We start from the raw sequence: 57,671 nt of genomic DNA on the forward strand, positions 1-57,671 counted from the left end.
CCTTCAATGCTGCTTCACCCATGGCCTGACGCAACTCGGCAGTCATCACCGGGCAAGGGGCTTCTTCGATAACTTTTTGATGGCGACGCTGGATCGAACAGTCGCGTTCGCCGAGGTAGATCAAGTTACCGTGTTGATCGCCGAACAACTGCACTTCGACATGCCGTGGTTCGATCAGCGCCTGTTCGAGGATCAGTTCGTCACTGCCGAAACCGTTCAGAGCTTCGGAGCGCGCGGTGCGCAGTTGTGCCGGTAAATCCGCGGCGTTGTGCACCAGACGCATGCCGCGTCCACCGCCGCCGGCGCTGGCTTTGATCATCAGCGGGTAACCGATCCGTTCGGCCTCGCACAGCAACGTTGCGTCGTCCTGTTCGACACCCTGATAACCGGCTATACAAGGCACTCCGGCTTCGAGCATGGCGATTTTTGACTGGCGTTTGCTGCCCATCAATTCGATGGCTTCGACACTGGGGCCGATGAAGATCATCTCAGCCTGTTCGCAGGCGCGGGCGAATTCGGCGTTTTCCGAGAGAAAACCGTAGCCGGGGTGAATTGCATTGGCGCCGCTGCGGCGGGCGGCGTCGAGGATAGCCGGGATGTTCAGGTACGACTGCTGCACCGGGGCGGGGCCAATATGTACGGCTTGATCGGCCATTTTCACGTGCAAGGCCTCGGCGTCGGCATCGCTGAAGACGGCGACGGTACGGTAGCCCAAGGCTTGGGCGGTACGCTGGATGCGGCAGGCGATTTCACCGCGGTTGGCGATCAGGATTTTGTGGATGGCGGGCATGGTGATCTTCCTGAAGTTTTGGCGGTGGAAGTGATGGCCTCATCGGCAGCAGGCTCGCTCCCACAGGTTTTGTGGGCGATGCAAAGCCCATGTGGGAGCTGGCTTGCCAGCGATGCTTCTAGGTGGCCCACCGAGGTTTACGTTTTTGCACAAAAGCCATGGTGCCCTCGATCCCTTCATCGCCAGTCACCGCCTCGCTAAACCACTGCGCCGCCTCATCCAGCAATTCACTCGAAGGCTGACCAGCGCTCGCCAACAACAATTTCTTGGTCATGGCATTCGCTTCTGGCGCGCAACACAGCACATGTTGCAGCACTTCATCCAAACGCTCGGCGAGTGCCTGCGCATCCTGCTCGACAAAATGCACCAACCCCAAACGCCGCGCCTGATGCCCGTCGAATCGCGCCGCCGTCAGCGCCAATCTGCGGGTTTCGGTCAGGCCGATACGCTGCACCACAAACGGCGCGATCTGCGCCGGCAGTAAACCGAGGCTGGTTTCCGGCAGACCGAATTGCGCCTGATGATCGGCAATGGCGATATCGCTGACGCACGCCAACCCGAAACCACCGCCGAGCACCGCGCCTTGCAGCACGGTGATCAGCACTTGCGGCGTGTGCTGCGCTTCTTCCAGCAAGGCGCCGAACGCACGATTCAAATCGCGGTAAGCCTCGCTACCCTGAGCTCGGGCGTTGGCCATGTCCTTGATATCGCCACCGGCGCAGAAATGCCCACCAGCACCGCTGAGTACCAGGGCCCGAATGCTGCGCTCATTGCGTACGGACTTCAGCACTGCGCGCAACTCGCTGACCATCTGCAGACTCATCGCATTACGGCTGTCTGGCCGATTGAGGGTGATGTGCAGCACGCCGCCATGCAGTTCCAGCAACAGCGTCTGACATTGCGGCAGGTTGCTCATTTCTTTTTCCCCGGGAGGGTGCCCATCAGTTTGCAGATGATCCCCAGCATGATTTCGTCGGCGCCACCGCCAATCGACACTAGCCGTACATCTCGATAGGCGCGCGCCACCGGGTTGTCCCACATGAAACCCATGCCGCCCCAATATTGCAGGCAGCTGTCGCTGACTTCGCGGCCGAGGCGTCCGGCCTTGAGCTTGGCCATCGATGCCAGCCGCGTAACGTCCTGGCCTTTCACGTACTGCTCGGTGGCCTGATAGACCAGCGCGCGCAGGCATTCGATTTCAGTTTGCAGTTCGGCGAGGCGGAAGTGGATGACCTGATTGTCGATCAGCGCATTGCCGAAGGTCTTGCGCTCCTTGCAGTACTCGATGGTGCTGTCGACGCAATATTCCAGGCCCTTGATCATGTTCGCTGCGCCGAACAGGCGTTCTTCCTGAAACTGCAGCATCTGCATCATGAACCCGGCGCCTTCGTGGCCGATGCGATTGCGCTGCGGCACGCGCACGTTGTCGAAAAACACCTGGGCGGTTTCCGAACTGCGCATGCCGAGTTTGTCCAGGTGCGAACTGAGGCTGATCCCCGGCGTATTCATCGGCACCATGATCAGCGATTTGTTGATGTGCGGTTTATCGTCCGAAGTATTGGCCAGCAGGCAGATGAAATCGGCACTCGGTGAGTTGGTGATCCACATCTTGCTGCCGTTGATCACGTAGTCGTCACCATCCTTGTGTGCGGTGGTTTTCAGCCCGGCGACGTCGGAGCCGGCACCGACTTCGGAAACACCGATACAGCCGACCTGTTCGCCAGTGATTGCCGGCCGCAGGAATTCTTCGCGCAGTTCATCGGAGCCGAAGCGGGCGAGGGCTGGCGTGCACATGTCGGTCTGTACGCCGATCGACATCGGAATGCCGCCGCAATGAATGGTCCCGAATTCTTCGGCGGCGACAATCGAATAGCTGTAATCGAGGCCCATGCCGCCGAATTTTTCCGGTTTCGAAATGCCGAGCAAACCGAGGTCGCCAGCCTTGCGGAAAATCTCGTGGATCGGAAAGCGCCCGGCCTTTTCCCATTCATCGACGTGCGGGTTGATGTCGTGCTCGACGAATTGGCGGACGGTACGGCGCAGGGCTTCGTGTTCCGGTGTGAAGATCATTGTTATTGTTCTCCGTAGGGTCCGTGGCGGTCAGAACCGGCTGACGCCGAAGCTGTTGGGTTGCAACGTGCGAATGTCGGCTTCGTGGCAGATGTCCAGTAAGTAGCCGAGCAGGGTGCGGGTGTCACGGGGGTCGATCAGCCCGTCATCCCACAGATTGGCGCTGCCATAGAGCGCGGTGGACTGGCTGTCGAGTTTCTGCGCGGTGACCTGTTCGAGCATGTCGAGCATTTTCGGGTCCGGCGTCAGGCCGTCCTTGAGCTGTTTGGCTTCGGTGACGATGCGCAATACCTTGCCGGCTTGCGCGCCGCCCATCACGGCGGTGCGGCTGTTCGGCCATGCGAAGATGAAGCGTGGGTCGAGGCCGCGCCCGCACATCGCGTAGTTGCCGGCGCCGTAGGAGCCGCCGACGACAAGGGTCAGTTTAGGCACCCGCGCATTGGCCACCGCTTGAATCAGTTTCGAGCCATGTTTGATCACGCCTTGCTGCTCGGATTCGGTGCCGACCATAAAACCGGTGGTGTTATGGAAGAACAGCAGCGGTGTCTGGCTCTGATCGCACAACTGGATGAACTGCGCTGCCTTGCTCGCACCTTTCGGTGTGATCGGGCCGTTGTTGCCGATGAAACCGCAGGCGCGACCTTGAATCTTCAATTGGCCGCAGAGGGTTTGCTGATCGAACTCGCCCTTGAATTCGAGAAAGCACGATTCGTCGGCAATGCGCGCGATGATTTCGCGCGCGTCATAAGGCTTTTTCGGATCGTCCGGGATCAACCCGAGCAGTTCTTCGATCGGGTAGAGCGGTTCTTTGTATTGTGGCTCCGGCAGCCAGGGCAGTTGTTCGTTCCACGGCAGCATGCGCAATATTTCACGCACCTGACGCACCCCATCGGCATCGTTCTCAGCCAGGTATTCAGCCGTCCCGGCGACCTGCGCATGCATCTCGGCGCCACCCAGTTCTTCATCGGTGGCGACTTCACCGGTGGCGGCTTTGAGCAGCGGGGGACCGGCGAGAAACAGCTTGGCCTTGCCGCGCACCACCACCACGTAATCCGACAGCCCCGGCTGATAGGCGCCGCCCGCCGTCGCCGAGCCGTGCACCACAGTGATCTGCGGCAAGCCCATTGCCGACATCCGCGCCTGGTTGGCAAAACTGCGCGCGCCTTCGACGAAAATTTCTGCAGCGTAGTTGAGGTTGGCGCCGCCGCTTTCGGCGAGGGTGATCACCGGCAGTTTGTTTTCCTGGGCAATCTGTTGCAGGCGCAGGGATTTTTTCAGGCCGCTGGGCGAGATCGTCCCGCCCTTGATCGCGCTGTTGTTCGCCACGACCATCGCACGGATCCCGCAGACATAACCGATGCCAGCGATCAGTCCGCCACCGGCGGAACTGCCGTCCTTGTCGTCGTGCAATTTGTAACCGGCGAGGCTGGCCAGTTCGAGGAATGGCGCACCGGGATCAAGCAACAGGTTCAGGCGCTCGCGGGGCAGCAGTTGCCCGCGCTTGTCGAATTTTACCTTGGCTTCGGCGGCCTTGTTCAGCAGGTTCTGTTCGAGTTGCTGCACTTGCTCGATGGCCGCGAGCATGGCCGCACGGTGGCGGGCGAACGCTTCGCTGTGCGGATCGAGTTGGGACTGGATCTGCGGCATGAGCTACTCCTTGTCCTTCAGCACATCGGGCAAGTAGGCCCGGTGAAAGCCGTTGAATGACTCGCTGTGAGTGGCCTTGTGCAGTGGCCATGCACGGCTGCCGAGGCTGGCCGCCCCGTCGATTTTCAACGTGCTGCCGCTGATGAACGCCGCCGCCGGGCTGAGCAGAAACACGATCGCGGCGCTGACTTCCGATTCGGTGCCGATGCGCTTGAGCGGCACATGTTCACGCAGGGTCGGAATCACCGCTTTGAATGCGCCTTCATAGGTGTCCATGCCGCTGGAGGCAATCCAGCCCGGCGCTACCGCGTTGACTCGCACGCCGGCATGACCCCACTCGAACGCGGCAGTCTTGGTGAAGTTGTCCATGCCCGAGCGCGCCGCGCCCGAGTGCCCCATGCCGGGCATGCCACCCCACATGTCAGCGAGCATGTTGACGATATTGCCGCCGTGTTTGCTCATCGACTGGTTGAACACTTCGCGAGCCATCAGGAAACCGCCGACCAGATTGGTGCGCAACACGGTTTCGAAACCTTTCTGATTGATCGAAGCCAAAGGCGACGGGTACTGGCCGCCGGCATTGTTGACCAGGCCGTGGATCGGCCCATGTTCAGCAATCAGTTCGCTGACCAGTTGCTTCACCGCTTCTTCATCGCGGATATCGCAAGCCAACCAGTGCGCGCGGCCACCGTCCTGGGCGATTTCGTCGGCGACCTTTTGCAGCTTCTCCGGCTTGCGCCCGACCAGCAGCACATGGGCGCCGAGCGCTGCCAGTTCATGCGCGGTGCAGCGTCCGATGCCGCTGCCGCCGCCGGTGACGATAATGCTCTGACCGCTGAACAGATCGGCGTGGAAAATCGACGCGTAAGCCATGCAAACCATCCTCTAGTCGAGTTGTTCGGCGATGCTCTGTGGCACCGGGATCTGGATTTCCAACAGTTGCTGGGCGAAGGCTTTGCCTTGCGGATCGATACGCAGACTGGCCACGCCACCCCCGCCAAGCGCGTTTTCCAAAAGAAAATTCAGGCTGTGGGTGCCGGGCAGATACCAGCGCTCGACCCGGCCGTGGGTCGGGTCGAGCACGTGGCTCATCCAGTCGACCATGACGGCCGGGGTCAGCGCTTCGGCGATCCATGGCAGGTATTCGGGTTTGCGCGGTATGACGCCGATGTTGCTGTGATTACCTTTGTCTCCGGAGCGCGCCACGGCCAGTTTCACCAACGCCACACTGGCATCGGCGCGACCCTGAGGTTTCGGCGGTTGCTGGGCAATCGGCAAATCTTCGCTGTCGAGCGCTGCCAATGAGGGCAGGGCACAAGGATGGCGAACGCCGGCCAGATCAATCTGCAAGGTGCAGGCGCTTTTATCGATCAGAAACGAGAACAGACGAATCAACGGATACACCGTTGGCCGCCCACCGACAATACCGGTCAGCCCCGGCGCCATGCCGGTGGCGGCCTGAGCGATTTCCCGGGAGAACAGCACCAGCGCCTGTTTATTCGGATGGCGCACGGCGAGTTTGATCACCACTTCACGGCTGTCATGACGCTGACCGTGGGGGCCATAGGTGGCTTCGCTGCCGAGCAGTTCGATATCGGTCTCGGTGTACGGCGGCCAGCCGCGCTGGCTGAACATTTCCTCTGTCTTGGCAATGATTGCCTGACTGACGCGCTGCGCTTTTTCCACCGCATCGATGCCGGCGATCAGGCAACTGGCGGTGCAGCGAAAACCGTCCGGGTAGGTCGCGCTGACCTTGTATTTGTCGCTGGGTGGCAGGCCTTTGGCGCCGTGCACATGCACCGCGTTTTTACCTTGTTGCTGAAGTTTGACCTCAGTGAAATCGCAGACCACGTCGGGCAGCAGATAGCCTTGGGGATCGCCGATTTCATACAGCATCTGCTCGCCGACGGTCAGCGGTGTGACCAGTCCGCCGCTGCCTTCGGGTTTGCTGACGATGAACTGGCTGTCGGCGCTGACTTCAACAATCGGAAAACCGATGTGCTCGTAATCCGGCACCTCGCGCCAATCGGTGAAATTGCCGCCGGTGCATTGCGCGCCGCACTCGATGATGTGCCCGGCCAGTGCGGCCTGGGCGAGTTTGTCGTAGTCGTGCCACGACCAGCCGAACTCATGCACCAGCGCGGCGCTGACCACGGCGCTGTCAACCACGCGCCCGGTGATGACAATGTCTGCGCCCAGGCGCAAGGCTTCGACAATGCCCGGCGCGCCAAGGTAGGCGTTGGTCGACACGCACATCGGCGGCAGCGGGGCGCCGCTGAACATCTCGGTGATGCCGCTGAGGTTTTTTAGCTGTGGTTGCAGGTCGTCGCCGAGCAGTACGGCGATTTTCAGGTCGATGCCGGCCTTGTCACAGGCCGCTTGCAAGGCGTTGGCGCAGGCTTGCGGATTGACCCCGCCGGCATTGCTGATGACGCGGATGTTCTGCTCGGCCAACTGCGGCAACAGAGGCGTGAGTACTTCGATGAAGTCGCCGGCGAACCCCGCCTGCGGGTCCTTCATGCGTGCGCCGGCCATGATCGACATCGTGATCTCGGCGAGGTAGTCGAACACCAGATAGTCCAGCTTGCCGCCCTCCACCAGTTGCGCGGCGGCGGTGGACGTATCTCCCCAGAATGCACTGGCGCATCCGATGCGAACGGTGGTGGGCATTTTTATCTCCGACTCAGCAACCTGCGACAGAAGTGTCTGGAGGCTACCAAGCAAGCGCTTGGTTTGTAAACAGTTGAAACTATCTTCTGCCCAAGCGCTTGCTTGGTTGCCGCTGGCGGCTTAAATTGCGCGCAACCCTGCGGTTTCAGGGGGCAACAGACTGATCGACTGTAGGAGAGAACGGGTGGACGAGCAAAAAGCCCTGAGGGTCATGCGCGATTTGGTCGACGACGGCCAGTTGACCGACCCCGACAGCGCCCGCGGCAAATTGCTGCAAGTGGCCGCTCACCTGTTCCGTAACAAAGGCTATGAACGCACCACGGTGCGTGATCTGGCCAGTGCCGTGGGCATCCAGTCGGGAAGCATTTTTCATCACTTCAAAAGCAAGGATGAAATCCTCCGCGCGGTAATGGAAGAAACCATCCGTTACAACACCGCGTTGATGCGAGCTGCGCTGGCCGACGCGGCAGATGTGCGCGAGCGCGTGCTGGCGCTGATCCGCTGCGAATTGCAGTCGATCATGGGCGGCAGCGGTGAAGCCATGGCGGTGCTGGTCTACGAGTGGCGCTCGCTCTCCGAAGAAGGCCAGGCCAAGGTGCTGGCGCTGCGCGATGTCTACGAAGACATCTGGCTGCAAGTGCTGGGTGAAGCCAAGGACGCCGGATTCATTCGTGGCGATGTATTTATTACCCGACGTTTCCTCACCGGCGCATTGTCGTGGACGACCACATGGTTCCGTGCCGGCGGCAGTTTGAGCCTCGATCAGTTGGCCGACGAGGCGTTGATTCTGGTCCTTGAAGCGCGCTGAAGCACTTTCTATCCGGCCGGGAAACTGGCTAACTGGGCGAAACCGCCTAGCTTGAATGCATTGATCGGTATTTTTTCGGGGAGTGGGGTGTTTTGAAGTCTTCGCCAATTCGGACGGCCGCGGGGTTGATGCTCGCAGCGCTGGCTGCATTTTGGGTATTGCCCGCTCAGGCAGCGCAACTGGTTCGGGTCGGCGCGGCGCATTTTCCGCCTTACACCATTCGCCCGGAGAACGGTGCCGACACAGGCCTCCTGCCGCAGTTGGTCGAGGCCCTCAATCGCCTGCAAAGCGACTATCAGTTCGTCCTGGTGCCGACCTCGATTCCCCGGCGTTTCGGGGATTTCAAGCAGGGCCGGATCGACATGGCGATTTTCGAGAACCCTGAGTGGGGCTGGAAAGACATTCCTCACACGGATGTCGACATGGGCCTCGAGGACGCGGAGATTTTCGTCGCGCAGCGCGAGGACGGTCGTCAGCAGAACTACTTTGCCGAACTCACCGGCAAGCGCCTCGCGCTGTTCAGCGGTTATCACTACGAATTCGCCAATTTCAACGCCGATCCCAAATTTCTTGCACAGAATTACAACGCCACGCTGACTTATTCCCACGACAGCAACCTGCTGATGGTGCTGCGCGGGCGCGCCGATATTGCCTTGGTGACCCGTTCCTATCTGTTTGATTACCTGCTGCGTAACGAGAAGGTGCGCAACGAGTTGCTGGTCTCGCAGCGCATCGATCAGGTCTATCACCATTACGCGATTCTTCGCCCGACGGCGCCGATTACCGGCGCTGCGTTTGCCTTTTTGCTAAAAGGCCTGCGCGACAATGGCGAAATGCTGAAGATCTTCGAGCCTTACAAAATTGCGGTGGTCCCGGTGCCAAAGTAGCCGGAGTTTCAAGCCGCGCCGTTTGTCGGATATATGCACAAACCTGTCAGATCTGACAGTAGACGAAATTATTGCTTGAGGTTTTGATTCCTTCCCACGTCCCCTCATTGTGAGGGGCTTGCGTAAAAGGAATTTGCCCATGTTCAATCCGTCCCCGATTTCACTGCGTTGTGTTCCTGCTCCATTCATAGAGCAAGCCAGCGGGAGTGTCCTCACATTGAACAAGCCCGATGATTCGACTGGCATCACAGTGCGGGTTTCGACGTGGCCATTTATGGCGCTCAGACAATCAACGACGTTGTACGTCTGTGGTCAGGCGAACGACGGTTCGCCCCTCATGCTGCGCATTGCCGACGCTGAGCCGGTGACGCAACAAGAGTTTGATGAGGGTTGGTGCAGAACAATTACCTGGGATTATCTGCAGAGCCTTAAGCACAACAGCCATATCGTACTTGTATTTCAAGTGTCATTGGGCACGGCATGTTGCGATTGTCCGTTGCTGTTTTCGCCGTTGAGTCTGCAGGTACGTGTGCCTATCGATGATATGACCACGTTCGACAATGACGACTGGAACCATTGGGCAGCAGGGCCAACGATGCGTCCGGCAGATCTGATTGCGCGCAATGGGATCCTGATCTCTGATCTCGCGTATAAACCGGCTGGTGTGCTCCTGACTAAAGTGTTTGCTGATCTCTCGGTGGGGGCCACCTACGAGTTTTCCTTGTCGGTCAGACGCAGGAACCCGATAGCGCCTGTCCCTGTCCTGTCACTTCACGCGGGGACAGTCGCAGTAACAGAGCCCACACCCTTTGCGCAGACGCTTTGGCAAACACTGTCTGGCACTTTCATCGCAACGGATCAAAGCATGCAACTTAAGGTGGAAAGTCATGAATATGGGTTTGATGGAAATGACTTTGAAATCGATAACATCCATGTCAGGCAGCGTTGATTCTGCTGATTTCATTCGCAAAGGCTAAATTTTCATCCGTGGCTCACGTCCCATCGTTGAACTGTCGACGATTATCGTGAGCCCGACCCATGTCCAATCTGAATGACCTGACTGCCCTGGCCTTGCCTTCGGGCAGCCAACTGATCGCTGATGCCACCGAAAGCCGTCTGAGCCTGAGCCTGGACGGTCAACCGCTGATTCGCCTGCGCCTCGATCGAGAGGCCAAGGGATCGATCCAGCTCGATGAGCGCTTTGCGCTGCCGCCCGGGCAGGCGCTGTGGGCAGCCTGTTACTGGCTGTTCGCGCGGGATCCGGCGTGTCGGCAATTGACCTGGCAACTCGATCAGCCGCCGACCGAAGCCTTGCTCAGCGGCTTGCTGGTGAGCACCGACGTGGCCGGTGAGTATCGCTGTGAACGCACGCTGTTCTGGCAACTGCCGCAACCGTGGCTCGGCACTTCACTGACGGGCAGCTATCCGCAGCAAATGGTTATCAGCCAGGGCAAGCGTCATCCTTTGCGGCCGGTCAAACCGCGCGGTGAAGTGTACCGGCGTTTCGATGCCCGTCTGGGCGCGTGGATTTCCCTGCGCACGGTAGAGATCGAAGAAGACCTGCCGCGTTTCAACCGCTGGCAAAACAGCCCGCGCGTCGCGAGTTTCTGGCAGGAAGAGGGCAGTCTCGAGAAGCACCGCGAATACTTGAGCAAACTCGATGCCGACCCGCACACGCTGACCCTGATCGGCTGTTTCGATGACCAGCCGTTTGCCTATTTCGAAGCTTATTGGGCCAAGGAGGATCGCATTGCGCCGTTCTACGATGCCGACAATTACGATCGCGGCATTCATATGCTGGTGGGCGAGGAGGATCACCGTGGCCCGCACAAAGTGGCGAGTTGGCTATCGGCGCTGGTGCATTACCTGTTTCTCGACGATCCGCGCACTCAAAGGGTGGTCGCAGAACCACGGGCCGACAACGCGAAGATGATCGGCCATATGCAGAATCAGTGCTTTCACTGCGAGAAGGAATTCGACTTCCCGCACAAGCGTGCGGCGCTGATGATGCTGGGGCGTGAGCGGTTTTTTGATCGGTGCAAGTTGGCCTGAGGTGATTTAAAAGCAAAAGATCGCAGCCTTCGGCAGCGCCTACAGAGGAATGCATTTCCATGTAGGCGCTGCCGAAGGCTGCGATCTTTTTTTTCTGGCGACGCGGTCTTAGCGACGACCGACAATCACCGCATCGCGGCGGCTGCCCGACACCTTGCGGCAGTGCACCAGCGCATCTCGAATCATGAAGTTGACCAGAGTCGGCGAAACGCCGAGTTCCTTGGCGATATCCTTTTGCGGCACGCCGTGCAGGCGGTACATCTCGAATGCATAGCGAGTGCGGCTGGGCAGTTCGGTCAGCGCGTCGGCAATGTTCTCCAGGGTCGAGAAGTTGATGTGCGAGGTTTCCGGCGAAGCACCTTGAATCACCACGTTCAGCCCCTCCTCTTCAGGGCCGGAGTACTTCTGCTCAAGCGCCTGCTTGCGGTAGTGATCGATGGCGAGGTTGCGCACGATCTGGAACAGATAGCTCAGTTGCGCCTTGATCGACGACGTGATCGGTGGCGCCGATTGCAGTCGGAAAAACGCATCCTGCACCACATCTTCGGCGCGCGACCGGCAGCCGGTAATACGGGCTGCAATCTTGACCAGAATCAGTCGATTGTCGACGAATGCCTGAAGTAGCGGTGAATCGCACTTGCTTGTGGATACTTGTTCCGTCATGGAAATCACCTTGCTGCCAAATAGGTTAGTGGGACGCCTGGGGACGGGGCCGTCCTACACATCGAGCGACAAATTATGTTGAATGATAATGATTGTCAATTGAGAAAGAGAACTAATGATCCAAATCGGTGCGATGTGAGAACTGCGACACGCCGCCACACCCCGGTCCCATTGGCGATCCAGCCTGCCGACTAATTATTTCAAGACGTCATCCGTTCTCATTGGTGAATGGTTACGGGGGCACGACCCCGGCCAGACAGCATTCCAGCGCCTTGCGCGGTCGGCACAGACCGCGCCCAGCAGGCCCTTCGCAGGGCGTGACGCAGCAACCCGATTCCATTAGCAAGCCGAATTCAGGCAGGAAACCTCATGACCGACGCGTTCGAACTCCCCAGCACCCTGGTCCAAGCCCTCCAGCGCCGCGCGGCCCTGACGCCGGATCAACTGGCCTTGCGTTTTCTCGCTGAAAACGAAGAGCAGGCTGTGGTACTCAGTTATCGCGAGCTGGATGAACGCGCGCGCACCATTGCTGCCGCGCTGCAAGCCGAGGCTGCATTGGGGGATCGCGCGGTGCTGCTGTTCCCAAGTGGCCCGGATTACGTCGCGGCGTTTTTTGGTTGCCTGTACGCCGGTGTGATCGCGGTGCCGGCCTATCCGCCGGAGTCCGCGCGTCGTCATCATCAGGAGCGTTTGCTGTCGATCATTGCCGACGCCGAACCGCGCCTGCTGTTGACCAGCGCCGATCTGCGCGACGCCTTGCAGCAGATCGAAGGCGCGCCGCCGCTGTTGTGTGTCGATACCCTCGACCGAACGCTGGCTGAAAACTGGGTTGAACCTAATCTGTCGCAAGACCATATCGCTTTCCTGCAATACACCTCCGGCTCCACCGCGTTGCCCAAAGGCGTGCAGGTCAGCCACGGCAATCTGGTTGCCAACGAGCTGTTGATTCGTCACGGTTTCGGTATCGATGTGAACCCGGACGACGTGATCGTCAGCTGGTTGCCGCTGTACCACGACATGGGTTTGATCGGCGGTCTGCTGCAGCCGATTTTCAGCGGTGTGCCGTGCATCCTGATGTCACCGGCCTACTTCCTCGGTCGGCCATTGCGCTGGCTGGAAGCGATCAGCGAATACGGCGGCACCATCAGCGGCGGGCCTGATTTCGCCTATCGCCTGTGCAGCGAACGGGTCAGCGAATCGGCACTTGAACGCCTCGACCTGAGCCGCTGGCGCGTGGCCTATTCCGGCTCCGAGCCGATTCGCCTCGACACGCTGGAGCGCTTCGCCGAGAAGTTCGTGACGTGTGGGTTCAGCGAAGACAGTTTCATGGCTTCGTACGGTCTGGCCGAGGCCACGCTGTTCGTCGCCGGCACACCTCGTGGCACCGGCATTCCGGCTCTGCGTGTGGACGATCAAGCCTTGGCGCAAAACCGCGCCGAGGCGGGCGATGGCAGCCCGATCATGAGCTGCGGCATCAGTCAGCCGGAGCACGCTGTGCTGATCGTCGAGCCGAGCTCGCTGGAAGAACTGGCCGACAATGCCATCGGTGAAGTCTGGGCCGCCGGCCCGAGCATCGCCCTAGGCTACTGGCGCAACCCTGAAGCCAGCGCCAAGACCTTCGTCCAGCACGCGGGCCGCACCTGGCTGCGCACCGGCGACCTCGGTTTTACCCGAAGCGGTGAACTGTTCATCACTGGCCGTTTGAAAGACATGCTGATCGTGCGCGGCCACAACCTGTATCCGCAAGACATTGAGAAGACCGTCGAGAACGAAGTGGAGGTCGTGCGCAAGGGCCGTGTCGCTGCGTTCGCCGTCACTCAGGGCGGTGAAGAGGGCATCGGTATCGCTGCGGAAATCAGCCGCAGCGTGCAGAAAATCCTGCCGCCGGAAGCGTTGATCAAAGCCATTCGCCAAGCCGTGGCCGAGGCTTGTCAGGAAGCGCCGAGCGTGGTGGTGCTGCTCAATCCTGGCGCCTTGCCGAAAACTTCCAGCGGCAAGTTGCAGCGCTCGGCGTGCCGCAATCGGCTGGCCGATGGCAGCCTCGACAGCTACGCGGTGTTTCCGTCGACCACGTCCGACACTCAGGACGCGACAGCCAGCGCTTCGGAACTCGAAACCTTGATCGGCAATATCTGGGCCGAGCAACTCAACGTCAAACAGGTCAGCGCTGACGATCACTTCTTTCTGCTCGGCGGCAACTCGATTGCCGCCACGCAAGTGATCGCCCGAGTACGCGAAGAACTCAGCCTTGAGCTGAACCTGCGCCTGCTCTTCGAAGCGCCAACGTTGTCCGCATTCGCCGCTGCCGTGGCGCAACAGCAACAGGATGGCGGCTGCGCCCAAGGTGCAATCACCGCGTTGTCGCGCAGCGAGCCGATGCCGCAATCGCTGGCGCAAAACCGTCTGTGGATCACCTGGCAACTCGATCCGCAGAGCAGCGCCTACAACATTCCCGGTGCCCTGCGTTTGCGCGGTGAACTGGACGAAGACGCCTTGCGCGCCAGCTTCCAGCAAATGATCGAGCGCCACGAATCCCTGCGCACACGCTTCTTCGAGCGCGACGGCGTAGCCCTGCAGCAAGTCGAGGCCGCCGCCGAATTCAACCTGCAACTGATCGACATCAGCGACTTGCCTGCGCCTGAACGCGAGGCCCGCGCCCAGCAAATCCGCGAGGACGAAGCGCGCACTCAGTTCGACCTGGAAAAAGGCCCGCTGCTGTGGGTGACGCTGGTGCGTCTCGACGACGAAGATCACCAATTGCTGGTGACCCTGCACCACATCATTGCCGACGGCTGGTCGCTGAACGTGTTGATCGACGAATTCTCGCGCCTGTACGCCGCCGCTTCGCAAGGCGCGACCGCCAACCTCGCAGCCTTGCCAACCCAATACGCCGACTACGGCAGCTGGCAGCGCCAATGGCTGGTGCAGGGCGAGGGCGAGCGGCAACTGGCGTACTGGAAAGCGCAGTTGGGCGACGAGCACCCGTCGCTGGAATTGGCCACTGATCATCCGCGTTCGGCTCAAAAAATCCACAGCGCCGCACGCCATACCGTGCGTCTGGGCGCCAGCCTCAGCGATGCGATCCGCAACACAGCGCAGGCGCAGCAATCGACGCCGTTCATGCTGCTGCTCTCGGCATTCCAGAGCCTGTTGCATCGCTACAGCGGTCAGCGCGACATCCGCATCGGCGTGCCGAATGCCAACCGTCCGCGCCTGGACACTCAAGGCCTGATCGGTTTCTTCATCAACACCCAAGTACTGCGCGCTGAAATCGATTCGCGCCTGTCATTCGTTGAGCTGCTGGTCCAGACCCGCGAAGCCGCACTGGGTGCACAAGCCAATCAGGATCTGCCGTTCGAACAACTCCTCGAAGCGTTCCCGCAGGCCCGCGAACAAGGTTTGTTCCAGGTCATGTTCAACCACCAGCAGCGTGATCTGAGTGCGCTCAAGCGCCTGCCCGGTCTGCTCGCCGAAGAGCTGCCGTGGCACAGCCGCGAAGCCAAGTTCGACCTGCAACTGCACAGCGAAGAAGACCGTAACGGTCGCCTGACGCTGTCGTTCGACTACGCCAGCGAACTGTTCGATGCCACGACCATTGCGCGCCTGGCCGAGCACTTCAGCAACCTGTTGCGCACTGTCTGCGAACGTCCGGAACAGGCCATCGGCGACCTGCAATTGCTCACCGTCAGCGAACACGACCAGCAAAAAAACTGGAGCGTCGCACCGTGCACCCCAGCGCAACAATGGTTGCCGGAACGGCTCAACGAACAGGTGCGGCAGACCCCGGAACGCACCGCGCTGGTGTGGGACGGCGGCAGCCTCGACTTCGCTGAACTGCACGCTCAGGCCAACCGTCTCGCACACTATTTGCGCGACAAAGGCGTCGGCCCGGACGTTTGCGTGGCTATCGCCGCTGAGCGTTCGCCACAACTGTTGATCGGTCTGCTGGCGATCATCAAGGCCGGTGGCGCCTATGTCCCGCTGGACCCGGATTACCCGGCCGATCGACTGGCGTACATGCTCAGCGACAGCGGCGTCGAATTGCTGCTGACCCAGACTGAATTGCTCGAGCGCTTGCCGGCCAGCGACGGCGTCAGCGTGATCGCCATGGATGCGTTGCACCTGGAAAACTGGCCGAGCCAGGCACCGGGTCTGCACCTGCACGGCGACAACCTCGCCTACGTGATTTACACCTCCGGTTCCACCGGCCAGCCGAAAGGCGTCGGCAACACCCACGCGGCACTGGTTGAGCGTCTGCAATGGATGCAGAACGCCTACGCGCTCAATGAAACCGATGTGCTGATGCAAAAGGCACCGATCAGTTTCGACGTGTCAGTGTGGGAGTGTTTCTGGCCGTTGATCACCGGTGCTCGTCTGCTGATCGCCGGCCCCGGTGAACACCGCGATCCGCATCGCATTGCTCAACTGGTTCAGGAATATGGCGTGACCACGCTGCACTTCGTACCGCCGCTGCTTTCGCTGTTCATCGATGAGCCACTGAGCGCCGAATGCACCAGCCTGCGCCGGGTGTTCTCCGGCGGTGAAGCGCTGCCCGCCGAACTGCGCAACCGCGTCCTCGCACAACTGCCAGCGGTGCAACTGCACAACCGTTACGGCCCGACTGAAACCGCGATCAACGTCACCCACTGGCATTGCACCACTGCCGATGGCGAACGTTCGCCGATCGGCCGTCCGCTGGGCAATGTGATTTGCCGCGTGCTCGATGCCGACCTCAATCCCGTGCCGGCCGGCGTGCCGGGTGAGCTGTGCATCAGCGGCATTGGTCTGGCTCGCGGTTACCTCGGTCGCCCATCGTTGACCGCGGAACGTTTTGTGGTCGATCCGCTGGGCGAGCAGGGCGCGCGTTTGTACCGCACCGGCGACCGTGCACGCTGGACCGCTGATGGCGTCATCGAATACCTCGGTCGCTTCGATCAGCAAGTCAAACTGCGTGGTTTCCGCGTCGAACCGGCAGAAATCGAAGCGCGTCTGCTCGCCCAGAACGGTGTCGCCCAAGCCGTGGTGCTGGTGCGTGAAACCGCTGCCGGCGCGCAATTGATCGGCTACTTCACCGCAACCGATGCCAGCGAAGACGCAGACGAGCAAATCACTCGGATGAAAGCCGCGCTGGCCGCCGAGCTGCCGGAATACATGGTTCCGGCGCAACTGATGCGTCTGGACGCAATGCCCCTGAGCCCAAGCGGCAAACTCGACCGCCGCGCCTTGCCCGAGCCGCAATGGCAGGTGCGTGAACACGTCGAGCCGGTGACCGAACTCGAACAACAGATCGCCGCGATCTGGCGCGAAGTGCTCGGCCTGACGCAAATCGGTCTGCGCGACGACTTCTTCGCCCTCGGCGGTCACTCGCTGCTGGCCACGCAAATCATCTCGCGCACCCGTCAGGCCTGCGACGTCGAACTGCCGCTGCGTGCCTTGTTCGAGCACAGCGAACTGGGTAATTTTGCCGAGCAGATCCGCCTGATCCAGGCCAGCGGCCGCACCAACAAACAGCCGCCGATCAACAAGGTTGATCGCAGCAAACCGGTGCCGTTGTCGTACTCGCAACAGCGCATGTGGTTCCTCTGGCAGATGGAACCGGACAGCCCGGCGTACAACGTTGGCGGCATGGCGCGTCTGCGTGGCGTGCTGCATGTCGAGCGTTTCGAATCGGCGTTGCAAGCGCTGATCCTGCGCCACGAAACCCTGCGCACTACGTTCCCGAGTGTCGACGGCGTTGCGCGTCAGCAGGTGCATGCCGAGACCGGCGTGCGCATGGGCTGGAAGGATTTCTCAAAACTTGCCGCCGATGTGCGCGAGCAAAAGGTCCAGCAATTCGCCGACGAAGAGGCGCATCTGCCGTTCGATCTGGAAAGCGGTCCGCTATTGCGTGCTTGTCTGGTGAAGACTGCCGAGCAGGAACATTACTTCGTTCTGACCCTGCACCACATCGTTACCGAAGGCTGGGCGATGGACATTTTCGCCCGCGAACTCAGCGCGTTGTACGAAGCGTTTGTCGATGACCGCGATTCGCCGCTGGAACCGCTGCCGGTGCAGTACCTCGACTACAGTGTCTGGCAGCGCAACTGGCTGGAATCCGGTGAGCGTCAGCGTCAACTCGATTACTGGACCGCACAACTCGGCCGTGAACATCCGCTGCTGGAATTGCCGGGCGATCGCCCGCGTCCGCCGGTGCAAAGCCATCAGGGCGAGCTGTTCCGTTTCGATCTGAGCGACGATCTTGCCGCGCGGGTTCGTGCGTTCAACGCGCAAAACGGTCTGACCTTGTTCATGACCATGACCGCCGCGCTCGCCACGCTGCTGTACCGCTACAGCGGCCAGACCGATCTGCGCATCGGCGCGCCGGTGGCCAACCGTATTCGTCCGGAAAGTGAAGGGCTGATCGGTGCGTTCCTCAACACCCAAGTATTGCGTTGCCAGCTCGACGGCATGATGTCGGTTGGTCAGTTGTTCGAGCAGGTGCGTCACACCGTGATCGAAGGGCAGTCGCATCAGGACCTGCCGTTCGATCATCTGGTTGAAGCCTTGCAGCCGCCGCGCAGCGCCGCTTACAACCCGTTGTTCCAGGTGATGTGCAACGTGCAGCGCTGGGAATTCCAGCAGAGCCGCATGCTTGCCGGCATGACAGTCGAGTACCTGGCCAACGATGCGCGGGCGACCAAGTTCGACCTCAACCTGGAAGTCACCGACCTCGACCATCGCCTCGGTTGCTGCCTGACTTACAGCACCGACCTGTTCGATGAGCCGACTATCGCGCGCATGGCCAGACATTGGCGCAACTTGCTGGAAGCGCTGATCGCCGATCCGCAACAACGCCTCAGCGAATTGCCGCTGCTCGACGCTCCGGAGCAACAGCACCTGCTCGACAGCCTCGGCGTCGAGCCGGGCGAACATCGCCTCGATCAGTGCATTCATCACCTGTTCGCCGAACAAGCGCTGGCGCGCAAAGACGCACCTGCGTTGACCTTCGCCGGGCAGACCCTGAGCTACGCCGAGCTCGACGCCCGCGCCAATCGCTTGGCCTGGGCCTTGCGTGAGCGTGGTGTCGGTCCGCAAGTGCGCGTCGGTCTGGCGCTGGAGCGTTCGCTGGAAATGGTCATTGGCCTGCTGGCGATTCTCAAGGCCGGCGGTGCGTACGTGCCGCTGGACCCGGAATACCCGCTCGACCGTCTGCATTACATGATCGAAGACAGCCGCATTGGCCTGCTGCTCAGCGATCGCGCGATGTTCAAAGCCCTCGGCGATCTGCCGGCGAGTGTGGCGCGTTGGTGCCTGGAAGAGGACAGCGCGGCACTTGCTGATTACCCGGCCACTGAACTGCCGTTTATCAGCCTGCCGCAGCATCAGGCGTACCTGATTTACACCTCGGGTTCGACCGGTAAACCAAAGGGCGTGGTGGTCTCTCACGGCGAAATCGCCATGCACTGCCAGGCGGTGATCGAGCGGTTTGCCATGCGCCCCGACGACTGCGAGCTGCACTTCTATTCGATCAACTTCGATGCGGCGACCGAGCGTCTGCTGGTGCCGCTGCTCAGCGGTGCGCAGGTCGTGTTGCGTGCACAAGGTCAGTGGGACGCGGAAGAAATCTGTGGCTTGATCCGCACGCATAAAATCAACGTGCTCGGTTTCACCCCGAGCTACGGCAGCCAGTTGGCGCAGTTCCTGTCGACGCAAGATGAAATTCTGCCGGTGCGGATGATCATCACCGGCGGTGAAGCATTGACCGGTGAACACCTGCAACGGATTCGCGCGGCATTCAAACCAGCGATGTTCTTCAACGCTTACGGCCCGACCGAAACCGTGGTCATGCCAATGGCCAGTCTGGCACCGGAGGTGCTGGAGGAGGGCGCCGGCAGCGTGCCGATCGGCAGTATGATCGGGGCGCGTGTCGCGTACATTCTCGACGCCGATCTGGCGCTGGTGCCGCAAGGCGCGACCGGTGAATTGTTCGTCGGTGGTGCCGGTCTGGCTCAGGCCTATCACGACCGTCCGGGCATTACCGCCGAACGTTTTGTCGCGGACCCGTTCGCCAGCGATGGCGGGCGCATGTACCGCACTGGCGACCTGGTGCGCCAGCGTGCCGATGGCTTGGTGGAGTACCTTGGGCGAATCGACCATCAGGTGAAGATCCGTGGTTTCCGTATCGAGCTGGGCGAAATCGAAACGCGCCTGCTCGATCACGATTCGATTCGCGAAGCCGTGGTGCTCGCCCTGGACGCGCCAAGCGGCAAACAACTCGTTGGTTATTTAGTCACTGAAGTCGCCGAGCAAAACGAAGCCAGACAGGCTGAACTGCGCGACGCTCTCAAGGCGCACCTCAAGGTACAGCTGCCGGATTACATGGTGCCGACGCACCTGATTTTGCTGGCGAGCATGCCGCTGACCGCCAACGGCAAACTCGACCGCCGCGCATTGCCGGCGCCGGATCCTGAGTTGAATCGTCAGGACTACGTCGCGCCAAGCAACGAACTGGAGCAGACCCTGGCGCAGATCTGGTGCGAGGTGCTCAACGTCGAACAGGTCGGCCTCAACGACAACTTCTTTGAATTGGGCGGCGACTCGATTCTGTCGATTCAAGTGGTCAGCCGTGCGCGACAGCAGGGCATTCATTTCAGCCCGCGTGATCTGTTCCAGCATCAGACTGTGCAGACACTCGCCGCGGTGGCCAGCCGCACCGAACAAGTGACGGCCGAGCAGGGGTTGGTGGTTGGCGAATCGGCGCTGACGCCAATTCAGCACTGGTTCTTCGACACTGAAATTCCTGAGCGACAGCACTGGAACCAGGCGTTGTTGCTGGAACCGACCGTGCCGCTGGAACCGCACCGTCTGGAGCAGGCGTTGCTGGCCGTGATCGAGCAGCATGACGCCTTGCGTCTGCGTTTCACCGAGGTCGACGGCCAGTGGCAAGCGACGCACCAACCGGTGTCCGATGCCGCCGTACTGTGGCAAGTGCGCGTGACCTCGATGGCCCAGTGCGAAGCGCTGTTCGCCGATGCCCAGCGCAGCCTCGACCTTGAACAAGGGCCGTTGGTGCGAGCCGTAATGGTCGATGGACCGCAAGGTCAGCAACGGTTGTTCATTGCCATCCATCACTTGGTAGTCGACGGTGTTTCGTGGCGCGTGTTGCTCGACGATCTGCAAACCGTGTATCGCCAACTCGACGCCGAACAAGCAGTAAAACTGCCAGCGAAAACCAGTGCCTTCAAGGACTGGACGGCGCGTTTGCAGGCCTACGCTGGCAGCGAATCCCTGCGCGAAGAACTCGACTGGTGGCAGACCCAACTGGCTGGCCCGAACGCTGATCTGCCTTGCGAAAACCCACAGGGCGGCCAGCAGAATCGTCACGCACAAACCGTCAGCGTTCGCCTGGATGCCGAGCACACCAAACAGTTGCTGCAAAATGCGCCGGCAGCCTATCGCACGCAGGTCAACGACCTGCTGCTGACGGCGTTGGCCCGCGTGCTGTGCCGCTGGAGCGGGCAACCGTCGGCGCTGATTCAACTGGAAGGCCACGGTCGCGAAACCCTGTTCGACGAGATCGATCTGACCCGCACTGTCGGCTGGTTCACCAGCGCTTACCCGCTGCGACTGACCCCGAACAACATCGAAGAGGCCGCCGGGCAGGGCGCTTCGATCAAGGCGATCAAGGAACAACTGCGTGCGGTGCCGCACAAAGGCCTGGGCTACGGCGTACTGCGTTATCTCGCCGATGACCTTAGTCAGCGCAGCATGGCCGCGTTGCCGCAGGCGCCGGTCACCTTCAACTACCTCGGCCAGTTCGACCAGAGTTTCGGCAGTGACGCGCTGTTCCGTCCGCTGGATGAGCCGGTCGGCGCCGCCCACGATCCGCAGGCGCCGTTGCCGAACGAACTGAGCGTCGACAGCCAGGTTTACGGCGGTGAACTGCTGTTGCGCTGGACCTTCAGCGCCGAGCGTTATGACGCGCAAACCATCAACGATCTGGCCGACGCCTATCTCGGCGAGCTGCAAAGCCTGATCAGCCATTGCCTGCAAGACGAGGCCGGTGGCCTGACACCGTCGGACTTCCCGCTGGCGAAACTGACTCAGGCGCAACTCGATGCGTTGCCGGTGCCGGCCGCACACATCGAAGATGTCTATCCGCTGACGCCGATGCAGGAAGGCATGTTGCTGCACACCTTGCTCGAGCCGGGCACCGGTCTGTACTACATGCAGGATCGCTACCGCATCAACAGCGAGCTCGACCCGGAGCGTTTCGCCGTGGCATGGCAAGCGGTGATCGCCCGCCACGAAGCGTTGCGTGCGTCGTTCTGCTGGAACGTCGGCGAAGACATGCTGCAAGTGATTCACACCCCGGGTCGCACGCCGATCGAGTACCTGGACTGGAGCGCCATCGCCGAAACCGAGCAGGAGCCGAAGCTGCAAGCGCTGCTGAAAAACGAGCGCGAGGCCGGTTTCGATCTGCTCAATCAGGCGCCGTTTCACCTGCGCCTGATCAAGGTCGGCGCGGCGCGTTACTGGTTCATGATGAGCAACCACCACATCCTCATCGATGCCTGGTGCCGCTCGTTGCTGATGAACGACTTCTTCGAGATTTACACCGCGATGGGTGAGGGTCGTGAAGCGCAACTCGCCGTGCCACCGCGTTATCGCGATTACATCGGCTGGCTGCAACGTCAGAGCCTCGCCGAAGCGCGGCAGTGGTGGCAGCAGAACCTGCAAGGGTTCGAGCGCACCACACCGATCCCGAGCGACCGTCCGTTTCTGCGTGAGCACGCCGGTGAAAGCGGTGGCATGATCGTCGGCGACCGCTACACCCGCCTCAATGTCGAAGACGGCGCGCGTCTGCGGGAACTGGCGCAGGCCCATCAGCTGACCATCAACACCTTCGCCCAAGCGGCGTGGGCGCTGGTGCTGCGGCGCATGAGCGGCGATCGTGACGTGCTGTTCGGCGTCACCGTGGCCGGGCGTCCGGTGGAAATGCCGGAGATGCAGCGCACTGTCGGCCTGTTCATCAACAGCATCGCGCTGCGGGTGCAGATGCCGGCCGATGATGAACGCAGCAGCGTGCGTCAGTGGTTGAGCGGTCTGCTCGATAGCAACATGCAGCTGCGCGAGTACGAATATCTGCCGCTGGTGAACATTCAGGAACAGAGTGAATTGCCGAAAGGCCAGCCGCTGTTTGACAGCCTGTTCGTGTTCGAAAACGCTCCGGTGGAAGTCTCGGTTCTGGATCGCGCGCAGAGTCTCAACGCGACCTCGGACTCGGGCCGTACGCACACCAACTTCCCGCTGACGGCGGTGTGCTACCCGGGCGATGACCTCGGTTTGCACCTGTCGTACGACCAGCGTTATTTCAATGAGTCAACCATCGAACGCATGCTTGGCGAGTTCAAACGTCTGCTGCTGGCGCTGGTCGATGGCTTCCATGGCGACATGGCCGATCTGCCGCTGCTGGGCAGCGAAGAGCAGGACTTCCTGCTGCATGGCTGCAACCAGAGTGCCCACGATTATCCGCTGGAGCAGAGCTATGTTGCGCTGTTCGAAGCGCAAGTTGCCGCGCATCCGCAGCGCATCGCCGCGACGTGCCTTGATCAGCAACAGAGCTACGCCGAGCTGAACCAGAATGCCAACCGTCTCGGCCATGCACTGGTCGCGGCCGGGGTGCAGATGGATCAACCGGTGGCGTTGCTTGGCGAACGTAATCTCGATCTGCTCGGCATGATCATTGGCAGCTTCAAGGCCGGCGCGGGTTATCTGCCGCTGGATCCGGGCCTGCCGAGTCAGCGTCTGCAGCGCATCATCGAGCTGAGCCGCACGCCGGTGCTGGTCTGCACTCAGGCGTGCGTTGAACAGGCGCAGACCCTGCTGGATGAATTCAGTTGCGCCAATCGTCCAAAGTTGCTGGTGTGGGAAGAGATTCAAGCGGCAGCGACATCGGCGCAGGACCTGGGCATTTACAGCGGCCCGGACAACCTCGCTTACGTGATCTACACCTCGGGTTCGACCGGCCTGCCGAAAGGCGTGATGGTCGAGCAGCGCGGCATGCTCAACAACCAGTTGAGCAAGGTGCCGTACCTGCAACTGAGCGATGCCGACGTGATCGCCCAGACCGCTTCGCAAAGCTTCGATATTTCGGTCTGGCAGTTCCTTGCCGCACCGCTGTTCGGTGCGCGGGTGGACATCGTGCCGAACACCATCGCCCACGATCCGCAAGGTTTGCTGGTGCATGTGCAGGCCCAAGGCATCACCGTGCTGGAAAGCGTGCCGTCGCTGATTCAGGGCATGCTCGCCTCGGAGCGCCTGAGCCTTGATGGCTTGCGCTGGATGTTGCCGACCGGTGAAGCGATGCCACCGGAACTGGCGCACCAATGGCTGCTGCGTTACCCGGACATCGGTCTGGTCAACGCTTATGGCCCGGCGGAATGCTCGGATGACGTGGCGTTCTTCCGTGTCGACATGGCCTCGACGCGCGGCAGTTACTTGCCGATCGGCACGCCGACCGACAACAATTTGTTGTACTTGGTCGACGGCGCGCTGGAGCTGGTGCCGCTGGGTGCGGTGGGTGAGTTGTGTGTGGCCGGGACCGGCGTCGGTCGTGGTTACGTCAGCGATCCGTTGCGTACCGCGCCGGTGTTTGTGCCGAACCCGTTCGGTGCGCCGGGCGAGCGTCTGTATCGCACCGGTGACCTGGCGCGGCGCCGCAGCGACGGTGTGCTGGAATACGTTGGCCGGGTTGACCATCAAGTGAAGATTCGCGGTTACCGTATTGAGCTGGGTGAGATCGAAGCGCGCCTGCACGAACAACCGGAAGTCCGCGATGGCGCGGTCGGTGTACAGGAAGGCGTCAACGGCAAGCACCTGGTCGGGTATCTGGTGGCTGCTGATAGCGCGCTGAATCCAAGTGAACGCCTGGAGCGGATCAAACAGCGCCTGCGCGCCGAACTGCCGGAATACATGGTGCCGCTGCACTGGTTGTGGCTCGACCAGCTGCCGCTCAATGCCAACGGTAAACTCGATCGCAAAGCCCTGCCGGCGCTGGAGATCGGCCAGTTGCAGAGCCAGGATTATCTGGCCCCGCGCAATGAACTGGAGCAGACCCTCGCGGATGTTTGGGCCGAGGTGCTGAAGGTCGAGAAGGTGGGTGTGCGCGACAACTTCTTCGAACTGGGCGGGCATTCGTTGCTGGCCACGCAGATTGCCTCGCGGGTGCAGAAAACCCTGCAACGTGACGTGCCCCTGCGGGCGATGTTCGAGTGCAGCACGGTGGAGGAGCTGGCCGAGTACATTGATGGATTGGCGGCGAGTGATATCACCGAGGAGAAGGTCGATCGGTTGAATGATCTGATGGCGGAGCTGGAGGGTCTGTAGTTTTTTCGGTGTCTGTACCGGCCTCATCGCTGGCAAGCCAGCTCCCACAGTAATCGAACATGATCACAAATTTTGTGTTCACTCTAGAACCTGTGGGAGCTGGCTTGCCAGCGATGGCGTCAGTGCATTCAACACATTCAACAGGAACATTTTAGACATTTGCCCGATTGACGATCAGCAACCGGCAGCTCAGTCTGCCGGTTCTCTTTTTTGTCGCGGGGGTGGTCGATGCCTTTTTTCACGGTTGACGGACAAGCGCTGCATTACATTGATCAAGGCACTGGTCCGGCGGTGTTGCTCGCCGGCAGTTATCTGTGGGACCACGCCATGTGGGCGCCGCAGATTGCCGCGTTATCGCCGCATTATCGGGTGATTGCACTGGATCTGTGGGGCCATGGCGAGTCGGGGCGGTTACCCGAAGGCACGACATCACTGGACGACATCGCCCGTCAGGCGCAGGCCTTGCTCGATCATCTGGACATCGATCAGGTCACCCTCGTCGGGCTGTCGGTTGGCGGCATGTGGGGCGTGCGCCTGGCGTTGTCGGCACCGCAACGGCTCAACGGTCTGGTGCTGATGGACACGTATGTTGGTGTCGAGCCTGAGCCGACTCGTCAGTACTACTTCTCGCTATTCAAGCAGATAGAAGACACCGGCGAAATTTCCGAACAACTGCTCGATATCGTGGTGCCGATCTTCTTCCGCCCGGGAATCGATCCACAGTCGGCGTTGTATCAGGATTTCCGTGCAAAACTGGCAGCGTATTCGTCTCATCGACTGCGCGAAAGTATCGTGCCGATGGGGCGTATCACCTTTGGTCGCGATGATTTGTTGCCACGTCTGGGCGAGTTGAATGCGGCGACCACGCTGGTCCTGTGCGGCGATCAGGACAAGCCGCGACCACCGTCGGAAACAAAGGAAATGGCCGAGTTGATCGGTTGCCCGTGGGTACTGGTGCCGCAGGCGGGGCATATCTCCAATCTGGAGAATCCCGAGTTTGTCACGGAGGTGTTGTTTACCTTCCTCAGCGAGCGCAACCGGCATACCGCGTAATCGTTCTTCGCGAGCAAGCTCGCTCCCACAGTGATTGAAGTCATAACAAATTCTGTGTACATCACAAATCTCTGTGGGAGATTCTATGTTTCAGGAAAGCCATGCATCCTCACATGCAGGTGGTATTCGCGCTGGTTTTTCATCAGAGCGATGCCACTCGGTAACTCTTGCAGGCGAGGATAATCAAGGCTTGAGTTTTGGCCGGACGTCTTGCCAAGTTGGCCTCGTAGAACATATTCCAAACAGGAGACCGGCAGGCAGTCATTACGGCATTGTGAGTAAGACGCCGTAAGTCTCCATATCTTTTGGGCGCGACATCACCCACCAACCGCAGGCCTCGCTCGATCAACTGCAATCGATGAAGTACCGTCGTCGGCGGTATGGGGGCACGTTTGGAATTGTCGGCCCCACAGCGGATCAACGGTCTAATGCCGATGGATACCCACCTCGACGTCAAACCGCAACCACCGATCAGCGGTATTACTCACTGGTTAAGCAAGTTGAAGAAACCGGGAAATCTCCGAGCTTCTGGATATCGTCGTGCCGATTTTCTTCCACCAAAGGATCGATTCTCAGTCAGTTGCTTTTGGGGTTGGTGCCTGAGAGGGGGGCATATCTCCAATCTGGAGAATCCAAGGTTCGTCATTGCCACGTTGAGAAAATTTATGGCTGAAAAATAACAAGGTTGTGTCGCTTGCGGCATGCCAATGGTCTGTCGTGTACACTCCGTCGCTGTGATGGCTCTGTGATGGCTCTGTGATACTGAAACTATGATCATGCAAACAATTAGAAGATTCTCTGTTTATTTCAAAATTTACTTCTTTCCATACTTTAAACTGGAGAGGTCGATGGCGGCATTTTTCGCTATCGCTTCTCTTGTTCTAGGGCTTTCGATGGTGTTAAGTCTTGGGGGGATTCTACAGCAGCATTCTGTTGCCATATTAAATAGTTCTGGATCGACTATTTATTCGACCGCGTATCAAGATGATTTTGTTAAATTTAACAGTTTATATAGTTGGATGAAAGGGGGCGTTCACTGGGTTTTTTTAAGCATGGCTTTCGTGATTATATTTTTTTCTTTTGTAGAAAGCCGCGCTCGATTGCTGTCAATTAGAATGGTTGTTTCCTTCTTCGTGGTGCTGTCGGTCGCAGATGTGATAGCGGAGGCGATCGCCGGAGTTCTTGCAGTCGAGACGATATTTGTTAACCTGTTATCCAATGTGGTCGGTGCGGTCGTACTGCTAAGTTTGATGCTTTGTGTTTTGTGGGTGTTGGACTCAGTATTGAAACATACATCTGCTCACTGGTTTCTTCATTATTTTATTGCTTTAATTGTCCCGGTTGTAGCTGGAATGCTTTTACTTGTATTTTTTTATTATTTGATAATGTTGTTTTATAGTCCTGTGCCTACGAAGATTGAAATAATAGCCAAAGCGCCGCTTGAAGGTATTTATGAATCTTCTCCTAAGAAAAGTTCTGTAGGAAGTGAGGCTGAATCTTTTGGGGTGCTTAATTATAATCAGTATGTTGGTGGTGGGTTAAAATGGGTTGGAGAGGCAAGCCCGTTTTTGCTAAGCTTAAAGAAAGACAAAGAGTTGGGTAAGCTTAAAGCTCGGATATATTTTTTTTCTGGTTGCGAGTCTGACGATATTGATGGGATTAAAAAAATAGCTAACTCCTTTATTGCGATTTCTGATCTTGGAAGCTTTAATTTAAGTACAGCCGCGGCTTCGGCAGCGTTTATGGTGGCGCCATCTGCATCACTGAGGGTTGATTCTGTGACTCTAGGTAAAAAGGCGTTCGCCCTCAAAGTTGAAGAGGGGGGGAAGAAGGTTGATATGATGCGTTATATGCTGGCGGGGTCGAAAGTCTTTTTTGGTGCGCCAAGTTCTGATTACTCTATTCTTCTCTCGTTCTCTTTGCTGAATTCTTCTTCGGAAGCAATTAGGAATTTGGTTGATCGCGAGATTTTGTTGGAGATAAATGGAAAGGAGTATCGATTTGATTTTTCTGCCGCGGATTTATCAACATTGTCAGGGAAGTCGGCGTGTCGGGGGTTAGGGATTTCAAACCTCTCAAAAAATAATGGTTATTTTTTGAAAGACAGTATGGTGCTCAATATTTTGGTGGCAGTGGCCCCAGAGAGGCCTTCGGATTATTTTTTTAAATCAAAGAATAATGAGGTTGTTTTCAGTGGTCTGGATAGTGGGTGGTTAACGCGCGAAGGAGTAAAATTTGAAGATATCCAAAAAAATAGCGTAGATGGTGAACTCTCCTATTTGCAATTGAAGGGGGACTTTGATCTTGTGATGGATGGGGAGCCATATAAAACTAATGCGCTTCGATTTTATACTGTCTCCGAAGGAAGCCTAAAAGGGGTAGTTGCTGATGATGGTAAGTTCAGATTTTTCGGAGTGGCGGATACATTGTATGAAGAGCAGTCTAGGCTGAATAAGACAAGGTGGGAACGATTGGATAATTCGCGGTATGCAGTTTTTGCTTTAGTTCCTGCTTTTTTTATTTGGTTAGGAACATTCGTAGTGGGTTTGATCCGAAAAGACTACGAGTTCGATTTTCTGAAGAGATCAATTTAACGAATAGCTGAGCTACTTTTTTGATCTCCTCAAATTTAGAACTGGATAGATTTTATTTAGGCCCGAGAATCTTCGCCAGCTTGTCCGGCGAAGGCGCGCCTTGCTGCTGTTGCAGTTCGCCCTTGTCATCCATATAGAAGATTGCCGGCGTCGCCTGCAAATCGAGGTCTTCCATCAACTGCATGTTCGCCGCCAGTTTGCTCTGCACGGCCGCTGGAATATCTTTCAGCGCTTTTAGCGAACTGCCCTTGCCAGCCTTTTCGTGATCTTCCAGGGCCTTGGCCGGATCTTTTGCCGCCAGCAGCGCCGCCGATTTACCCGGGCTGTCTTCGCGAATGATGCCGACCATGATGTGCCGCAACTGCACCTTGCCGGACTTGACCCACGGCCGCGCCTGTTCCCAGAACATGTTGCAGTATGGGCAGTTCGGGTCGCTGAACAGGTACACCGTGCGCGGTGCATCCTTGTTGCCGTCCTGAATCCAGTTGCTCGCCTCGAACTTCGCCCAGACTTCCTTGGCCATTGGCGCGTAGACCAGTTTTTGCAGCGACTCGCTGCTCAGATCCTTGCCGTCGGCGTCGTACAGATTACCGAGCAAAACGTGCTTGCCATCCGGGGTCAGGTACAGCGCCATGCCGCGGTTCTGATATTGCGCCGCATAACCGCGCAGGCCATCGGGCGCATCGAACTGGCCGACGATTTTCGCGCCTTTGGCTTCGATCTGTTTGATCGCCGCAGGCAACTCTTCAGCAGCCTGCACCGACGGCAAGTGCAGCAGGGCGGTGCCCAGAGTCAGCGTCAGCAGGTGGCGGAGGCGGGGCATGGCAGTTTCCTTGCAGAGGTGGCCGGTGCAGTGGCCGGGTTCGAATTCGGGGTCGGGGTGTCGAAGTTTTCCAGCGCGCGCGCCAGGCTGGCGTTGGACAACTCGCCCAGGTGGCTGCTCAGCAACCGACCGTCAGGGCTATAGAACAGCGTAGTCGGCAATGCCATGGAACCCACGGCCTGACCGAGGCGACCGCTGCGGTCAAACAACACGTTGTTGAGGCTCAGGCCTTGGGTTTCCAGAAACGTCGCCACGCTTTGCATGCTTTCGGCCTGATTGACGAACAGGAAGGTCAGGTCCGGGCGTTGTTGCTGGGCATTCTCCAGGACTGGCATTTCGCGCCGGCACGGCGGGCACCAGGTCGCCCATAGATTGATCACCAACGGGCCACCCTGATAGTCGCTGAGCTGGATGGTTTCTCCGGCGGCATTGCGCAGGGAGATGTCCGGCAATCGGCTGCCTTGTTCATAGATGTTCAACGACAGTGTCGCCAGCAGCCAGAACGCCACACCGCTGGCCACGCCAAAACCCAGTGGGCGACGCAAGCCCGGACGGCGCCAGCCGCGATACAGCGCCACCAGCAACAGCACGATCACACCCGGCCAGGCGAGGAAACCACCGTCACGCAGATCGATGATCTGCCATGGGTCATTGCGATAGTGCGACCAGTACAGCAGCACAAAGGCAATTCGCGCTGCGAGCATGCCCAGCAGAAACAGGCTGAACAATGCCGACTCGGGGTTATCGTCGCCACGCTTGGCCACCCGCCAGCCGACAAAAGTCGCCAGCGCCAGGGCACTGATCAGCAGCAGGTGATTAAGCGCAATCGCAAAAGTACCGAGAGTGAAAGTCAGCATTAATTGGCGTCCCGGGTGGTGGCCCAGCGTTGCAGAAACGTCTCGGCATCGACTTCGCCGGTGATGCGCTGGCTGCGGCGTTCTTCGCCATCGGTGCCGATCCAGACGAAGCTCGGTGGCCCCGGCACCTTGTAGCGGCTGAGCAATTCACGGCTGGCGGCGTTGTCGGCGGTGACATCGAGCCGCAGCAGGCGCACGTCGCTCAATGCCTGCATGACTTTGTCCTTGCCGAACACCTGCTTCTCCATGACCTTGCACGACACGCACCAGTCTGCGTAGTAGTCGAGCAGTACCCACTGCCCCTTGGCTTTGGCGGCATCGAGTTCACTTTGCAGCGCCGCCGGCTCCTTGATCGTGATGAACGCGTCATGAGCCGATGGCGCTGCAGTCCCGACGCGGCCGGCACTGTAGACCTGCAACGGCTGATACAGATCATCGCTGCCGCCCGCCGCGCCAATCACCAGCACACTGCCCCACAGCCCGAGCAACAGCGAACTGGCGCCGAACAACTGGGCCACTCGGCCAAAACCTTCGGACTGTTTCCAGGCACAGAACGCAGCGATCAACAGCAATGCACCGCACAGGCCCAGCCACAACGATGCATCCAGCACCGGACGCAACATCAACAGCGCCGTGGCGAGGAAGAGGAAACCGAATACGCCTTTGAGCAGGTTCATCCAGGCACCGGGTTTGGGCAGGAAGCGATTGCCCACGGTCACCAGCAACAACAATGGCACACCGATGCCGATGCCCAGCGAGAACAGAATCAAACCACCGTGCAAGGCATTGCCGCTCTGCGCGATGTACAGCAACGCACCTGCCAGCGGCGCGGTCATGCACGGGCCGACCAGCAGACCGGACAAGGCACCGAGGACCCCGGCGCCAATCAGGCTGCCACCGCTGCGACTGCGCGAGGCGTGTTCAAGACGATCGCGCAGGGCCACCGGCAATTGCAGTTCAAAGAAACCGAACATCGGCAAGGCCAGCACCACAAAGATCGCGGCGAACGTGCCGAGCAGCCACGGATTCTGCAACCACGCCTGCAGGTTTGCGCCGAGCAGCGCGGCGATCACGCCCATCGCGGCATACACCAGGGCCATGCAGATCACATAACTGCCGGCCAGCGCGAAACCGCGACGCGGGGTAGCACCACTGCCGACCACCATGCCGGCCAGAATCGGCAGCATTGGCAATGTGCAAGGCGTGAATGCCAGCAACAGACCGAGGCCGAAAAACACCAGCAAGCTCCAGCCCAGCGCCCGTTGTTGCAGGCTACTGGCCAAGGCTTGATCCGGTGCTTCAGCGTTTGCGCCCACCGCCGCTTTGCCGCCCAGGTCAATCACCCGGGTTTGCGGCGGATAGCACAGGCCGGCATCGGCACAGCCCTGATAGCTGACCTTGATCTGCCCCGTGGCTGCCGCCGGGATTTTCACTTCCAGCCCTTGGCGATAGACCGGTTGCTCTCCGAAAAACTCGTCGCTGTGGGATTCGCCTTCAGGCAGTGTCGGCTGCTGTGCTGCGCTCAGTCCGTCGAATTTCAGGCGTTTCTGATAGAGGTAGTAACCGTCGGTGATTTGCCAGAACAACTGCGTTTCACCGGATTCCAGGCGTTCGGACGTGAGCACGAATGCCTGGTCGACCGGCAGAAACTCCGGTTTTGTCTCAAATGGATTATTCCCCGCCTGGGCCAGGCTGGACATCAGCAGAGCAAACAATAGAAAAAAATGACGCATGGAGGAGCCTTGTCCCTGTGCAAGTGAGGCGCAGAATGGGCGGCTGCGATTAACCGATAATTAACCGTATCCTACAAGGCCCTCCGGGCTTCGGCCAATCAGCCTCGCAGCAGTCCGGGCCAGTTCGTGTCATTGACGGTTTGCGGGCCGGAGACCAGGCGGTCGGACTGAATGTTGTAAGTCAGGTATTGGTTGTCGGTCAGGAAGATGTACCAGTAGCTGTCGGCGAAAGTCCGGTCATTTTGCGCTGCCGTGATGATGCGGTCCTTGTACGGTATCAGCGCGCCAAGTTGATAGTCCCCGAAGGATTTGTAAGTCAGGGTCTTTGCTTTGTAGTTAAACGATAGATAGTGCCCGTCGTTCAGGATGAACCTGAACAGAAACGGGTGACCGGTCAGTTGGAACCAGGTGCCGGCGATGATCTTGTCGAAGTAGGGCAATATCGGCTTCCAGATCGAATCGGAAACTTTATAGAAAGCATCGACCTTGTCCTTGTCCTGGTTGTATTTACACACCATGGGTATTGTTCCCTGATAGAAGAACAACCAGGCAATATCTTCATCGGACGGGGTGTTCCAGCCGAATGAAGTGGTTGTCAGTCCAAAACGCAAGTCTTTGGCATAGGGGTCAAAGCTGTCCCAGCTACCGTCGACCGATGCGGGATAGTTGGCGGATACCTTATTGTCACCGAGATCGAATCGGGAATAGGTGTCGCTGTTCTTGAAGAAGAAATAAATACGGTCGGGGCCGGAGCGCCAATCGATCGCGACGAAGTTTTTTAGTTGAGGCATGTTTGTTAAGTCCCTTTAAAGTTGTCGGTGGTTGCCAGTCGAAAACTAAATGATCGAAGGGTTATTACATAGGGAGAAACTGTTTCTTTATTAGTGGGAAAGTTTCAGCGCCGGGTGAGTCCCTGCGTCAGGTGGCGCCCCGATGTTTATGCCCGGCTTTCCGTAAGCGCCGGTGACGGCCATAATTGCCGCTTAATCCTCGCCTGCTTCACTCGCCTTTTTTATCCACGGAGCATCCATGCACGTACTGGTTTGCGAAGACGATGAGCTGATTGCCAGTGGCATCGTTGCTGGCCTGACGGCTCAAGGGCTGACGGTCGAGCACGTCAACACCGCGTCGAAGGCGCGGGCGATGCTCAAGGTGGCTGAATTCGACGTGATGGTCCTTGATCTCGGCCTGCCCGACGAAGATGGCCTCAAATTGCTGCAACAATTGCGTCAGAGTGGCCTGGAAATCCCGGTGCTGATTCTGACCGCGCGCGACTCGGTGACCGACCGTGTCGATGGCTTGCAGGCCGGGGCTGACGATTACCTGCTCAAACCGTTCGATCTGCGTGAACTGTTTGCTCGTCTGCAAACCTTGTTGCGGCGGGTCGCCGGACGCAGTGTCAACCTGATTGAGCACGGCGCGCTGACGTACGACCCGAGCAGCCGCGAAACCATGCTGGCCGGGCAACCGGTGGATTTGTCGCGCCGCGAGCAATCGCTGTTGCAGGCGCTGCTGCACAATCGTGGTCGGGTGCTGTCCACCGAACAGTTGAAGGACAGTGTCTACGGTTTCAACGATGAACTGGAAAGCAACGCGCTGAACGTGCATATCCATCACCTGCGCAGCAAACTGGGTAAAGGCATCGTCGAAACCGTGCGTGGTCTGGGCTATCGCCTCGGCCCGGCTGACGGTGGAGATCAAGGCAAGTGATGAGTCTGCGACTGCGCCTGAGCCTGACCCTCGGCGCTGCGTTCGCGCTGATCTGGGCGCTGGCGGCGGCCTGGATGCTCAGTGACCTGCGCAATCAGATGATGTTCTCCCTCGACCAGCGTCTGGTGGCGTCGGCGCGCATGGTTGCCGGGCTGCTGGAACAGCTGCCGACACTGCCGAGCAAAGGCGAGGGCACCCATTTCAGTGCCGAACAACTGAATATCCCCGGTGGCATGGCGTGTCAGGTCAGTTCCTTGCGCGGGGAAATTCTCGCGCGCAGCCACAACAACCCCGAACAAGCCCTGGAAGCGGAGAAAATGGGTTTCCATGACCAGATGATCGACGGCGCACCGTGGCGCAGCTTCACCCTCGCCCGGGGCGATGTGCGGATTACCACCGCCGACCGGCAGATCGAGCGCGAAGCCCTGAACATGTCGATTCTACTGGCGGCGTCGGTGCCGGTGGGTGTGGCGTTGCTCGGTTGTCTGTGTCTGCTGTGGCTGGGCATCGGCCAGGGACTGGCGCCGCTCAACCGTCTGCGTGAAGCACTGATGCGGCGCAATGCCGATTCGCTCGAGCCGTTGCAGATCCAGACCTTCCCCAGCGAATTGAAGCCGCTGCTTGAAACGCAAAACCAGTTGTTCCAGCGCATTGGCAAGACCATCGAGCGTGAGCGCCGTCTGACCGGTGACGCGGCGCATGAACTGCGCAGCCCGCTGACGGCGATCAAGACGCACCTGCAAGTCGCACGCATGACCGATGGCAGCGCTCGAGATCAGTCGCTGGCACGGGCCGAGGAGGGCGCCGATCGCTTGCATCGCACCCTCGAGCAACTGCTGTTGCTGGCGCGGGTCGAGGGCAGTCTGTCGTTCGATGACGGTTCGCAATGCAGTGCCGAGCAAGTGGCACGCCTGGCGATTCAGGACGCCACGGGGGGCGAGCGCCTGCGCATCAAGCTGCAACTGCCGGCTGAGCTTTCTGCTGCACCGCTGCAGATGCCGGCGGTGCTGTCGATTGCGGCGCTGCGCAATCTGCTCGACAACGCCCTGCGCCATACACCTGAGGACTGTGCGGTTGAGCTGAACCTGGAAACCATTGGCAACCGCGTGCGTTTTGTCGTGCGCGACCACGGGCCGGGGATTGCGCCGGATGACCTTCAACACCTGACTCAACGCTTCTGGCGCAACGGCCAAAGCACCGGTTGCGGCCTCGGCCTGGCGATTGTTCAGGCGATCGTCCAGCGCTGTGACTGCGCCCTGCATTTCGACAGCCGCCCGGATGGCCTGCGCGTCGAACTGACCATGCCGTTGCAGCCAGTCTGAATTCACCGCACATCCCTGGGAGCGAGCCTGCTCGCTCCCAGGGGAAGGTGTTTTGGCACATCAAATGTAACTTCTCGGCGTTCGCTATCCGGCCCGGGTGGGGGTAAGGTCAACGCAGCTTTGACTCAATGGATTGAGGGAACTGTGCCATGGAAGCACCCATCTGCATTCGCTCGGCCACACTGGCCGACGCCGGCATTATCAGCCGCATCATCGAGCGTTCGATCCGCATCGGTTGTGCGCTCGACCACCGTAATGATCCGTCACTCGTCAGCACATGGATCGGCCAGCAATCCGCCGACTTCATCGGTGCCCGGCTCGCTGACCCGCACTTCTATTTGTGTATCGCATTGCTGGCGGACAAACCGGTCGGCGTCGGTATGGCACAAGCCCGCGGCGATATTTCGCTGTGTTACGTGCAGCCGGAGTCCTTTCGTCGTGGCGTCGGGCGGGCGCTGATGCAGGATCTGGAGGGCTGGTTGCGGGTTCGCGGAGTTCCTCACGCTGACCTCAACAGCACACGCACCGGTCGCGCTTTTTATCGCCGTCTCGGCTACCGCGAGTCAGCGCCAGCCCTCCAATACCAAGGCTTGCAGAGCCTGCCCATGCACAAGTCATTAGCAGTGTCGGGCTGACAACTCGATCACGGGCTAAATCCTCAGGCCCCTTAAGCGTTTCCAGAACAGGAAAACCTGCAAGTGCGCCCCGCGATCGGAATGCGCACCTGTCCGGTGTGCTGTTTTGGTCACTATCCATAGCCAATTGAGGGGTCGAGAGATGTCAGTCGCCACCAGCCTTATCGAAGAGTCGTCGGCCCGGGTTACCTCGGCGCCGGCCGAAACGCTGTACCAGTTCAACGAATCGCCATTGCTGGCTCGTCAGGCCCGGCAGGAATCCAACGCGCGCAGCTATCCACGACGTATTCCATTGGCACTGAAGCGCGCCAAAGGCCTGTATGTCGAAGACGTTGAAGGGCGCACGTTCATCGACTGCCTCGCTGGGGCCGGCACGCTGGCGCTGGGGCATAATCACCCGGTGGTAATCGAAGCGATCCAGCAGGTACTCGCCGATGAATTGCCACTGCACACCCTCGACCTGACCACGCCGGTCAAGGATCAGTTCGTCCAGGATCTCTTCGCTCTGCTGCCTTCGGCCCTTGCGGCTGAAGCGAAAATCCAGTTCTGTGGCCCGACCGGCACTGATGCCGTGGAAGCGGCGCTGAAACTGGTGCGTACAGCGACCGGGCGCAGCACGGTCCTGTCGTTCTCCGGCGGTTACCACGGCATGAGTCAGGGTGCGTTGAGCCTGATGGGCAGCCTCGGGCCGAAAAAGCCGCTGGGTGCGCTGCTCAGCAGTGGCGTGCAGTTCATGCCGTTCCCGTATGACTACCGTTGCCCGTTCGGCCTTGGTGGCGCGGCGGGCGTAAAGGCCAATCTGAGTTACCTGGAAAACCTGCTCAACGACCCGGAAGCCGGCGTGCAATTGCCTGCAGCGGTGATTGTCGAGGCGGTGCAGGGCGAGGGCGGCGTGATTCCGGCGGACATCGAGTGGCTGCGCGGCTTGCGCCGGATTACCGAGAAGGCCGGTGTGGCGCTGATTGTTGACGAAATCCAGAGCGGTTTCGCCCGCACCGGCAAGATGTTTGCCTTCGAACACGCTGGCATCACCCCGGATGTGGTGGTGCTGTCCAAAGCCATCGGCGGCAGCCTGCCGTTGGCCGTGGTGGTCTATCGCGACTGGCTCGACACCTGGCAGCCGGGCGCGCACGCCGGCACGTTCCGTGGCAATCAGATGGCCATGGCGGCAGGCTCTGCGGTGATGCGTTATCTGGTTGAGCACAAGGTCTGCGAGCACGCTGCTGCCATGGGCGAGCGCCTCAGCGAGCACCTGCGCATCCTGCAACGCGACTTCCCGCAACTGGGTGATATTCGTGGTCGTGGCCTGATGCTCGGGGTAGAGCTGGTCGAGCCGAACGGCACACCCGATGCGCTCGGTCATCCGCCGGCGTTCGCGCGACTGGCGCCGCTGCTACAACGCGAGTGCCTCAAGCGGGGCCTGATTCTGGAACTCGGCGGTCGGCATGGCGCGGTGGTGCGTTTTCTGCCGCCGCTGGTGATCACCGCCGCTGAAATCGACCGTGTTGCCGAAATCTTTGGTCGCGCGTTGGCCGCTGCCACCGCTGCGTTGTAAATTTTTCGCCGCGCCGAACGTTCTTTCTACATACCCGGCTGCGCCCCTCGTGCAGCCCACCTTACAACGATGGAGAACCAGCATGACGTCAGTATTCGACCGCGAGGACATCCTCTTTCAGGTCGTGGTCAACCACGAAGAGCAATACTCGATCTGGCCGGATTACAAAGCCGTGCCGGAAGGCTGGCGCACCGTGGGCAAGAGCGGCCTGAAAAAGGAATGCCTGGCCTACATCGAAGAAGTCTGGACTGACATGCGTCCGCTGAGCCTGCGCCAGAAGATGGAAGGGCAGGCCGCCGCGCAATAAGCGGCCGGGCAAAAAGAAACCCGCTGGACTGGTAACAGTCAGCGGGTTTTTTCTTGCCTTGGATTTGTGTTGCCTTCCAGGGCCCCATCGCTGGCAAGCCAGCTCCCACAGGTATCTTGGTGATTACAAAATCTGCGTTCACCGAGAACCCTGTGGGAGTTGGCTTGCCAGCGATGAACGATAACGCGGTTTCAGCTGAAATTAAGCCCCGCTCAAGCCCTTGAGCAGCAAATCGACATTGCCTTCCAGCTCCGCCACCGGATCCGCCGCATCCGTACTCAACACCACCAGATGACTACCCGACTCGGCAATCGCCGCTTTCACCGGCTCCGACGGCTGGCGATGATGCAGCACCACCCCGACATCATTGTCCTTGAGCGTAGCCGTGAGTTTTTTCAGATCCTCCGGCGTCCACTCCGCATCCGGCCGTGGATCCTCGCCGATCAGCTCCAGATTGAGGCTACCGATCAGATAGCCAAAGTGATCGCTCAAACTCATCACGCTCAGGTTGTCTGCACTCGCCAGTCGCGCCTCACTGTCGGCACTGAGCTTCAACAAACGCTGCTTCAACGCTGCCAGATTCGCTTCGATTGCAGGCTTGTCACCCGGTGCCAGGCGCACCAGATCCGCCGCCATCACATCCGCCATGCGCCCCATGTTGTTGCTGGCCAGCCATGGCTGACTGTTCAAGCCATCGATCTTCAGATCCGGTTGTACGGCTATGCCGGGCAGGGCGCCATCCACCGGGCGCGCCGCGTCGATCTCGACAATACGAATATTGCTGCGACGGGCGATCGGGTACAGCGGATCATCCGCCCACAGCGAACGCACGCCTATCACCGCATCGGCGCCGGTTGCCAGTTTGCTCAGTGCCGGCGCACCGCGACCGGTGAAATAAGCAGTTTGGCGGCTGCCCGGCAAGTTCGCCGGTGCCGCACGTTCGAGGTTCACGTCAGTGCCTTTGAGCAGTACTTCGCCCAGGCCATAAGTGATCGGCAACGAGGCCAGCACTCGCAGCGGTTTGCCGTTTTCGGCAGCCATCAACGGGGTGCAGACCACGCCGCACAGGGTCATGGCCAGCGTCAGTTTGCGAATTGAAAAAGTCATTTATCCAAGATTCCCTTTCAGACTCGGGACAACCCCGCGCGCAATGGCGGCAAGGGCAAAGGCAATACCGGCGACCAGAATGATTGCGGCGCCGGACGGAATCGGCAGATCGAACACGATGGGCGCAAGAATCCCGCACAACGTGCTGACCGTGGCGATCAACACCGAGCACCAGAAGAACCCTTTGAGTGACTGGCTGAGCAACCGTGCCGCCGCGGCCGGGATCACCAGCAGTGCACCGACCAGAATCGCGCCGATGACTTTCACTGCCGCCACGGTGATCAGCGTCACCAGAATCACGAACAGATAATCCAGGGTCTTCACCGCCACTCCACGCACGGCTGCCAGTTGCGGATTGAAGCTGGCGAGCATGATGCGGTTGTACAGCGGTAGCGCCAATGCCATGACCAGCGAGCCGACGATGGCCAGCACCGCCAGATCGTTGCCGTTGACCGTCAGCACTGAACCGAACAGCACGTTCTCGAGAATGTGCACGTTGATCTTGCCCGCCAGAATCAACAGCAGACTCGCGCCCAGTGCCAGCGACACCGACAGAAACACGCCGATCAAAGTATCCGGTGCCAGGCCGGTACGGTTGCGCAGGTAATTGAGCAGGATGCCGAACAGCAGGCAATAACCGAACAGGCTGCCATAGGGGCCGGTGTAGGGTTCGCCGAGCAGTATGCCGATGGCCACGCCGGTCAGGGCCGCGTGGCCCACCGCTTCGGAGAAAAACGCGAAGCGCTTGACCACCACCAGCGTGCCGAGGCCGCCGAGCACCGGGCCGATCAACAGGCCGGCAAGCAATGCATTGACCACAAAACCGTAGGCCAGTGCTTCCGGCAGATAGCCGGACGACGCCCAGCCTTGCACCATCAAACGAAAGGCTTCGTAATTCATCAGGCAGCGCTCCGTGGATGGGTCGAGAACAGCGTCAGCAGTCGTTCCGGGGTCAGCGCCTGTTGTGGCGTGGCATCGAACAGCACACGACGGTTAAGGCCGGTGACCCGATCGGCCAGGCGCCCGACCGCTTCCAGATCGTGCTCGATCCACAACACGGTGATGCCCGCCGCGCGCCAGTCGCCGAGCAGGCGTTCGAAGACCTGAATCCCGGCTTCATCGAGGGCTGACATCGGCTCATCCAGCACCAGCAATTGCGGCGCCGGAATCAAACCTTGCGCGAGCAGCACCCGCTGCCGTTCCCCGCCGGACAGCGCACCCATACGCCGCTTGCGTTTGTCCTGCATGCCGACGCGTTCCAGCGCATCGCCAATGGCGCCGGTGTAACGCTTGCTCAAACCGAGAAACGCCGGGCGTCGCTGACACATCGCGGCCATGAAATCGTCAACGGTCAAAGGCAAACCGCGATCGAACTCCAACGCCTGCGGTACATAACCGATGGTGCCGGGTTCGCCGGGCCATTGCAGGCTGAGCTGGCCCTGATGCGGCATTTGTCCGAGCAGGGTCTTGATCAGCGAACTCTTGCCGCCACCGTTGGGGCCGACCAAGGCATGTACGCTGCCGGGCTGAACCTGGAAGGTGACGTTGTCGAGAATCGTGGTTCGCCCCAGCGTCAGACAAACCTCCGCAAATTCCAGCGTCGGCCCCGAAACCTGTGGGAGCGAGCTTGCTCGCGAATGCGGTGTGTCATTCAACAATGATGTCGGCAGATCCGGCGCCTTCGCGAGCAAGCTCGCTCCCACAGGGTTTTCGGTGTTGTCGGCGATCAGGTTTTCTTTCGAAGTCATGCGCCAGACTCCTGAATCGCCCGCACCACGGTGTTGAGGTTGCCGGTCATTTCCTTTTCGTACTTGTCGGCGGTGTATTCGCCGTAGGAAATGTGCGACAGCGGATACAGCTTCACCCCGGACTCGCGCTGAATCGTCTCGACGTAAGTGGAGGGGAAATCCATCTCCGAGAAGATCACTTTCACGTCCAGTTCACGCAACTGGTCGATGGTCTTTTTCAACTGGCTTGGGCTCGGCTCGATGCCGTGGGCCGGTTCAACCACGGCGGTCACTTCCAGGCCGAACTCGCGCAGCAGATAGTCGTAAGCGGCGTGTACTGTGGCCACGCGCAGTTCTGCGTTCGGCGCTTGAGTCAGTTTTGCCAGTGCGTCGGCGCGCATCTGGCGCAGGCGTTTGCCGTAGGCGCGGGCGTTCTGGGTGTAGGCCTTGGCGTTGTCCGGATCGAGTTTGCCCAGTTCGCGAGCGATGTTGTTGACTTGGGCGATGGAAGCGCTGATCGACAGGAACGTGTGTGGGTTTACCACTTTGCCGGCGCCGCGCGCGGCAACCCCGGTGGCTGCCAGCAGCGGTACGTTTTCGTTGGCTTCGATGGTTTTGATGTTCGGCGTTTCGCTGGCGGCGATCATGCGGTCGGCAAAGTCGTCGTGACCAACACCGTTGAGCACGATCACATCCAGCCCGCTGATACGTTTGATGTCCTCGGCCCGTGGTTCGTAGGCGTGCGGGTTAAAACCGGCGGGGATCAGCGGCACCACTTCGGCCTTGTCGCCGACGATGTTCGCCACGTAGCTGTAGTACGGGTGCAGGGTGATGCCGATGCGCAGGCGCTTGGCCTGATCGGCGCTGGCCAGCGGGCTCAGCAGGCAGGCACACAGGCCCACGAGAAACAGGCGTAACAACGGACGGCGAGGCGATGAAATAGACATGGGCAAGCGGTCTTCTCTCGGAGGAAGGCGAAGAATCAATGGCGATGTTCACGGGTAACCCCGGCATCGTATTGCGCGACGATCTGTTTCCAGCCAGCAGCGGACAGCGCCGCGGCATTCAGTTGCGCAGGGGCTTGAGCGGCGGCATCACGGTTGAGCCAGATGTCCGGCGCAGCCGTGTCGTCGGTACTCAGCAGCATGACGAACGAGCCAGCGACAGCCGGATTCCGGCTTTGACCGACATACGCGGTGTTCGCCAGCAACTGCCAGGCATGACCGCCACGGCTGACCGAACTCGCATCCTGGGCAAACGGCGCAAAGCCTTCGTCCGCCAGATTTTGCGGCGTCGGCAGGGCTTGCTGTTCTTCGCGCAGCAGGCGGATTTCATCGAGGGTCACCCGCAGGTCGGCGTAGATGCCTTGTTCCGAGGCACTGAGGTCGCGGCGCGCGTCGAGTTGATTGGACGCAACCGGCTCCGGCTCATGGGAAACCCCGCGCCACGCGACCACAGAACCGGCGACTGCCAGAATCAACAGGCATAACAGCAGCACATTGAGGGTTTCATGACCGGCGCCGGCCGGACGCACGATTTGTGTTGTGGGCGTACTCATGGTGCTTCGATATCCGCTTGGTCGATTTCCACAACGTGGCCTGGACCTGCGTCGAACAGCACGTAGAACTCGGCGCCAGGCTTCTTGAAGGTCAGCGTCGAGTCACTGCCGAGCTTGCCCGGCACTAGGATTGTTTCGTCGTAGCCAATCACATCGAGGGTCACCCCCGGTGCGCCGCTGCCGTCGGAGAACCCTCCGGTGCATTTGATCTGCTCGGCGTCGATGGCTTTGCATTCACACATCGGGTTGTGGGCCAGCGCACTGGCACTGAAGCCGGCGCACAGCATCAGCAGCGTGGCCTTCAGGCACAGGCGGAAAGGGCGTTGCGAGCAAGTCATGGTTTGACTCCTTGTTTGTTCAGCCAGGCGAAGGTGGCGGGGGAGGCCTGACTCAGGGGAATCGAAGCCTGATGCATGCTGCCGTCCCAGCCTTCCATGGTGATCCACAGTTCGGCGTCGGCTCTGGTCTTCTCCGGGATCGGCATTTGCGTGCCCATGCGGTAAGGCGTGCCGAAGAAAATCGTACCGGCGGCGCGCAGGCTGCGTGGCTTGCCGATGCGTAGGTAGGTGGCCTTGACCTGCTCGACACAGGCATCGCACAGGGCGGCGCTGAAATCTTTCATGTAACCGGCCGGGCCGGTGAGCACCGGCGCTTCGTTGCGCAGTTCGGCCAGGCGCAGGCTCCAGGGGCCGACCTGAATATTGCCGATTTCATGTTGGCCCAGGCCGCTGTCACCGCGAAACAGCGAGGCGTCGGCGAAGTACTTGGGCATGAACCCCAGCGGGATCAACAGCAGCAGGACATTGATGTGGAAGCGCCATTTGTGCCAGAAGCGTGCGAGTCGAGAAGGCTGTGCCTTGGTAGTGGACTTGCTCACAGGCTGGCCTCCGAGGTTTCACGGCTCATGGCCGGTTGTGCCTTGATGCGGTTTTTCTTGTCTTCGCGCTTCAGCGCATTGGCGGTGGCCAGGGCGGTGCGTTTGGTCCAGATCAACAAACCACTGAGAATCATCAGGCTCAGGATCAAACCGAAGAAGAACCAGATCAGCTTGATCCAGATGCCGCCGAAGTCGCCGGTGTGCAGCGGCCGCATGGACTCGGTGACGAACTCCAGCGACGAGCGATCGGACAGCAGGCGCGAAGCGGCGATATCGCCGTTGTACGGATTGAGCGTGGCGGTCTGGAACATCAGCGGATACCAGCCGCGACCGCCGACGCTCATGTGGCTGTAGGCATTGCCCGGCAGGCTGACGAAACTGGCCTCCAGCCCCGGAATCTTCTCTTGAGCGAGCTCGACTGCACGGTCCAGGCTGATCCGTGGCGGTGGCGTGCCGGCGGCAGAGATCGGCACGCTTTCGCGGGACATGGCAGGAATGATCGGCTCGCTGGAGATGGCGATCTGGTTGTCGAACAGAATCGCCCGAATCAGAAACCAAATCCCGGTGATGGAAATCACCGCAATGAACCAGATCGACCAGATACCGCACAAGCGATGGAAGTCACCCCAGAAGATTCGCGCGCCATGACGCACGCGCAGGGTCGGACGCAGAAAACCTTTCCAGAAGCGCTTGTAGACCACCAGCCCGGTGATCAGCGAGACCAGCATCGGCACGCCGAGGAACGACACCAGATACCAGCCCCAACTGAAACCGTTGGTGAACGGCACCAGCCACCAGCCGTGCAGGGCGCGGGTGAAGGCTTTGAAATCGAAGGTTGGCGCGGGGCCCTGGATCACCCCGGTGTAAGGATTGACGTAGACCGTCTGTGAGCGGCCGTCCGGATAGCTGACCGCAACGTCGAGCGCGAAGTGTGATTCGTCGGGGCGACTGATGCTTTCAACGAGGGTCTGCGGTTCGGCTTTTTTGATCGCCGCCATGATCTGGTCATAGCTGAGCAGCGGCGCATCGTCCGCAGGCTGGCTGGCGCGCATCTGCGGGTTGGCCAGCCAGACGATTTCCTGACTGACCACCGCCAGTGTGCCGGTGACACAGACGATCAGGACGAAGAACCAGATCGGTAACGCCAGCCAGCTATGAACGAGGAACCACAGTTTGGAGCGGGATTTCTTCGACATGATTGCGCGTCTTGATAGCGGTGAAAGGGCGCTTAGCTACGGGCTTCGCAGCACGGAGACCCCGAAAGACCGGACGTGGCTTTTGCCTACGCGAACGGCCTGCATCTATATAGGACGGATGAGCGTGGAAAATCCCGAAAGGCGATATGAAAGCAAATGTTTCCCAATTCGCAGGGTTTGACAGATCCCACTGTAGGAACTGCGGCACGCTGCGATCTTTTGATCCTGATCTTTAAAAAACAAGATCAAAAGATCGCAGCCTCGTTGCACTCGACAGCTCCTGCAGGGTTTGCGGATCGGCAGATCAAACACGATTCATGATCCACGCCATCACTCTCTGCCAATTGATGGCCGACCCGCGCTGCCTATGATGGAAATCACCACGAATGCCTGAGTGAACGCCTTGATGACCGCCAGAACCCTCTATGACAAACACATCGATTCGCACACAGTGTGCCGCCTCGACGATCAGGGCCATGTTCTGTTGTATATCGATCGTCAGGTGATCAACGAATACACCAGCCCGCAGGCCTTCAGTGGTTTACGTGCCGCCGGGCGCGAGGTCTGGCGGCCGGGCACGGCGTTGGCGGTGGTCGATCACGTCAACCCGACCACGCCTGTGCGCGTCGCGGCAATGCCTGATGCCGGCGGCGCCCGGCAAGTGTCGTATCTGGCGGAGAACTGCCGGGACTTCGGCATCGAGTTGCTGGACATCCTCGACAAGCGTCAGGGCATTGAACACGTGATCGCGCCCGAGCAGGGTTTCATTCTGCCCGGCATGGTCATCGCCGCCGGTGATAGCCATACCACCACCTATGGTGCACTCGGCGCCTTCGGTTTCGGCATCGGCACCTCCGAGATCGAACACCTGCTGGCCTCGCAGACGCTGGTCTACAAACGTCTGAAAAGCCTGCGTGTGACCGTCGACGGCGACCTGGCACCGGGCTTGACGTCCAAAGACGTGATCATGGCCCTGATCGGCCGCATCGGCGCGTCCGGGGCCAGCGGTTATGCGATCGAGTTCTGCGGCTCGACCATCGATGCCCTCAGCGTCGAAGCGCGCATGACCATCTGCAACATGGCCGTCGAGGCGGGTGCGCGCGGCGCATTCATGGCGCCGGATGACAAGGTCTTCGCCTATCTCAAGGGCAAGCCGCGAGCGCCGCAAGGTGAGCGGTGGGAACGGGGCGTGAAGAAGTGGCGCGAACTGCGCAGTGATCCCGGTGCGCTGTTTGACCGCGAGGTTCACCTTGATGCCAGCGTGCTGGAACCGATGGTCACCTGGGGCACCAGCCCCGATCAGGCCGCCGCGATCGGTGCGCGGGTGCCGGATCCGCAAGCGATCAGCGATCCGATCTTGCGCCAGGGCATGCGCCGCGCCCTCAACTACATGGGTCTCGAAGCGGGCATGGCGCTCAGCGATATCGTCATCAGCCACGCCTTTATCGGTTCGTGCACCAACGCGCGGATCGAAGACCTGCGCGATGCCGCCAGCGTCGTGCGCGGTCAGCAAGTGGCCGGGCATGTACGCGCGATGATTGTCCCTGGCTCCAGCGAAGTTCGCGCGCAGGCCGAGGCCGAAGGACTGGCGCAGATCTTTATCGACGCCGGGTTCGAATGGCGTCAGTCCGGCTGCTCGATGTGCCTGGCGATGAACGACGACGTACTTGCGCCCGGCGACCGCTGCGCGTCGAGTACCAACCGCAATTTTGAAGGTCGTCAGGGCGCCGGCGCGCGCACTCATCTGATGAGCCCGGCCATGGTTGCCGCCGCTGCGATCAGCGGTCGACTCACCGATATCCGCCATTTTGGAGTACGCCCATGAGCCTGCAACCTTTCACTCTGGTCAGCGGCCAGGCTGCGCCGTTACTGGCAGCGAACGTCGATACCGACGTGATCATGCCCAAACAGTTTCTCAAGGGTATCGATAGAAAAGGGCTGGATCGCGGATTGTTTTTCGATCTTCGATTTCAGCGCGATGGCACGCCCAACCCTGAGTTCGTGCTGAACCAGCCCGCCTGGAAAGGTGCGAACTTTCTTGTGGTCGGGGCCAATTTTGGCTGCGGATCGAGCCGTGAGCATGCAGTCTGGGGCCTGCAGCAGATGGGCATCCGCGCGTTGATCGGCAGCAGCTTTGCCGGGATTTTCTACGACAATTGCCAGCGTAACGGCGTGTTGTTGATCACGCTGGAGGAGGCGCAGGTGCAGCGCATCGGGCAGCTGGTTAGTCAGCCTGAAACGGCGCGGATCAGCATCGATCTGGAGGCGCAGCAGATTGGCCTGGCGGATGGCAGCGTGCTCGAGTTCCAGATCGATACTTTGCGTAAAACCGCATTGCTCTTGGGGCTGGACGCCATCGGCAGCACCCTGCAACGCCGCGAACAGATCAAAGATTTCGAACGCGAGCACCTGGCCAACAACCCTTGGTTAGGCTGAACGCCTACCCCGTGGGAGCTGGCTTGCCAGCGATGGCGTCAGTTCAGCCGGCACAGGTGTTGGATATGCTGGCCCTATCGCTGGCAAGCCAGCTCCCACAGGACTTTGTGGGACCTGGGTGTCTGGATTACAGCGACAATCCTTTGAAATGCGCCTGCAAAAACTCCACACACGCGCGCAACTTGCCCGAATGCGCCAGCCGTGTCGGGTATACCGCCCAGACATTCGCGCTCTGGCTGTAATCGTCCAGCACCTGCACCAAGCGTCCTTGCTCCAGCAACGGCCTCACATCCCACAACGACCGCAACAACACCCCCCGCCCGTCCAGTGCCCACTGCAAAACAATCTCGCCATTGTTCGACGACAACGGCCCGCTGACCCGCACGCTCTCTTGCCCGTCATCGCGATCCAGATGCCAGATCCCGAAGGCGTTGTCGCGCTCCTTGATCACCAGACAGTCGTGCTGTTGCAGTTCGTCCAGGGTTTGTGGCGTACCGCGACGTTGCAGATAACCGGGGGCGGCACACAGCACGCGCCGGTTGCTGACCAGACGCCGACCGATGTGCTGGCCGGGAATGTCGTCACCAACGCGGATCTCCAGATCGAAGCCTTCATTGATGATGTCCACCACCCGGTCAAACAGGTCGAGGCGAATCTCCAGTTCTGGATAACGTTCGGCCAGCAACGACACCGCCGGCGCGACGTGATTGCGACCGAAACCGAAACTGCTGCAGAGGTGCAAACGCCCACGCGGGCTGTCGTGGGCGTCGCAGAGTTCGTCGTGCAGTTGCTGGAAATCATCGAGAATGCGCAACGCCCAGCGCTGCACCCGTTCACCGTCCTCGGTCAGCGAGACGCGACGACTGGTGCGGTGCAGCAGGCGAGTGCCGAGGGTCGTTTCAAGAATCTGGATGCGTTTGCTGACATAGGCCGGTGACAGGCCCAGTTCATCTGCGGCGGCGGCAAAGCCGTTTTTGCGGATCACGGTGAGCAACACACGCAGGTCTTCGGGCAGGGGCACGGTGTCTTTCTTCTGGGACATGTCAAAACGAGCACTGGCGGCAGAAGCCGCCAGCATAGCACCGAGATCCAGTGGCTCCGGTCAACGGAGAAAGGCCAGCGCTTCGGCGAGCAACGGTTCGGGGATTTCTTCGGCAATGTAATGGCCGGCGGGCAAGGCCTGACCGCTGACGTTGGTCGCCACTTGCTGCCATTCCTTGAGAGGATCGAAGCACCGTCCGACCGTGCCTTCAGCGCCCCAAAGCACGCGCAGCGGCAGATTCAGATGATTCCCGGCGGCGATGTCGGCGCGGTCGTGCTCAAGATCGATGCCGGCGCTGGCGCGATAGTCTTCGCAGATGCCGCGTGCGCTGCCCGGTTGGCGCAGGCAGCGCAGGTATTCGCCGAAGGCGGCATCGGTAAACGGCTTGAGCCCGGCGCTGCGACTGCCCATCACACTGCGTAAATACGCTTCGGGATCGGCTTCGAGCAAGGTTTCCGGCAGCGGCGCCGGGCGGATCAGAAAGAACCAGTGCCAGTAGGCGCGGGCGAAGGTTTCGTTGGTTTGCGCGTACATCGACAGGGTCGGCGCGATGTCGAGCAGCATCATGCGCTGCACGGCGGCGGGATGGTCGAGCGCCAGTCGATGGGCGACCCGCGCGCCACGGTCGTGGGCGAGGACCGAAAACTGCGCGAAGCCCAGCGAGTGCATCAGCTCGACATTGTCGCGGGCCATTTCGCGTTTCGAGTAATTAACGTGCAGTTCATCGGCAGCCGGCCGACTGCTGTCGCCATAACCGCGCAGATCGGCGGCGACCACGGTGAAGTGTTCGGTCAGTTGTTCGGCAATCTTGTGCCAGATCACGTGGGTCTGCGGATGCCCGTGCAACAACAACAGGCCCGGCCCGCTGCCGCCGAGGCGGTAGGCAATGTCGACGCCGTTGACGTGGCGCTGGTCTTTGCGGAATCCGGCAAACATCGGACTGATCCTTTTTCAGGGTTCTGGGTGGATGCATCCTGAAATCGTCCGGCGTTTGCGGCAAGGGGCAAAGCGTGGTGGGCAGGTTCATGAAGTGTGTTCATGACGCTCGGGTTGCCAGTGCCGGCCCCTTCGCGAAGAGGCCGGTCCAGACGCTGAAATGCTCAACCCTGCTGAAACATCTCCATCGCCCGCTGCTTGATCTGCTCTTCAGTCAGATCCTCCTTGCGCGAGGCGAGAAACCACAAATGCCCATACGGGTCCTTCAACGTCCCGCTGCGATCACCGTAAAACTGATCCTTGACCGCGGACACCGACGTCGCGCCGGCATCCAGTGCCCGTTGGAATGATTTGTCGACATCGGTGACATACAGATGCAAACCAACTGACACGGCTTTATCAGGATTGCTCAACGGCCCCTGATCGCACGGCGAGCCGAGCATGATCGCGCTGTCGCCGATGCGCAGTTCGGCGTGGCCGATGCCGCCGTCAGGCATGGCCAGACGCATGACTTCGGTGGCGCCGAAGGCTTTTTTATAGAAATCGATGGCCTCGGCCGCTTTGTGGATGCCGAGATACGGGGTAATGCTGTGATACCCCTCGGGAATGGGTTTGACGCTCATGACGTTCTCCCTGATTTGTTGTTCTATGGGACAAAGACTCCACCGGGTTTGTGGAAGATTCACTATAGAACCGTCCTCGGCGTGCAGATTTTTGCCCGACGAGCAGTCAATTTTTTGGAAAGTGCGGCCCCGGGCCTTGTTCGCCAAGTACATCGCCCTGATTGCGCAGCGGACAGGCTTCCATCGACAAACAGCCACAACCGATGCAGCCATTGAGTCGGTCGCGCAGCAGCGTCAGTTGCTCGATCCGTTCATCCAGCTCGCGCCGCCATTGCTGTGAGAGGATTTTCCAGTCTGCCGCGCTGGGCGCACGATCATCCGGGAGGATCTTCAATGCTTCACCAATCTCCGCCAGCGGAATCCCCAGCCGCTGCGCGACTTTGATCAACGCTACGCGGCGCAGTACTTCGCGCGGATAGCGCCGCTGATTGCCGGCATTGCGCTGGCTCTTGATCAGGCCTTTGGATTCATAAAAGTGCAGCGCGGTGACTGCGACGCCACTGCGCGTTGCGACTTCACCGACGGTGAGTTGTTTGTGCAAAGTTTCCTTGGTGATCATTGCAAAAATGCTCTTGACCTTGACTTAACTAGAGGTTTTACCCTGCAGGTCTTCGAGTCGCAAGATTCGTCTACCGATAAGTGGGGACTTTCATGCAAGCACCAGCGAAAAACCGCAGCTTCACCCAGTTGATCGAGTTCGAGATCGAACCGCGTCAGCAGCCAGCCCTGGTGACCGCACTATCGATCCAGACCGAGCGCCTGGCTCAACGTTATGCAGGTTTCGTCAGCGCCAGCGTGCAGGCCAGCGATGACGGCCGGCGTGTGCTGAGTTTTCTGCAATGGCAATCCCGCGAGGCGGGGGAGGCGGCGTTTCGCAGCTTTGAGAGTGGCGAGCAGGACTTCTGGCAATTGATTCACACCCATCAGGCGAAAACCATCACCTTCAATTCGTTTCAGGTGCTGAGCAGCATCGCCCGCAGTCACGACGATGCGCTGCACTGCCGCCTGGTCGGCTAGATCGACAACTGGATCAGGCGCTCGCCCTGCAGATTTTCGGTAAGTCGCCGCTTGTTCACCGCCAGTTCGCCGATCTTGATCAAACGCGTGCGGGTGACGTTGCGGCTCAAACCGAGCAACGCTGCGGTGTGCACCTGGTTGTAATGGCAGAAGCGATACGCTGCCCGCAGCAGGGCGTCCTCGACTTTTTCGTGCAAAGCGCCGGCCTGTTGCCCGAACAGTTTTTGAAAGGCTTGTTCCAGCAACGCCTCCGGTGAATCGTCGGCGCTGGCGTGCTGATCGTCCGGGCGTTCGATGCGCAGGTTGGACAGGCGCAAATCATCACGTTCGATGACGCCGTTGCGGCAGATCAACAAGGTGTGGTGGATGACGTTTTCCAGTTCACGAATATTGCCCGGCCAACTGTAAGCACGCAGCTTGTGCTCGGCGCCGGGGCTGATGCTGACCCGCCCGTAACCGAGGCGTTGGCTATAGGCTTCGATGAAATGGCGGGTCAGCGGCAGTATGTCGCCGGGACGGTCGCGCAACGGGCTCAGTTCCAGATTGACCACGTTGAGGCGGTAGTACAGATCCTCGCGGAAATGGCCGGCATTGATGGCTTTTTCCAGCTGTACATTGGTCGCCGCCAGCACCCGCACATCGATGGGAATGCTTTTGCGCGAGCCCAGTCGCACCACTTCGCGTTCCTGCAAAACCCGCAACAACTTCACCTGAATTGCCATCGGCAGGTCACCGATCTCATCGAGAAACAAGGTGCCGCCATCCGCTTCCTCGAACCACCCGGCCTTGGCACTCAGCGCACCGGTGAACGCGCCTTTTTCATGACCGAACAATTCCGCTTCCACCAGCGATTCGGAAAACGCCCCGCAATTGACCGCGATAAACGGCCGATGACGACGGTTGCTGAGGTTATGAATATGCCGCGCCACCAGCTCTTTGCCGGTACCGGTTTCGCCGATGATCAGCACACTCGCTTCACTCGGTGCGACCTGTTGCAAATGCGCAAGCAGGGCCTGGGACTTCGGGTCTTCGAACACCTGCGCGGTGGCGCGAATCGACGTGGCCAGCGCGGGGGAGGGCGGTAGGGTCAGCAGTTGCATGGGCTCGTCCTTCTTTTTTTTAGTTCAAATGCAGGCAGGTCAGGAATAAAAGGTCGGCACCGGCAGCGACTGGTTCAGCGCCCAGTCGCCCAGCTCATGGAGTTTGTAATCCAGCGGGTCATGCAGGGTCTGCGTGCGCAGGTTGCGCCAGTGGCGGTCGAGGCGCAGGGAGGCGTGGGTCGAGCGCGCGCCGGTCACTTCGAACAAACGGCTGCAGATTTCCAGGCCCTGACGGCTGGCGGCGACTTTGGCGGTGGCGATCGCGGTGGCGACATGACCGCGCTCTTCGACGCTGAGATGTACACCTTTGGCCCAGGCCTCATCGAGTAACGTCGCCGCGCGTTCGACCAACAGGCGAATGCCTTCCAGCGCCACCCAGAACTCGCCGTAATGCGCGAGCACGTAGGGATCTTCACGCACATCGCGGGCCGAGGATTTGTGCCAGAGCCGGGTTTCGCTGAGGGTGTATTGCCGCGCCTCTTCGAAAGCGCCTTCGGCAATCCCGAGAAACATATGCGTGAAAGTCAGTTGCGCGATCAATGGCCGCAGGCAGGCGAACGGCGTGCTCAGCGGCCCGGGATCGAGGAGCAATTCCGATTCTTCGACGCGCACCCGTTCAAACGTGGCGCTGCCGCTGTCGGTCTGACGCTGGCCGATGTTGTTCCAGTCATTGTGCAGGGTGATACCACTGCGTCCGCTGGGAATCGCCGCGATCAGCAACTTGCCGCCCGCGCTTTCATCGACGGCTGAAGCGATCAGCATTTGTGAATCACTGGCGCCGGAACAGAAGCTTTTTTTCCCGGAAAATTCGCGCCAGCCACCGAGATCCTTGACCACGGTGCGGGTGTCGAGCGGGTTGAGCGCGTTGCCCCAGAACCAGTTCTGCCGCGCGGTCTGTTCAAACCACGGCTGCCATTGTTCGGGCCGGGAAAACAGGCGTACGGTGGCGAGCATCAAGTGATGAAAACCGAACACGTGGGCGATCGAACTATCGACCTTGGCGAATTCGCGAACGACTTGCAGGGTTTCGCTCCAGCTCGCGCCGAGGCCGCCGTAGCGGGTGGGAATGCTCAGGGCCAGCAGGCCGCTGTCGCGCAGGGCATCGCGCTCGGTTTTCGGTGTGCCGCCGCGTTCGTCGCGTTCGACGGCGGTCAGGGCAAATTCGGCGGCCAGTTGGCGGGCGGTCTGCAATGGGGATAACAAAGTACTTTGCGGTTTGGCGGTCACACCAACACTCCTGAATTCACTCAGCCGGTGTAGGCGCTGCCGCAGGCTCGGGCCGCTCCTACACAAGAGATCCGGTTTATGCCGAGGTTTTTGTGGGCAACACATCATTGGCAATCATTTCGCCAAACGGCCCGGTCAGATTGGTCACGCCACGGCCGGCCAGGCTGGCGTAAGGCTCGGGCAGCAGCGGGAACACCAACTCGGCAAAGCGGTAAGCCTCTTCCAGATGCGGATAACCGGAGAAGATGAAGCTCTCGATGCCCAGATCCGCGTACTCCTTGATCCGCGCCGCCACTTGTTGCGGATCGCCGACCAGCGCCGTACCGGCACCGCCGCGCACCAGACCGACGCCGGCCCACAGGTTCGGGGCAATTTCGAGGTTATCGCGACGGCCATCGTGCAATGCGGCCATGCGCCGCTGACCCTCGGAGTCGAAGCGCGAGAAGGATTTCTGCGCCGCCTCAATGGTCTCGTCGCTGATGTGTTCGATCAGTTTGTCCGCCGCTTTCCAGGCCTCTTCGGCGGTCTCGCGCACGATCACATGCAGGCGGATGCCGAACTTCACCTTGCGCCCATGCCGCGCCGCACGTTCGCGCACGTCAGCGAGTTTTTCCGCGACGGCGGCGGGTGGTTCGCCCCAGGTCAAATAGACATCGACTTGTTCGGCGGCCAGATCATGTGCAGCATCGGAGGAGCCGCCGAAGTACAGCGGCGGATAGGGTTTCTGCACCGGCGGATACAGCGCTTTGGCGTTCTGCACCTTCAGGTGCTTGCCGTCGAAATCCACCGCTTCGCCTTGCAACACGCGGCGCCAGATCTTCAGGAATTCATCGGTGACTTCATAGCGCTCGGCGTGGCTGAGGAAACTGCCGTCGCCACGGTTCTCGTCCGGATCGCCTCCGGTCACGACGTTGATCAACAAGCGGCCGTTGGATAAGCGATCCAGAGTTGCCGCCATGCGCGCCGAGACCGTCGGCGAAATGATCCCTGGACGGATCGCCACCAGATAACGCAGACGTTCAGTCAACGGCACCAGTGCCGAGGCGATCACCCACGAGTCTTCGCAGGAGCGCCCGGTGGGAATCAATACGCCGTGGTAACCGAGGCTGTCGGCGGCCTGCGCGACTTGTTTCAAATAGTTGAGCGTGACCGGGCGCGCCCCTTGAGTGGTGCCCAGATAGTGGCCATCACCGTGGGTCGGCAGGAACCAGAAAACATCCATGAACGGCTCCTCAGGCGATTTTCAACAAAGGTTTGATTTGTGTGGCGAACAGCGGCGCCGCGCGTTCAGCGGCCAGGCGGATGCGCGCCTTCAGCAGTTCGCTGGTGATCTGGTAATCGGCGAAGTCGGCTTCGGTGGCGTACACACCGATCGGCAAGGTCATGGCCTGGAAGAAGCTGAACAGCGGCCGCAGTTGATGATCGAGCACCAGCGCATGGCGCTCGCTGCCACCGGTTGCGGCCAGCAGCACCGGAGTGTCGATCAATGCGTTGAGGTCGATCAGGTCGAACAGATGCTTGAGCAGTCCCGGGTAAGAACCGCGATAAACCGGCGCGGCAACAATCAACAGATCGGCCTGTTCAATGGCCTGCAACTCGGCTTCAACCTCGGCACTGAGTTCCTGACGAGACAGCGCGCCCCCGAGCGGGCGAGCGATATCACCGAGTTCGATCAAATGGCTTTCGATGGTCAGGTGGCCGGCCAGTTCGGCGAGCAAGGCTTGGGTCAGCACCAAAGTACGGGACGGACGCCAGGTGCCGCCGGAGAGGGCGACGACTTTCAGGGGACGCGACATGATCAGTTCCTTTTTCAACAGTTGCTCAGTGAGCAGTGAGTGAGTCACCGGGTCTGAGCAAGCGCTGTACCAATTCCTGCAAGCCCCGGTTTACAAGGCGTTGAGCGTTAGCGTGGCGGTCGCCCCTGTGAGTAGCGAGGCGCTTTGTTGGATTGGTGTTGGCTGAGCAACAGTTGCTGGAGCAACAGTGCTCAGCGCATGGATGAAGTTATAAAGGCTGTTTGTTATTCCGTAAAAGAACGTTAATCGATATTTATAGATCGTTGGGAGATATGCGCCGACGCGCGTCGATTTCCTGATAGCCACTATTGAGAGCGTTGATTTCTGCGCGAGCGTGCCCGGGCGTAGCCTTTGTCCATCGACTCCCATTGCTCGCCAGGACGCTCCCATGAATCGTTTACTGACTGTTTTCTTGATGCTCGCTGTTTCCGTACTCGCCGGTTGTGCCGGACACGTTTCACCGGAACTGCGCCCTTACACTGATGAGGAGTCCCGCGAATTGGCGATGGAAGCGCTCAATCGCAGCGGCCTTTCCTTCGACGAATACCACGCGAAAAAAGCGCAATTGCTCGGTCAGACCCAGTTCGACAAAAAAGCCGAAATGAGTGCAGAACGTGCCGTACAGCTGCACGGTCGCCCAAGCTGAAAACAAACTGTACTGCTTGAAGTTTTACCCAACTGTCCGTGGGCTTGCCCGGCGGCGTGGGATAGGGTCAACACCTGAATGACCCTGATGGATTGCCTGCCATGAACCTCTCGCTTGACCTGCTGTTGGGCTTTGCCCTGTTTGCCCTTGTCACCTCGATTACGCCGGGGCCGAACAACACCATGTTGCTGGCATCGGGGGTGAATTTCGGCTTCAACCGCACCATCCCGCACATGCTCGGGATTACTTGCGGCTTCTTTGTTCTGGTCGTGGCCGTGGGCTTTGGCCTTGGTGCGGTGTTTCAGAGCTATCCGATTCTCTATACGGTTCTGCGCTATGTCGGCGCGGCGTATCTGTTGTATCTGGCGTGGAAAATCGCTCACTCGGGACCGATCGGTGACAGTGCCGAAGGCGAAGCGAAGCCGATCAGCTATCTGGGCGCGGCCGCGTTTCAGTGGGTCAATCCCAAAGCGTGGATCATGGCCATCGGTGCCATCAGCACCTACACGCCGATGCAGGGTTATTTCACCAATGTCGTGGTGATTGCGGCGGTGTTCGCCATCATCAACCTGCCGAGTGTCGGCGTCTGGGCGGCCTGCGGTACGTTGTTGCGCAATGTGCTGAAGGATCCGCGCTGGTTGCGCGTATTCAACTGGGGCATGGCCGCATTGCTGGTGATTTCGCTGTACCCATTACTTCTCGAAAGCTTTAGCTGACGCATCGCTTCAACCGCAGGCCGGATGCCTGTTAAGCTCGACTTCAGGAGCGTTCCTACGCACTTTGAATGAAGTTGTTCTTCTTTAACGGCATCCGATCAGGTATTGATGACGCTCTCGAACCGACGCGCAGCTCACAAGGCTGCGCTGTGCCGTTTGCAGACACGAGCCTCCTGATCCCGGAACACGCTCTGCGAGTCTTTTATGAACACACGTCCGTTGTATTTCGATTACGCCGCCACCACCCCGGTGGACGAGCGGGTCATCCAGGTGATGATCGAGTGTCTGGGGTTCCACGGTAACTTCGGCAACCCGGCTTCCAGCTCCCACGCGTTCGGCCAGCAGGCCCGGCACACGGTCGAGCAAGCCCGCCGACAGGTCGCCGAACTGGTCGGCGCTCAGGCCGGACAGATCGTCTGGACCTCCGGTGCTACCGAGTCCAACAACCTCGCCCTTAAGGGTGTAGCCCAGGCGCGCGGCGTGTCCGGCGGCCACATCATCACCAGCCAGATCGAACACAAAGCCATCCTCGATACCGCCCGCCAATTGCAGGACGCCGGCATCGCCGTGACTTATCTGGTGCCGGACGCCGATGGCCTGATCACGCCGCAAGCGGTCAGCGAAGCCATGCGCGACGACACCTTTCTGGTGTCGCTGATGCTGGTGAACAACGAGTTGGGCACCGTTAACGATGTTCAAGCGATTGGCGAAGTCGTGCGCAGTCGTGAGGCGTTGTTCCATGTTGATGCGGCCCAGGGCGCCGGCAAAGTGGCAATCGACCTGGCGCAATGGCCGGTGGATCTGATGTCGTTTTCGGCGCACAAACTTTACGGCCCCAAAGGTATCGGCGCGTTGTACGTCGGTCCGAGAGCGCAACAGCGGTTGCTGGCGCAGATTCACGGCGGCGGGCACGAGGGCGGTTTGCGCTCCGGGACGTTGGCGACTCATCAGATTGCCGGCATGGGCGCCGCGTTTGCCTTGGCCGCCGAGGCATTCGAGGCCGAGAAACAAACCATCGTCGCATTGCGTGAACAACTGCTCGAACAACTGCTCGGCCTGCCGGGCGTGCGCCTCAACGGCTGCGCCACTCAGCGCATTCCGCACACCTTGAGCCTGACCTTCACCGAAGGTGAATTCAACAGCGCGGCGTTGAGCCATTCGATCGCCTTTTCCGCGACCTCGGCCTGCAATTCGGCGAGTAACGCGCCGTCCCACGTGCTACTGGCATTGGGGCATGACGCGCATCTGGCCGGTCGCACCATTCGCTTGAGCCTCGGCCGTTTTACCACCGCCGAAGATATCGACAAGGCCGTTCAACTGATCAAGACCGCCTGCGCCAGTGCTCCGGCATTCTGGGCGACAGGGCTTTAAACGAGCCGACCTCACGGCTACGAACAATAACGATGAAGTGATTAGCAGGAGACATGATGAGTACCCAGACCTCGACCGAAGGATCGGTGCCCCAGCGCTTGGCGCACACCCGTGAACTGATGCGCCGCGAAGGCATTCATGCATTGTTGGTGCCGTCCGCCGACCCGCATTTGTCGGAATATTTGCCGGGTTACTGGCAGGGCCGGCAGTGGCTGTCGGGCTTCCACGGTTCGGTCGGGACTCTGATCGTCACCGCTGATTTCGCCGGCGTCTGGGCCGACAGCCGTTATTGGGAGCAAGCGACGAAGGAGCTCAAGGGCAGCGGCATCGAACTGGTCAAACTGCAACCGGGTCAGCCGAGCCCGCTGGACTGGCTGGCCGAGCAGACACCAGAAGGTGGTGTGGTCGCGGTTGACGGTGCTGTGATGGCCGTGGCGTCGGCGCGGTCGTTAAGCAGCAAGCTGGAGGCACGCGGTGCGCGTCTGCGTACCGACATCGATCTGCTGCAGGAAGTCTGGCGCGATCGCCCGAGTCTGCCGAATGCACCGATCTATCAGCATCTGCCACCGCAAGCGACCGTCAGCCGTGGCGAGAAACTCGCCAAACTGCGCGAAACCTTGCAGGAACGCGGGGCCGACTGGCACTTCATCGCCACGCTCGACGACATTGCCTGGCTATTCAATCTGCGCGGTGGCGATGTGTCGTTCAACCCGGTGTTTGTTTCGTTTGCGTTGATCGATCAACAGCGGGCC

General features: G+C 59.9%; 46 protein-coding genes and 1 pseudogene (2 of these 47 running past the window's edge). 20 read left to right on the forward strand and 27 right to left on the reverse strand.

All coding sequences use genetic code 11. From position 1 onward, the window contains the following. The 6 genes from ACIF4X_RS07630 to ACIF4X_RS07655 all read right to left on the reverse strand — a co-directional run. Positions 1-790, reverse strand: the 5' end (the start) of a protein-coding gene (locus ACIF4X_RS07630; RefSeq protein WP_397481621.1) for an acetyl/propionyl/methylcrotonyl-CoA carboxylase subunit alpha. It extends 1,172 nt beyond the left edge of the window; the window shows 790 of its 1,962 coding nt (coding positions 1-790); it begins with the start codon at positions 788-790; the stop codon falls past the left edge of the window. Between the two features lie 118 nt (positions 791-908). After that, positions 909-1,706: an enoyl-CoA hydratase/isomerase family protein gene (locus ACIF4X_RS07635; RefSeq protein ID WP_397481622.1), complete on the reverse strand. Its 798-nt coding sequence runs from the start codon at positions 1,704-1,706 to the stop codon at positions 909-911. Further along, positions 1,703-2,860, reverse strand: coding sequence for a citronellyl-CoA dehydrogenase (gene atuD / locus ACIF4X_RS07640; protein ID WP_397481623.1), 1,158 nt, complete (start codon positions 2,858-2,860; stop codon positions 1,703-1,705). Before atuD ends, ACIF4X_RS07635 begins: the two co-directional genes overlap by 4 nt. Positions 2,861-2,890: 30 nt before the next feature. Beyond that, positions 2,891-4,507 (reverse strand): geranyl-CoA carboxylase subunit beta, encoded by a 1,617-nt coding sequence (gene atuC / locus ACIF4X_RS07645; protein WP_397481624.1) that lies wholly within the window; start codon positions 4,505-4,507, stop codon positions 2,891-2,893. Between the two features lie 3 nt (positions 4,508-4,510). Then, positions 4,511-5,380 carry an SDR family oxidoreductase gene (locus ACIF4X_RS07650; protein WP_397481625.1) on the reverse strand — a complete coding sequence of 290 codons (870 nt, stop codon included), beginning with the start codon at positions 5,378-5,380 and terminating at the stop codon, positions 4,511-4,513. A gap of 12 nt (positions 5,381-5,392) precedes the next feature. Beyond that, complete coding sequence (locus ACIF4X_RS07655) at positions 5,393-7,177, reverse strand: acyclic terpene utilization AtuA family protein (RefSeq protein WP_397481626.1); 1,785 nt, start codon at positions 7,175-7,177, stop codon at positions 5,393-5,395. 184 nt (positions 7,178-7,361) lie between these two features. On the opposite strand from ACIF4X_RS07655, the gene ACIF4X_RS07660 reads away from it, so the two are divergent. The 4 genes from ACIF4X_RS07660 to ACIF4X_RS07675 all read left to right on the forward strand — a co-directional run bounded on the left by ACIF4X_RS07660 (position 7,362) and on the right by ACIF4X_RS07675 (position 10,924). After that, positions 7,362-7,985 carry a TetR/AcrR family transcriptional regulator gene (locus tag ACIF4X_RS07660; protein ID WP_397481627.1) on the forward strand — a complete coding sequence of 208 codons (624 nt, stop codon included), beginning with the start codon at positions 7,362-7,364 and terminating at the stop codon, positions 7,983-7,985. Between the two features lie 92 nt (positions 7,986-8,077). Next, complete coding sequence (locus tag ACIF4X_RS07665) at positions 8,078-8,872, forward strand: substrate-binding periplasmic protein (RefSeq protein WP_397481628.1); 795 nt, start codon at positions 8,078-8,080, stop codon at positions 8,870-8,872. A 139-nt stretch (positions 8,873-9,011) separates the two neighbouring features. Continuing rightward, positions 9,012-9,821 carry a sugar-binding protein gene (locus ACIF4X_RS07670; protein WP_397481629.1) on the forward strand — a complete coding sequence of 270 codons (810 nt, stop codon included), beginning with the start codon at positions 9,012-9,014 and terminating at the stop codon, positions 9,819-9,821. A gap of 89 nt (positions 9,822-9,910) precedes the next feature. Continuing rightward, complete coding sequence (locus tag ACIF4X_RS07675) at positions 9,911-10,924, forward strand: GNAT family N-acetyltransferase (protein ID WP_397481630.1); 1,014 nt, start codon at positions 9,911-9,913, stop codon at positions 10,922-10,924. A gap of 108 nt (positions 10,925-11,032) precedes the next feature. Here the strand turns inward: ACIF4X_RS07675 and ACIF4X_RS07680 are convergent, their stop codons facing one another. Further along, on the reverse strand, positions 11,033-11,587 hold the full coding sequence (locus tag ACIF4X_RS07680; RefSeq protein WP_397481631.1) for an RNA polymerase factor sigma-70: 555 nt from the start codon (positions 11,585-11,587) through the stop codon (positions 11,033-11,035). Between the two features lie 369 nt (positions 11,588-11,956). Here ACIF4X_RS07680 and ACIF4X_RS07685 point away from each other — a divergent pair, with 369 nt between their 5' ends. The 4 genes and pseudogenes from ACIF4X_RS07685 to ACIF4X_RS07700 all read left to right on the forward strand — a co-directional run bounded on the left by ACIF4X_RS07685 (position 11,957) and on the right by ACIF4X_RS07700 (position 28,602). Continuing rightward, positions 11,957-24,955, forward strand: a complete 12,999-nt coding sequence (locus ACIF4X_RS07685; RefSeq protein ID WP_397481632.1) for a non-ribosomal peptide synthetase — start codon at positions 11,957-11,959, stop codon at positions 24,953-24,955. A gap of 228 nt (positions 24,956-25,183) precedes the next feature. After that, entirely contained in the window at positions 25,184-26,008 is an 825-nt protein-coding gene (locus tag ACIF4X_RS07690) for an alpha/beta fold hydrolase (RefSeq protein WP_397481633.1), read from the forward strand. 371 nt (positions 26,009-26,379) lie between these two features. Continuing rightward, a pseudogene (locus ACIF4X_RS07695) lies at positions 26,380-26,596 on the forward strand (alpha/beta hydrolase); the annotation flags it as partial. A gap of 260 nt (positions 26,597-26,856) precedes the next feature. Beyond that, entirely contained in the window at positions 26,857-28,602 is a 1,746-nt protein-coding gene (locus tag ACIF4X_RS07700; protein WP_397481634.1) for a hypothetical protein, read from the forward strand. A 52-nt stretch (positions 28,603-28,654) separates the two neighbouring features. On the opposite strand, the gene dsbG is transcribed toward ACIF4X_RS07700, so the two are convergent. From dsbG to ACIF4X_RS07720, 4 genes are all read right to left on the reverse strand, one after another. After that, positions 28,655-29,425, reverse strand: a complete 771-nt coding sequence (dsbG, locus tag ACIF4X_RS07705) for a thiol:disulfide interchange protein DsbG (RefSeq protein ID WP_397481635.1) — start codon at positions 29,423-29,425, stop codon at positions 28,655-28,657. Beyond that, entirely contained in the window at positions 29,401-30,282 is an 882-nt protein-coding gene (locus ACIF4X_RS07710; RefSeq protein ID WP_397481636.1) for a prolipoprotein diacylglyceryl transferase family protein, read from the reverse strand. The genes dsbG and ACIF4X_RS07710 overlap by 25 nt, the downstream gene beginning before the upstream one ends. Then, positions 30,282-32,015, reverse strand: coding sequence for a protein-disulfide reductase DsbD (gene dsbD / locus ACIF4X_RS07715; protein ID WP_397481637.1), 1,734 nt, complete (start codon positions 32,013-32,015; stop codon positions 30,282-30,284). Before dsbD ends, ACIF4X_RS07710 begins: the two co-directional genes overlap by 1 nt. Positions 32,016-32,113: 98 nt before the next feature. After that, positions 32,114-32,806, reverse strand: coding sequence for a hypothetical protein (locus tag ACIF4X_RS07720; RefSeq protein WP_397481638.1), 693 nt, complete (start codon positions 32,804-32,806; stop codon positions 32,114-32,116). 238 nt (positions 32,807-33,044) lie between these two features. On the opposite strand from ACIF4X_RS07720, the gene ACIF4X_RS07725 reads away from it, so the two are divergent. From ACIF4X_RS07725 to ACIF4X_RS07745, 5 genes are all read left to right on the forward strand, one after another. Next, positions 33,045-33,725, forward strand: coding sequence for a response regulator (locus tag ACIF4X_RS07725; RefSeq protein WP_053122214.1), 681 nt, complete (start codon positions 33,045-33,047; stop codon positions 33,723-33,725). After that, positions 33,725-35,047, forward strand: a complete 1,323-nt coding sequence (locus tag ACIF4X_RS07730; RefSeq protein WP_397481639.1) for an ATP-binding protein — start codon at positions 33,725-33,727, stop codon at positions 35,045-35,047. The genes ACIF4X_RS07725 and ACIF4X_RS07730 overlap by 1 nt, the downstream gene beginning before the upstream one ends. A gap of 149 nt (positions 35,048-35,196) precedes the next feature. Then, complete coding sequence (locus tag ACIF4X_RS07735) at positions 35,197-35,682, forward strand: GNAT family N-acetyltransferase (RefSeq protein WP_397481640.1); 486 nt, start codon at positions 35,197-35,199, stop codon at positions 35,680-35,682. A gap of 142 nt (positions 35,683-35,824) precedes the next feature. Beyond that, positions 35,825-37,237, forward strand: a complete 1,413-nt coding sequence (locus tag ACIF4X_RS07740; protein ID WP_397481641.1) for an aspartate aminotransferase family protein — start codon at positions 35,825-35,827, stop codon at positions 37,235-37,237. Between the two features lie 82 nt (positions 37,238-37,319). After that, positions 37,320-37,544 (forward strand): MbtH family protein, encoded by a 225-nt coding sequence (locus ACIF4X_RS07745; RefSeq protein ID WP_003226665.1) that lies wholly within the window; start codon positions 37,320-37,322, stop codon positions 37,542-37,544. Positions 37,545-37,745: 201 nt separating this feature from the next. Here the strand turns inward: ACIF4X_RS07745 and ACIF4X_RS07750 are convergent, their stop codons facing one another. Genes ACIF4X_RS07750 through ACIF4X_RS07785 form a run of 8 tightly spaced genes read right to left on the reverse strand, consistent with a single transcriptional unit; the run spans position 37,746 to position 44,009 of the window. Next, positions 37,746-38,651, reverse strand: coding sequence for a metal ABC transporter substrate-binding protein (locus tag ACIF4X_RS07750; protein WP_397481642.1), 906 nt, complete (start codon positions 38,649-38,651; stop codon positions 37,746-37,748). Then, the gene (locus tag ACIF4X_RS07755) at positions 38,652-39,551 is read right to left on the reverse strand and encodes a metal ABC transporter permease (RefSeq protein ID WP_252874860.1); all 900 of its coding nucleotides are present in this window, start codon (positions 39,549-39,551) and stop codon (positions 38,652-38,654) included. It abuts the gene before it with no gap. Continuing rightward, the gene (locus tag ACIF4X_RS07760) at positions 39,551-40,399 is read right to left on the reverse strand and encodes a metal ABC transporter ATP-binding protein (RefSeq protein ID WP_397481643.1); all 849 of its coding nucleotides are present in this window, start codon (positions 40,397-40,399) and stop codon (positions 39,551-39,553) included. The genes ACIF4X_RS07755 and ACIF4X_RS07760 overlap by 1 nt, the downstream gene beginning before the upstream one ends. Then, entirely contained in the window at positions 40,396-41,325 is a 930-nt protein-coding gene (locus ACIF4X_RS07765) for a metal ABC transporter substrate-binding protein (protein ID WP_397481644.1), read from the reverse strand. Before ACIF4X_RS07765 ends, ACIF4X_RS07760 begins: the two co-directional genes overlap by 4 nt. Before the next feature lie 35 nt (positions 41,326-41,360). Beyond that, positions 41,361-41,936: a DUF6162 family protein gene (locus ACIF4X_RS07770; RefSeq protein ID WP_397481645.1), complete on the reverse strand. Its 576-nt coding sequence runs from the start codon at positions 41,934-41,936 to the stop codon at positions 41,361-41,363. Then, a complete protein-coding gene (locus ACIF4X_RS07775; protein WP_397481646.1) occupies positions 41,933-42,274 on the reverse strand; it encodes a hypothetical protein in 342 nt (113 codons plus the stop codon). The genes ACIF4X_RS07770 and ACIF4X_RS07775 overlap by 4 nt, the downstream gene beginning before the upstream one ends. Further along, positions 42,271-42,813: a thiamine pyrophosphate-binding protein gene (locus tag ACIF4X_RS07780; RefSeq protein ID WP_397481647.1), complete on the reverse strand. Its 543-nt coding sequence runs from the start codon at positions 42,811-42,813 to the stop codon at positions 42,271-42,273. Before ACIF4X_RS07780 ends, ACIF4X_RS07775 begins: the two co-directional genes overlap by 4 nt. Then, positions 42,810-44,009 carry a PepSY-associated TM helix domain-containing protein gene (locus ACIF4X_RS07785; protein ID WP_397481648.1) on the reverse strand — a complete coding sequence of 400 codons (1,200 nt, stop codon included), beginning with the start codon at positions 44,007-44,009 and terminating at the stop codon, positions 42,810-42,812. The genes ACIF4X_RS07780 and ACIF4X_RS07785 overlap by 4 nt, the downstream gene beginning before the upstream one ends. A gap of 406 nt (positions 44,010-44,415) precedes the next feature. On the opposite strand from ACIF4X_RS07785, the gene leuC reads away from it, so the two are divergent. Then, on the forward strand, positions 44,416-45,834 hold the full coding sequence (gene leuC / locus ACIF4X_RS07790) for a 3-isopropylmalate dehydratase large subunit (RefSeq protein ID WP_397481649.1): 1,419 nt from the start codon (positions 44,416-44,418) through the stop codon (positions 45,832-45,834). Further along, the gene (gene leuD / locus ACIF4X_RS07795; protein WP_397481650.1) at positions 45,831-46,445 is read left to right on the forward strand and encodes a 3-isopropylmalate dehydratase small subunit; all 615 of its coding nucleotides are present in this window, start codon (positions 45,831-45,833) and stop codon (positions 46,443-46,445) included. The genes leuC and leuD overlap by 4 nt, the downstream gene beginning before the upstream one ends. 127 nt (positions 46,446-46,572) lie before the next feature. Here the strand turns inward: leuD and ACIF4X_RS07800 are convergent, their stop codons facing one another. The 4 genes from ACIF4X_RS07800 to soxR form a co-directional block, all read right to left on the reverse strand. Next, positions 46,573-47,523, reverse strand: coding sequence for a LysR substrate-binding domain-containing protein (locus ACIF4X_RS07800; RefSeq protein WP_397481651.1), 951 nt, complete (start codon positions 47,521-47,523; stop codon positions 46,573-46,575). A gap of 24 nt (positions 47,524-47,547) precedes the next feature. After that, positions 47,548-48,423 carry an alpha/beta fold hydrolase gene (locus ACIF4X_RS07805; RefSeq protein WP_397481652.1) on the reverse strand — a complete coding sequence of 292 codons (876 nt, stop codon included), beginning with the start codon at positions 48,421-48,423 and terminating at the stop codon, positions 47,548-47,550. A gap of 164 nt (positions 48,424-48,587) precedes the next feature. After that, complete coding sequence (locus tag ACIF4X_RS07810; RefSeq protein WP_397481653.1) at positions 48,588-49,046, reverse strand: VOC family protein; 459 nt, start codon at positions 49,044-49,046, stop codon at positions 48,588-48,590. A gap of 106 nt (positions 49,047-49,152) precedes the next feature. Further along, positions 49,153-49,605 carry a redox-sensitive transcriptional activator SoxR gene (gene soxR / locus ACIF4X_RS07815; RefSeq protein ID WP_397481654.1) on the reverse strand — a complete coding sequence of 151 codons (453 nt, stop codon included), beginning with the start codon at positions 49,603-49,605 and terminating at the stop codon, positions 49,153-49,155. A gap of 92 nt (positions 49,606-49,697) precedes the next feature. Between soxR and ACIF4X_RS07820 the strand changes: the two genes are divergently transcribed. Then, positions 49,698-50,063 (forward strand): antibiotic biosynthesis monooxygenase, encoded by a 366-nt coding sequence (locus ACIF4X_RS07820; protein WP_397481655.1) that lies wholly within the window; start codon positions 49,698-49,700, stop codon positions 50,061-50,063. Here the strand turns inward: ACIF4X_RS07820 and ACIF4X_RS07825 are convergent. From ACIF4X_RS07825 to msuE, 4 genes are all read right to left on the reverse strand, one after another. Beyond that, positions 50,060-51,163: a sigma-54 interaction domain-containing protein gene (locus ACIF4X_RS07825; RefSeq protein WP_397481656.1), complete on the reverse strand. Its 1,104-nt coding sequence runs from the start codon at positions 51,161-51,163 to the stop codon at positions 50,060-50,062. The genes ACIF4X_RS07820 and ACIF4X_RS07825 overlap by 4 nt on opposite strands. Positions 51,164-51,202: 39 nt before the next feature. Further along, the gene (locus tag ACIF4X_RS07830) at positions 51,203-52,390 is read right to left on the reverse strand and encodes an acyl-CoA dehydrogenase family protein (RefSeq protein ID WP_397481657.1); all 1,188 of its coding nucleotides are present in this window, start codon (positions 52,388-52,390) and stop codon (positions 51,203-51,205) included. A gap of 76 nt (positions 52,391-52,466) precedes the next feature. Next, the gene (gene ssuD / locus ACIF4X_RS07835) at positions 52,467-53,612 is read right to left on the reverse strand and encodes an FMNH2-dependent alkanesulfonate monooxygenase (protein ID WP_397481658.1); all 1,146 of its coding nucleotides are present in this window, start codon (positions 53,610-53,612) and stop codon (positions 52,467-52,469) included. A 10-nt stretch (positions 53,613-53,622) separates the two neighbouring features. Continuing rightward, a complete protein-coding gene (gene msuE / locus ACIF4X_RS07840; protein ID WP_016985421.1) occupies positions 53,623-54,186 on the reverse strand; it encodes an FMN reductase in 564 nt (187 codons plus the stop codon). A 388-nt stretch (positions 54,187-54,574) separates the two neighbouring features. On the opposite strand from msuE, the gene ACIF4X_RS07845 reads away from it, so the two are divergent. The 4 genes from ACIF4X_RS07845 to ACIF4X_RS07860 all read left to right on the forward strand — a co-directional run. Next, positions 54,575-54,832 (forward strand): hypothetical protein, encoded by a 258-nt coding sequence (locus ACIF4X_RS07845; protein WP_397481659.1) that lies wholly within the window; start codon positions 54,575-54,577, stop codon positions 54,830-54,832. Between the two features lie 101 nt (positions 54,833-54,933). After that, complete coding sequence (locus tag ACIF4X_RS07850) at positions 54,934-55,548, forward strand: LysE family translocator (RefSeq protein ID WP_397481660.1); 615 nt, start codon at positions 54,934-54,936, stop codon at positions 55,546-55,548. A 204-nt stretch (positions 55,549-55,752) separates the two neighbouring features. Next, complete coding sequence (locus ACIF4X_RS07855) at positions 55,753-56,919, forward strand: aminotransferase class V-fold PLP-dependent enzyme (protein ID WP_397481661.1); 1,167 nt, start codon at positions 55,753-55,755, stop codon at positions 56,917-56,919. 56 nt (positions 56,920-56,975) lie between these two features. Beyond that, on the forward strand, positions 56,976-57,671 hold the start of the coding sequence (locus ACIF4X_RS07860) for an aminopeptidase P family protein (RefSeq protein ID WP_397481662.1). 1,113 nt of this gene lie beyond the right edge of the window; 696 of the gene's 1,809 nt are visible here — the first part of the coding sequence; it begins with the start codon at positions 56,976-56,978; the stop codon falls past the right edge of the window.

The organism is Pseudomonas sp. NPDC085632 (assembly GCF_044541255.1).
Lineage (GTDB): Bacteria > Pseudomonadota > Gammaproteobacteria > Pseudomonadales > Pseudomonadaceae > Aquipseudomonas.

What these genes read in the sequence shown, in the direction of transcription:
- ACIF4X_RS07635 (WP_397481622.1), bottom strand. Translation starts at nt 1,706, where the DNA reads ATGAGCAACCTGCCGCAATGTCAGACGCTGTTGCTGGAACTGCATGGC.
- atuD (WP_397481623.1), bottom strand. Translation starts at nt 2,860, where the DNA reads ATGATCTTCACACCGGAACACGAAGCCCTGCGCCGTACCGTCCGCCAA.
- atuC (WP_397481624.1), bottom strand. Translation starts at nt 4,507, where the DNA reads ATGCCGCAGATCCAGTCCCAACTCGATCCGCACAGCGAAGCGTTCGCC.
- ACIF4X_RS07650 (WP_397481625.1), bottom strand. Translation starts at nt 5,380, where the DNA reads ATGGCTTACGCGTCGATTTTCCACGCCGATCTGTTCAGCGGTCAGAGC.
- ACIF4X_RS07655 (WP_397481626.1), bottom strand. Translation starts at nt 7,177, where the DNA reads ATGCCCACCACCGTTCGCATCGGATGCGCCAGTGCATTCTGGGGAGAT.
- ACIF4X_RS07670 (WP_397481629.1), top strand. Translation starts at nt 9,012, where the DNA reads ATGTTCAATCCGTCCCCGATTTCACTGCGTTGTGTTCCTGCTCCATTC.
- ACIF4X_RS07675 (WP_397481630.1), top strand. Translation starts at nt 9,911, where the DNA reads ATGTCCAATCTGAATGACCTGACTGCCCTGGCCTTGCCTTCGGGCAGC.
- ACIF4X_RS07680 (WP_397481631.1), bottom strand. Translation starts at nt 11,587, where the DNA reads ATGACGGAACAAGTATCCACAAGCAAGTGCGATTCACCGCTACTTCAG.
- ACIF4X_RS07685 (WP_397481632.1), top strand. Translation starts at nt 11,957, where the DNA reads ATGACCGACGCGTTCGAACTCCCCAGCACCCTGGTCCAAGCCCTCCAG.
- ACIF4X_RS07690 (WP_397481633.1), top strand. Translation starts at nt 25,184, where the DNA reads ATGCCTTTTTTCACGGTTGACGGACAAGCGCTGCATTACATTGATCAA.
- ACIF4X_RS07700 (WP_397481634.1), top strand. Translation starts at nt 26,857, where the DNA reads ATGGCGGCATTTTTCGCTATCGCTTCTCTTGTTCTAGGGCTTTCGATG.
- dsbG (WP_397481635.1), bottom strand. Translation starts at nt 29,425, where the DNA reads ATGCCCCGCCTCCGCCACCTGCTGACGCTGACTCTGGGCACCGCCCTG.
- ACIF4X_RS07710 (WP_397481636.1), bottom strand. Translation starts at nt 30,282, where the DNA reads ATGCTGACTTTCACTCTCGGTACTTTTGCGATTGCGCTTAATCACCTG.
- dsbD (WP_397481637.1), bottom strand. Translation starts at nt 32,015, where the DNA reads ATGCGTCATTTTTTTCTATTGTTTGCTCTGCTGATGTCCAGCCTGGCC.
- ACIF4X_RS07720 (WP_397481638.1), bottom strand. Translation starts at nt 32,806, where the DNA reads ATGCCTCAACTAAAAAACTTCGTCGCGATCGATTGGCGCTCCGGCCCC.
- ACIF4X_RS07725 (WP_053122214.1), top strand. Translation starts at nt 33,045, where the DNA reads ATGCACGTACTGGTTTGCGAAGACGATGAGCTGATTGCCAGTGGCATC.
- ACIF4X_RS07730 (WP_397481639.1), top strand. Translation starts at nt 33,725, where the DNA reads ATGAGTCTGCGACTGCGCCTGAGCCTGACCCTCGGCGCTGCGTTCGCG.
- ACIF4X_RS07735 (WP_397481640.1), top strand. Translation starts at nt 35,197, where the DNA reads ATGGAAGCACCCATCTGCATTCGCTCGGCCACACTGGCCGACGCCGGC.
- ACIF4X_RS07740 (WP_397481641.1), top strand. Translation starts at nt 35,825, where the DNA reads ATGTCAGTCGCCACCAGCCTTATCGAAGAGTCGTCGGCCCGGGTTACC.
- ACIF4X_RS07745 (WP_003226665.1), top strand. Translation starts at nt 37,320, where the DNA reads ATGACGTCAGTATTCGACCGCGAGGACATCCTCTTTCAGGTCGTGGTC.
- ACIF4X_RS07750 (WP_397481642.1), bottom strand. Translation starts at nt 38,651, where the DNA reads ATGACTTTTTCAATTCGCAAACTGACGCTGGCCATGACCCTGTGCGGC.
- ACIF4X_RS07755 (WP_252874860.1), bottom strand. Translation starts at nt 39,551, where the DNA reads ATGAATTACGAAGCCTTTCGTTTGATGGTGCAAGGCTGGGCGTCGTCC.
- ACIF4X_RS07760 (WP_397481643.1), bottom strand. Translation starts at nt 40,399, where the DNA reads ATGACTTCGAAAGAAAACCTGATCGCCGACAACACCGAAAACCCTGTG.
- ACIF4X_RS07765 (WP_397481644.1), bottom strand. Translation starts at nt 41,325, where the DNA reads ATGTCTATTTCATCGCCTCGCCGTCCGTTGTTACGCCTGTTTCTCGTG.
- ACIF4X_RS07770 (WP_397481645.1), bottom strand. Translation starts at nt 41,936, where the DNA reads ATGAGTACGCCCACAACACAAATCGTGCGTCCGGCCGGCGCCGGTCAT.
- ACIF4X_RS07775 (WP_397481646.1), bottom strand. Translation starts at nt 42,274, where the DNA reads ATGACTTGCTCGCAACGCCCTTTCCGCCTGTGCCTGAAGGCCACGCTG.
- ACIF4X_RS07785 (WP_397481648.1), bottom strand. Translation starts at nt 44,009, where the DNA reads ATGTCGAAGAAATCCCGCTCCAAACTGTGGTTCCTCGTTCATAGCTGG.
- leuC (WP_397481649.1), top strand. Translation starts at nt 44,416, where the DNA reads ATGACCGCCAGAACCCTCTATGACAAACACATCGATTCGCACACAGTG.
- leuD (WP_397481650.1), top strand. Translation starts at nt 45,831, where the DNA reads ATGAGCCTGCAACCTTTCACTCTGGTCAGCGGCCAGGCTGCGCCGTTA.
- ACIF4X_RS07800 (WP_397481651.1), bottom strand. Translation starts at nt 47,523, where the DNA reads ATGCTGGCGGCTTCTGCCGCCAGTGCTCGTTTTGACATGTCCCAGAAG.
- ACIF4X_RS07805 (WP_397481652.1), bottom strand. Translation starts at nt 48,423, where the DNA reads ATGTTTGCCGGATTCCGCAAAGACCAGCGCCACGTCAACGGCGTCGAC.
- ACIF4X_RS07810 (WP_397481653.1), bottom strand. Translation starts at nt 49,046, where the DNA reads ATGAGCGTCAAACCCATTCCCGAGGGGTATCACAGCATTACCCCGTAT.
- soxR (WP_397481654.1), bottom strand. Translation starts at nt 49,605, where the DNA reads ATGATCACCAAGGAAACTTTGCACAAACAACTCACCGTCGGTGAAGTC.
- ACIF4X_RS07820 (WP_397481655.1), top strand. Translation starts at nt 49,698, where the DNA reads ATGCAAGCACCAGCGAAAAACCGCAGCTTCACCCAGTTGATCGAGTTC.
- ACIF4X_RS07825 (WP_397481656.1), bottom strand. Translation starts at nt 51,163, where the DNA reads ATGCAACTGCTGACCCTACCGCCCTCCCCCGCGCTGGCCACGTCGATT.
- ssuD (WP_397481658.1), bottom strand. Translation starts at nt 53,612, where the DNA reads ATGGATGTTTTCTGGTTCCTGCCGACCCACGGTGATGGCCACTATCTG.
- msuE (WP_016985421.1), bottom strand. Translation starts at nt 54,186, where the DNA reads ATGTCGCGTCCCCTGAAAGTCGTCGCCCTCTCCGGCGGCACCTGGCGT.
- ACIF4X_RS07845 (WP_397481659.1), top strand. Translation starts at nt 54,575, where the DNA reads ATGAATCGTTTACTGACTGTTTTCTTGATGCTCGCTGTTTCCGTACTC.
- ACIF4X_RS07850 (WP_397481660.1), top strand. Translation starts at nt 54,934, where the DNA reads ATGAACCTCTCGCTTGACCTGCTGTTGGGCTTTGCCCTGTTTGCCCTT.
- ACIF4X_RS07855 (WP_397481661.1), top strand. Translation starts at nt 55,753, where the DNA reads ATGAACACACGTCCGTTGTATTTCGATTACGCCGCCACCACCCCGGTG.